A 57,671-nucleotide genomic window follows, 5' to 3' on the forward strand; every position below is an offset into this window, starting at 1 on the left:
CTTCTGCCTTGTTCAAGGGGCCGGAGGGGTCAGACCCGTAGGGTCTGACCCCATCAGTCATCGCAGCTGCGGCGTTGGAGGGGTCGGACCCCGTACGGGGTCCGACCCCAACTCCGGCACCCTCAAAGGGGTCAGACCCCACGGGTCTGACCCCGACATCCATCAACGGAATCCAATGGCTCCTGGGCTCGAAGGGGTAGCCCGGCGCATCGCTGCGCTCGGCCCGGTCGTATAGCGTCTCCCAGCGCAGCGGCACGCCGGCCACATGCAGTTGCGACAGCAGGCTGCCCAGCGAACGCCAGGCAGGTTGATTGCGGCGCAAGGTCGGGATCAGCGCCGGCGGCGCATCGCCAAAGTCGGGACAGCGCCCTGCGGAGCCGATCAGGTTGGGCGCGGCGCCGATTTCGATCAGCACATTCGCGCCCATGCGCGCAAGCGCGCCGACTCCCTCGGCGAAGCGGACCGGCTGCCGGATATGGTCAGTCCAGTACTCGGGCGTATCGAAAGCGGCCTCCGCGGAGCCGGTCGAGTTGGAGATCAGCGCAAGCCGCGGCTGCGCCAGTTTCATGCCGGACAGCACCCGGGCGAACGGTTCGAGCGCCGGCTCCATGAGACGCGAATGGAAGGCATGCGACGTGCGCAGAAGCTGGGATGCGATTCCCTGGCGTTCCAGGGCATCGCACACGCGGCCGATGGCATCGGATTCCCCCGAGATCACGCATTCGTCATGCGCGTTGACGGCGGCCAGGTCGATACCGGCTGCCAGGCCGTCGGGCAAGCCCTCCAGGCAGGAGGGCGGCGCGAACACGGCCGCCATCGCCCCGCCTTCCGCTGCCGCCCCCATGAGGCGTCCGCGCTCGGCCACCAGCTTCAGGGCATCGTCCAGGGAAAACACCCCTGCCCGGCATGCCGCGATGTATTCGCCCAGACTGTGCCCGATGACGAACTCGGGCTCGACGCCCCAGGCCGCCAGCCGTTCGGCCAGCGCATAGCCCAGGGTGAACAGCGCGGGCTGCGCGACGCGCGTATCGGCCAAGGACGGGCCCTCGCCGGGCTCATCGAACATCAGGCGGATCAGCGAATCGCCGATCAGGGGATCCACCACCGCCGCGCAATGGTCGACCACTCGCCTGAAGACGGGATCGTCTTCATACAAGCCCTTGCCCATGCCCGGCCACTGGCTGCCCTGGCCGGTAAAGAGAAAAGCGATTCGCGGCGCGGCCTGCATGGCTGTCCCGCGGGCGCCGCCCGCCGGGGTCTGTCCGGCGGCGACGTCATTCAGGCCGGCCACGAGCGCGTCCAGATCATCTCCCGCGACTGCGGCCCTGGCCGGGAGGCCATGGCGTCCCAGGGCAAGACTGGCTGCGACACCTCGCGGGTCGGCGTCGCCGCTTGCCATCCAGTCGGCCAGCCGCTGCCCCATCCGTGCCAGGCCCGGCTCGTCGGGCGCCGACAAGGGAAGGACCAGCGGACCGCTCTGCCGCGTGGCCGCCGCAGAGGAATCGCGCGCCGGCGCGGCTTCCAGAATGAGATGGGCGTTGGTGCCGCTGAAGCCGAAACTGCTGACCGCCGCCCGCCGCGTGGGCGCAGCGGGCCAGGGTTGCGCGCGGTCGACCACCCGCAAGGGAAGCTTGTCCCACGCGATGCGAGGGTTGGGCGATGATTGGTGCAGGGTCGGCGGCAACTGGCCGGACTCCAGCATCAGCACGAGCTTGATCAAGCCGGCGATGCCCGCGGCCGACTCCAGGTGCCCGATATTGGTCTTGACCGCGCCCAGCAAAAGCGCGTTTGCGCGATCTGCACCATATGCGTCGGCCAGCGCCTGCGCTTCAATGGGGTCTCCCAAGGGGGTGCCGGTGCCATGGCATTCCACCACCTGCACGTCCGCGGGGCGCAGATCGGCATCCTTCAGTGCCGCGCGTATCAAGGCGGCCTGTGCCGACGCATTGGGCGCCGTCAGGGAACTGGCTCGCCCATCGTGATTGACCGCGCCGCCCCGAATGACCGCCCTGATCCTGTCGCCGTCCCGCAAGGCGTCCGGCAAGCGCTTCAGCACGACGAAGCCGGCGCCCTCGCCCCGCACGTAGCCATCCGCGGCGGCATCGAAGCTGCGGCACGCCTGGCTAGGGCTAAGCATGCCCGCCGCAGCGAACCCGCGTGTCCATGCGTCGGAGACCAGCGCGTTGACGCCGCCGGCAATCGCCATGTCGGATTCCCCTGCCTGCAGGCTGCGGCAAGCCGCATGCACCGCAACGAGCGATGAAGAGCAGGCGGTATCGATCGCCAGCGCAGGGCCGGTGACGTCGAGCAGGTGCGCCAGGCGGCCTGCGGCGGCGCTGGCCGAATTGCCGGTCGTCGCCTGCGGCGTGAATCCCTGCCCGGGCGCATGGAAACGCGCTTCATAGTCGTGCGTGCTGATGCCGACGAACACACCGGTCGATCGCGGGCGACGTGAAGCGTCGGCCGCGCCGGCGTCCTCGAGCGCATGCCACGCGACTTCGAGCATCAGGCGGTGTTGTGGATCCATATGGGCGGCTTCGCTGTCCCGCATGCCGAAGAAGGCGGCGTCGAAACGATCGATGCCCCGGACATAGCCGCCGCGCGGCAGCGCATCGCGTTCGGGCCGATCCAGCGGCGGGTCGCCGATCGCATCGACGCCTTCGCGCAGCAGGCGCCGGAACGCCGCGGCGTCATCGGCGCCCGGAAACCTGCAGCCCAGGCCGACCACCGCCACCGGCGCCACATCGTCCCGGCCCGATTGTTCGGCGCGCAATGTGTCGATGCGCTGCTGCAGGCCGGTGACCAGCGCGACGACCTGGTCGGGGTCCAGCCGCGAAATGCGCTCATGCAGCGCTTTCCTGGCTTGATCGTTCATGGCTCGCCCCTTTCGATCGCGCTCAGCAGGTCCTCGAGATCCCCGCCGGCCGGCCGCGGCGCCGGCACCGGCGGCTGCGTGTCTTGCGGACGGAAGGCCGCCGCGTCGGGCGCAAAGTGCGCGACCAGCCGCGCAATGGTCGGGTGATCGAAGGCGATGGTTTCAGGCACTTCGACGCCCAGCAGCTCTCCCAACGCCAGCGCGAGTTCGGCCGAACCCAGCGAATCCAGGCCCATTTCGGCAAAGCCCCTGCCCGCATCGATGGCGCGTGCCGGAAGCCCGAGCCGGCCGGCCAGCCAATCCGTCAGCCACGCGGTGAGGGAGGCCGCTGCCGGCTTTCCGATATCCTGAGCGGCTGGCGGCGCCTGGGTCCGCGGCGGCTCCAGCCCCATGCGCCGCCAGCTTGCGACGACGGGCAGACCGCCTTCCAGGAACGCGCGCTTGTTCGCCAGGCGCTGGATCTTGCCGCTGGAGGTGCGCAGCACGGAACCCGGCATCACCAGTGCGACGTGCGCCAAAGGCAGTTCCAGGTTTTGCCATACCGACTCGACGATGGCCTGGATGATGGGCTCGGGCGATTCTGCGCGGCGCGAGCGCTCGAGCTCCTGCACCAGCACGACCTGCTCGCGTCCGCCATCCACATCGTCGGAAGCGATGGCAAAGGCCGCGCCGTTGTCGCGGCGCAGCGCGGCGTGCGCGTCCTGCGCGACCCGTTCGATATCGTGCGGATAGAAGTTGGCGCCCCCCAGGATGATGAGGTCCTTGATGCGCCCCGTCACGAAGAGTTCCCCGTCCTCGACGACGCCAAGGTCGCCCGTCCGGAGATAGGTTGCCCCATCGGGCTCTCCGGCAATCCTGGCTCCGAACGTTTCCTGGGTCGCGTCCGGCCGCTGCCAGTATCCTTCGGCGATGGTGGGCCCCCCCACCCATATTTCTCCGACCTCGTGCGGCGCGCAGCGCGCCAAGGTTTCAGGATCGACGATGGCAATGGGTACGTCCGGCAAAGCCTCGCCGCTGCCCGGCATCACACGGCCGCCCTCCGCGCCGTTCTGCAGGATACGCGCCTGGCCGCGTTCCAGTGCTGCAACGTCGAAGGTGCGCAGGACGGGCGCCACGCCGATCGGATTCGCCGTGACGGCAAGCGTGCTCTCGGCCAAGCCGTAGGCGGGCGCAAAGGCCTCGCGGCGGAAGCCGCAAGGCTGGAACATGAGCGAAAATTCGTCCAGCACGGCGGGATTGATCGGCTCGGCGGCGTTCATGGTCATGACCAGGCTGCTCAAGTCCAGGCTTGCCCGGTCTTCCGGAGAGATCCGGCGGCAGCAGAGATCGTAGGCGAAGCTCGGCGCGGCCGAGTGCGTGCCGCGGTGGCGGGTGATCGCCTGCAGCCACAAGGCGGGTTTCTGCAAAAAGGCATTGGGCGCCATCTGCACGGACGCGCATCCCGAAAACAGCGGCTGCAGCAAGCCGAAGATGAGTCCCAGGTCATGGAAGGCCGGCAACCAGCTGACCATGACCGATGACGGATTCAGGCCCCAGGCATTCTGCATGCGCGCCATGTCCTGGACGAGATTGCCATGGCTGACGCGCACGCCTTTGGGCGAGCCGGTCGAGCCCGAGGTGTACTGAAGAAAAGCAATATCCGTGGCCAGGAGCTCCACAGGGTCCAGCCCGTCCGATTCGGGAATGCCGTCGGTCGCGATCCAGTCCAGCGCGCCCAGATGCCGGCTGGACTCCCGCCATTCGGCGATGGAGTCCATGAGGTCGCCGCTGGTCAGGGCCACCCGCGCCGATGAGTCGACGGCGACCGCCTCGAGCCGCTCGATCAGGCGATTGCGGCGGGGCTGATTGATGGGCGTCGCCAGGCGTCCGCTCCAGAGGCAGGCCATGAAGGCCGCGAGAAAGGCGGGGCCGGCCTGGAAAACCAGCAGCACCGGCTCGCCCGGCTCGGTGGCCTCGATGAGGCGGGACGCAATGGCCCGGGCGCGCGCTGCGAGTTCGGCGGCGCTCCAGCGGCATTGCTCGCTGCCCTGGCTGTCCAGGAACGCATAGGACCAGCGGTCCGCCAGATCTGCAGCCCGCTGCGCGAGGATGCGCGGCAGCAGCGCGGGTTCGACAAGCGGTGTGGGCGTCTTCACGATATCTCCTTGAATTCAGTCGGCGGGCTGGGCCTGTGTCTCTGGGGCGGCGGATTGCCGCAGGGCCAGGCGGCGGCTCATGAGCTCGTCGAGCTTGGCATCCAGCCGGCGGTCCAGGGTGGCGGCGATCTCTTTTTCGAGATCGGACTGCTCGCTGGTGCTTCGGTGCAGGTCGGCAATATGGCGCAGGTCCTGCCGGCTCAGCGACAGCAGCAGGCAGGGATGCCGCGTCCGGCATGTGGTGGGGTTGGGCAGCCCTTCGATCAGGGCGAATTCTCCGAAGAAATCGCCGACCTCGAGGATTTCCATGGTCAGCGAGCTGCCATCGCCCAGCAGCACCGAGCTTTCAACCGTGCCGCGCGCAATGATGTAGAAGCGTCCGGCGGTGGTGCCCTCTATGCTCAGCACCGTGTCGGCCTCGACCTCTTCGACGCGCAACTTGCCGCGTATGCGCTCCAGATCGGCTTCCGGCACGTTGGCGAACAGAGGGATCTTGCGCAGGCGATCCACGGTGATCTCGACGTCCTGGCCGGCGTTCGCAATGGAGATATCGGACTGCTTCTCCCACATTCCCGCATAGACGCCGCCCTGCCGCAGCAGTTCATCGTGCCTGCCCTGTTCGACCAGCCTGCCGTCCTGGAATACGCAGACGAGGTCCATGTCGGGGCATGATGCCAGCCTATGGGTGACGGAAAACAGCGTGCGGTCGGCGCTTACCTTGGCGAGCGTGCTGTTGATGGCCGCCTCGGCTTCCGCATCGAGCGCCGACGTGGCCTCGTCCAGGAGAAGAATCTGGGGATCGCGCAGCAATGCCCGCGCGATCACGATGCGCTGGCGCTGCCCGCCCGACAGCAGCTTGCCGCCCTCGCCCACGTTGGTGTCGTAGCCTGCCGGCAGGGAAACGATGAAACTATGGATTTCCGCCGCCTTGGCGGCGCGCTGGACTTCCTCGTCGGTGGCGTCCATGCGCCCGATCCGGATGTTATAGGCAATGGAGCCTTCGAACAGCGTGGTGTCCTGATTGACGACAGCCATCAATGACCGCAGCGATTGGTTGCCGATATCCCGGATATCGGTATCGTTCAGGTAGATGCCGCCGCTCAGCGCATCATAGTTCCGGGACAGAAGATTGATGACGGTGCTCTTGCCCGATCCGGACGGACCGACCAGGGCGACGCGCCGCGGCGTGGGCGTGTCGAGCGACACGTCCTTCAGGTTCAGGCGGTCGCCCGCGTAGCTGAAGGATACGTTGTCGAACGCCACCCGCTCCAAGGGCGCATCGAACGAGGCGCCGCTTGCCGCCTCGGGGATATCGTCGGGCTGGGCGAGCACGGTCGTCACGCGCTGCCAGCTGCCCACCGCCTGTATGGCGGGCGGCAGCAGCGCCGCGATGGCGCCCGCAGAACCGCCGAAGGCCAGCAGCAGGCCAATGTAGGCGACCACCACGCCGCCCGACACGGTGCCGTTGAGCGACAATACCGCGCCAAGGCCGATGATGCCGAGCTGCGCGGCGCTGATGAAGAACACCGTGACGCGCCCCGTGAGTTCGCCCATCAGAAATTGCTTGTAGCTTGCCCGGTAGATGTCATCGATATGGCCATCGAATTGTCCGCGGCGATGCGCGCCCACGTCCAGGATGCGGATCACCGGCAGCAGCTGCACCGTCTCCCGGATGAAGCCCGCCAGTTTGCCGTCCTCCACCTTGCGGGCATAGGCGGCCCGCACGGCAAGACGGCCCACCTGGCGCGGCGCCCAGAACGCGACGACCAGAAGGGAAATCGTGGCGATCGCCATGCGCCAGTCGAGAATCACCGCCGTGATCAGAGACCCTAGCATCAGGAAGGCTTTCGATACGATGCCGGGCACGGCCCGGACGATCGCATTCTCGATGACCTGCATGTCTGCCGAGAACATGGAGACGATATCGCCGCTCTTGAAGTGGTTGAGCGAACGCGACGACAAGGCGAGCAGTTTGCCGAAAACCTTCGTACGCACATCGTTCAGGGCTTTGGGGCCCAGGGTGGAAACGCTGAAATCGATGGCCACCCCCGCCGCGGACGTGACCAGGAAGCCGCCCACCAGCAAGGCTAGCGTGCGCCAGATGACGCTGGCGTTCTGGGCCGTGATGCCGTCGTCGAACAGGTCATTCAGCCAGATCGGCATCATGGTCGCGTAAGCCGTCTGGATGAGTATGCCCACGACCAACAGCGCGCAAAACAGGCGGTAGGGCCGCAGCAGACCGATCGTCCAGAGCACGAAGGGCCATAAGCCCTTGGCGGGTTGTTCCCGAGACAGCGTTTCGCCCCACTGGAGCTCCAGCATGGCCAGCGACTTGCCCGTCGCGCCGCGCGCGACCTCGTCCAGCGATGCGCCCTTCTCCATGCCGCGCGCAAATGCCAGCATGCCCTCCAGCCCATAGGCGTCGAGCAGGAAGCGCGTGAACGCCCCCGCCCTCAAGGCGTCCTCGGGGTCAGCGGCCTTGAGATCCAGCCGGCTTGCGAGCCCTTCCACATCGCCGATCTTGTCCAGCGCGACGTGGCGGGCCTCTTCGGACTTGTGGGTGATGAGGTGCAAGATGCCCACGCCGAAGAGGCCCAGCGCCCGCTGGGGGCAGGCAAGGCGTTCGGAAAGCAGGTGCTGAACGAGATCCAGCGCAGGGTCGTGCTCGGCGCGACCGGCGGCGCCGGACCGCAGGTTCAGCGACAGTCTTTCCTGCGACGACTCGGGCGGCGGCAGCCCCAGCAAGGCGCAGGCTTCTTTCTCGACCCGGTCCAATCGACGGACATTCGGCCTGAGCCCGCCATGTAGTAAATCCCGTAGCTGTTGTTTCACGGTAGGCTCCACCTAGGGTGCGTAAGTCAGATGAATCAGTGTGCGGGCGATGAGTTCCGGCGACTCGGCCCAGGGAAAATGGCCCATGGCGCAATCCGCCATGCGTAACGGAAGGCAAGTGACCGACTGCCATGCCCGGAGGTCTTCCAGCGACGTGGATGTATCGCGCGTCAGGCGCAGCACGTCGATAGGCAGTGGAAGCCGGCCGTGGCGCGCGTGCCGGTAGGTATCGCAGGCCTTCAGGTCGGCCCTCAAGGCCTCTATGCCCGGCATGTCATCCCACTCGGTCGCGTCGGCTTCCTGTGCGCCGCCGTAGCGCGCGCTGAGCTCGGCGCGCAACTGCGGCAAAGGGAGGCGGTACAAGGGTGGATCGGCCGGCGGCAGCACAGGGGAACGAAAGCCGGAAACGATGAGACGTTCGGGCGAAAGCGCCGCTTCCAGCAGCCGCCAGGCGGTTTCGTAGGCGAGCAAGGCGCCATAGCTGTTGCCGACCAGCACCAGCCTGGGCGCCGTGGTTTCTTGCTCGTACAGGGATGCCAGGCCTTGCGTCAGGCCTTCGGCCGCAAGCTCCGCCTGGTCGGGCGGTGTTCCGTCGTCAAGGCCGCTGCCGCGGGGCAGATCGGCCACGATCGCGCCCACCTGGGGCGGCAGGGCAGTCAGGAGACGACCGATCGACAAAGATGTGGCGCCGGCATGGGGAAAGAACACGAATGTCGGCTCCTCCGGCCGCGCAGGGCGGATACGCAGCATCCACCGCGCCCTTTTCATGCACAACCCTTCCGGTTTTTTTTCCACATATGGCACATATTTCCCATTGTGTTAACAAGTTGTAGCAATTACAGTTCATTCTATCAGCGAAGGACAATTATCCCATTTTTATATAAATTTGGATACAATTTATTTCAAATTTGGCTATACTTTGCTCACGGACGGACATGCGGAACTGCCGCTTCCGGTTTCACGCCGCTACTCCAAGGAAAGACACGATGGCGATACGCCCCGACTATCTGGACGACTACCATGCGCATGGCGTGGCCTGCATCCGCAAGGCCTTCTCCGACGAATGGGTCGAGCTCGCCCGCAACGGCATAGAGCACAATATCCAGGCCCCCAGCCCTTTCTTTCGTAAGCTCGACAATGGCAACGGTGCATTCCTGTCCGATAGCTGGTCGCGGCGGCATATTCCTGAATTCGAACACTTTTGCCATGCGTCTCCGGCGGGCCGCATCGCTTCGCAAGCATTGGGTTCGCATCGTATCCGGCTGGCGCAGGACACGTGGTTCGTCAAGCAGCCGGGCACATCGGATCGCACGCCGTGGCATCACGATACCGTCATACTGGGGCCGTTCTGCTCCATCTGGGTGGCGCTGGATCCCATACCCCGCAGCGCGACTCTGGAGTTCGTTCGCGGTTCACATGCCTGGGGCAAGATCCTGATGCCGAAATCCTTCTTCGCGGATGCCTCGAAGCACTCCGCAGCGGACAGCTACTATGCGGAATTCCATGGCGACAAGTCCCGCCTGGATGCCTCGCTGTTCGGCGAGGTCCCCGATATCGAAGCCGACCGCGATGCCTACGACATCATCGGCTGGGATATGGAGCCCGGCGATTGCGTGCTCTTCGATGCACGCACCGTTCATGGCGCGCCAGGGAACCAGACGTCCCGCGTCGCACGCCGTTTCGTCACGCGATGGGTGACCGACGACGCCTATGTCGCGCCGCATGCCCAGGAAATGGTCGACGCGCTGGAAAAATTCGGCCTGGAAGCCGGGTTGCGGGTGGGTGGGCCGATCCGCGGCGAGCTGTTTCCCGAATTTATTTTTTGATCCGTATCAAAGGGTGGCCCGCAACTGTAACTAGATGATAAAATTCTTTTCAAGCGTTGGTTGAAACTGATCAACGCGAATACACTGCCGATGTGCCAAAACCGGATACAGAAGTAACAATCAGTTCCTTCTGTTCCGCCCGCTCAAACAGCAGCTAGGCATGCGCAGTCCTCCCCTCGTTGTTCCTCTCTAAACCTGAAGGAGTATCACTATCATGGCTGGAATGTTTCTCACCATCACGCGCGCTAACATCAAGGCCGGAAACGAAAAGGAAGCAAGGTCGCTGCTCGAAAAATCCTTGCTGCCCAATGACGGCTCCAAGCCAGGCGACCATATTCCTGGCCTTATCGGCTTCGGTCTGATGCGCTCCAAAAAAGACCCGTCCATGTTCGGCCTGGCCACCGTCTGGAAAGACGAAGCCTCGTTCGATGCTCTGGCAAGCAATCCCAATGCAAAGACGGGCGGCCACTGGGTTGAAAAGTTCATGAAATTCACCGACGGCGAAGTCAAAGGTGAAGGCTTCTACATAGAAAGCCTGTAACAGTACGACGAGAGCACGGCGCATGCGCGCCCGCCGCCTCGGCCAAGGGCGTGCGGCGCCGTCCCTCTCCTTGCTTCACCAAGATTCCCACCGCCAAGCCGGTTGCGCATGCTTATGACCTCTCCCTCCTCGAACGCAAGTTCCGCGCTGCGCCCCATCGAAGACGCCTATCCCCTTACCCGCATGCAGCAGGCGCTGTTGCTGCGCTGTCTCACTTACCCTGACCAGCCGCTGTACATGGGCCAATGGTGGGCCATGCTCGAGGGCGAACTCGACGCCGAGGCGTTCTGCCGGGCCTGGCAAGGGGCCGTTGATCGCCACACGGCGCTGCGCAGCGGCTTTCACTGGGACCTGAAGGATCAGCCTTTTCAGGTCGTGCATCGGCAAGCGGCATTGCCCATCACGCAATCCGACTGGACGGATACCGGCAACTGGCAAGCGGCGCTTCAAGAATTTCTGGCCCGGGACCGCGACACGCCTTTCGACATCAAGAAGCCGCCGCTCATGCGCTTGGCCTTGCTCAGGCTCGCGCCCACCCGGCATATCGTCGTCTGGACCCGGCACCACCTGACCGTCGACGGCTGGTCCCTGGGCATTCTTCTCGACGAAGTCTTCACACAATACAAAGCCCTTTCGAGCGGCCAAGCGCATGGCCTCAAGCCGGCCCCGGCGTTCAGGAGCTATGTCGAATGGGAAACGTCCCGCAGCCCGGACCAGGCCCGAGAACATTGGCGCTCGGTCCTGTCGGCCATGCCCGACGTCGACCTTTCCATGCAACGCCCCTTGTCGCTGAACGACACACGCCGTCCCGACATCCACAGCAGCGTGCGCCAACTGCAGGCCGGGCCCGCGGCCCGGTTGCATGAGCTCGCGCGCGCCGCGCAGGTCACCGTCAGCACCGTCCTGCAGGCGGCATGGGCCCTGGTGTCCGACCGCCTTTCGAACCAGGACGCCGTTCTCTTCGGATCGGTGGAGACCATCCGCCCTCCCCATCTTGAACAGGGAAATGGCCCGGCGCTGGTAGGCATTCAGATTCAGGTCCAGCCCGTCCTGGCCCGCCTCGATGCCACTCCGCTCGGCACCTGGATGCACACCTTGCAATCGGCGGCAAGCCTGGCGCGCGACGCCGGCCCGCTGGGCATGGACGACTTGCGCCTGCTGCTTTCGCTGCCGACCGACAGCGTCCCCTTCGACAGTCTCGTGGGCTTTCAGAACTATCCGCTGGACGAAGCCGCCGCGCTGCAAGGCAGCGGGCTGTCCATGACGGACAATGGCGACACCACGCTTCCGGACATGCCGCTCAACCTGATGGTGGAACGGCAGGCCGATGGCGGCCTTAGCCTGCAGCTGATGGCCGACCGGCGGTACGTGAGCGCCGAAGAAGCGGCCCTGCGCCTGGAGATGCTGGCGCACACCCTGGCGCTCATGCCGGATGCAATACACACTCCCGTCACGCAGATCGATGCGCTGCCGCCCGCCGTAACGTCGTCATTGCTGCATGCGGCGCCGGCCGCCCAAGTTCCCGCAGCGCGCCCTTCCGTCATTGCCACCATCGCCGGCCTTGCCGCCGCTCATCCCGATGCGCCGGCCGTGGTCCATGGCGAAGAGCGTCTCACCTATGGCCAACTGCTGGCGTTGGCCGGCGCCATCGCGCGCAGATTACAGGCAGGCGGCGTCCGGCCGGGCGCGCGCGTGGGGCTGCACATCGAGCGCAGCCCGCTTGCCATCGCGGCCATGCTCGGCATCATGCTGAGCGGGGCCGCCTACGTCCCCATCGACCTCAATGCGCCCGAAGACCGCAAGGCCTTCATGATCGCCGAAGCCGGCCTGACCGCCATGGCCACCGCCGAGCCCGGATCCATTGCCGGCAAAGCGGGGATCGCGCTGCGGGACCTCATGCCGGCAGCCCTTGCGGAGCCGCTTCCTGCGCATGCCGAACACCCGTGGCCGGCGAGCTCCGATGAAGCCTATGTCCTTTTCACGTCGGGCTCTACCGGTCGCCCCAAGGGCGTTTCGATCACGCATGGCAATCTTTCCTATCACGTGGACGCCCGCAAGCAGGCGCATCCGGGCCTGCCCAACCGCAGCCAACTGCTTACCTTCCCGCTGATCTTCGACGGCTCCGTCACATGCATATTCGGTGCACTGTCCGTGGGTGGCAAGCTGGTGCTGCCCCTGCCGGACGAGGCCAACGATCCAGACCGCCTCTCCGCTCTCGTGGCCAGGGAAAGCGTCACCCAGACCATCATGATCCCATCGCAATGGGCGCTCATGCTGTCCTGCAGCCACCCGGACAAACTGGCCGGCCTGGAACTCGCCATCGTGGGCGGCGAAGCCTGCCCACGCGAACTGGTCGAGCAGCACTACGCCGTGTTGCCGGACACGCGATTCTGCAATGAATACGGGCCCACCGAAACCACGGTCTGGGCCACTTACGAACTCTGCCGGCCAGGAGACACCGGTCCAGTCGCCATCGGTCGCCCCATACCCGGAATGCGCACTTACGTCGCGGACCGCCGCGGCAGGATCTGCCCGCCCGGCACGATCGGCGAGCTGCTCATCGCGGGTCCCGCCATCGCCAAGGGCTATGCCGGACGGCCCGAACTGACCGCCGAGCGCTTCGTCGCCAACCCCTTCCAAGACGACCCCGCTTATCAGACCGTCTACCGCAGCGGCGATCAGGTCGCCCTGGGTTTCGACGGAAAACTGCGCTTCCAGGGCCGCGCCGACGATCAAGTGAAGGTGAGCGGCTACCGCATCGAGCTCGATGAGATCAATGCCTGCCTGCGTGGTTTCGCCGGCGTGTCGGAAGTCGCAACCATCGTCCACCAATCCGGGCGGCACGCCATGCTGGTGTCCCATGTGGCCGGACATGGGCTTGATAGCCGCGATGCGCTGCTGGCTCACGCCCGGGGCGGCCTGCCCGCATACATGGTGCCGCAAGACATCGTGCTGCACGATCGCCTGCCCCGCACGCCCACCGGCAAGCTGGACCGCCGGCAACTGCCCGCTCCACGCCTGGCCGAAACCGCCGTGGCCGCACCGCAAGGCGAAACCGAATCGCTCATCGCCCAGGTGTGGCAGTCGGTGCTCTCTCGATCCAGCGTGGGCCGCCATGATGACTTCTTCGCCATCGGCGGACGCTCCCTGGACGCCATGCAGGTGGTGTCGCGTCTGCGGCGTGAACTCAAGGCATCCATCGATCTCATCGACCTCTTTGAAACGCCCCGCCTGTCTGACCTGGCGGAACGGCTGCTCGAGCGCCAGGCCGCGCATGCGGCGCCCGCCATACCGAAGCGGCAACGCGCGCGCATCGACCTGGCGGCGGCGACGGACACCCGCTCATGAGCAGCGGGTACATCGCTGCGGCATCCTTCGCGCAACGCCAGCTGCGTTATCTGGACCTGCTGCAGCCGGGCAAGTCCGACTATGCCGTGCCTTTCCTGGTCGAAATCAGCGGCCCCGTCCACGAAGACGCCCTGCGCGCCGCGTTCCAGGCCGTCATCCAAAGACATGACAGCTTGCGTGCCAGCTTTCCCCTCATCGACGACACCCCCTGCCAGGCGGTGCGCGACGACGTGCACATCGCGCTCGACACGGCGACGCTGCCCGCCGCGACGCCCCAGGCCTGGCGAGACGAACTCGGCGCCGCCATGTCGGCGCTGGCCGCTTGCCCCTTCGATCTGGAGCACGGACCCGTGCTGCGGGCCCGCTTGTACAGGCCCGACCACGCCGAAACGGCCGAATGCGCTTTCGCCCTGGCTGTCGTGTTTCATCATGCCGTCGCCGATGGCTCTTCGCTGCCCGTCTTTCTTGCCGATCTGGTCCAGGCCTACGATGCGGCCCGGGCCGGCTCGAATCCCGAATGGATGGAATTGCCGCTGCAATATCCGGACTACGCCGATTGGGAGCAAGAGCAGTTCGGCGCGCCCGACTCGCCCGCGCTCGCCGATGCCCTGGGCTACTGGCGCGAACAGCTGCATGATGCGCCTTCTCCCCTCGAACTCCCGCTGGACCGTCCACGCAGCGCGCAGACCGCGCACGGCGCCGGAGCCAGTGTACGGCTCGTCTTGCCCGCAGCCGTCGGCACGGCCCTCGCCGAAGCCGCGAGGCAACGCGGCGCCACACCGTTCATCGCCTTTCTTTCCGTTTTCTTTGCGGTGCTGCATCGCTGGAGCGGGCTCGAAGACCTTCTCGTCACCGTACCGGTCTCCAAACGCACACGGCCCGAGCTCGCGGGGTTGGTGGGACTTCTGGTCGACACCCTTCCCTTGCGGGTGCCGTGTACCGCGGACACCCGCTACGATGCGTTGCTGGACGGCGTGCGCTCGGCTTTCCGCGAGGCCCTGCGCCATCGCGACGTGCCGTTCCAGCGCATCGTTCAATCCATAGACATAGAGCGCCGTTCAGGCGCCATGCCGCTCATGCAGGTCCTGTTCGGAAGCCTGGAGTCGGACACCGCTCCGCTGGCGGCCCGGGACGGCGCTTGCTTCCGGGTGCTGGACGATCAGACCGAACAAGCGGCGAAATCCGATCTTTCCTTCGTCTACCGCCAGACCGACGAGCACCTTGAACTCTGGTGCCGCTACGAACCGGCCCTTTTCGATCGCTCCACCGTCGAGAACCTGCTTTCGTGGTTCGGCACGCTGGCCCAGGCGGTCGCGCTTGCTCCCGACGAATGCGTTGCCGACCTGCCCCTCATCGGCGAAGCCGAAGGCTGCGCACTCATCCAGCGCTTCAACGCCACCGCGCGGCCCTATCCCGCAGAGAAATCCGTCATGCAGCTGTTCGACGAGATCGCCCTGCAATACGCCGACCGGCCCGCCATCGAAGAGGGCGAAGAACACAGCAGCTATGCCCAGCTGCGTGCGGCGTCGGCGCGCCTGGCGACCGCGCTCGTCCGCGCCGGCATCGGCCCCGGCGACCCCGTCGTGCTGGTGCTTTCGCCGTCCACCCGCTTTCTGATGCTCGTGCTGGCCATACTGCGCACCGGCGCCGTCTATGTTCCGCTGGATCCCGCCCACCCCCATGCGCATCGGCAGCGGCTGGCAAAATCCATCGGTGCCCGCGCGGTGATACTCGCCGCCGGCGACGACGGCAACTATGGCGAAACACAGGTCCTCGACGCCTCCACGCTCGAGGCCGATGCCGCCGGCCTGCCGGAACTGCCGGCGCACCCGGCAACGCCGGACGCCACCGCCTACATCATGTTCACCTCGGGGTCCACCGGCGAGCCCAAAGGCGTCGCCGTGCCGCATCGCGCCATCATCCGGCTGGTGCGCAACACCGACTACACCCGCTTCGGCCCAGAAACGCGGGCGGCGATCTATTCCAATCCCGCCTTCGACGCATCGACCGTCGAGACCTGGGGACCGCTGCTCAACGGCGGCACGGCCGTCGTGATCGAGCGCGCCGCGATGCTGGACATCGCCCTGCTCAGGCGCGTGCTGACCGACCATGCAATCAGCTATTTCTGGATCACCACAGGGCTGTTCCACGAGATGGCCGCCATCGATCCGACGGTTTTCGCCGGCCCGCGCACCGTCATGACGGGCGGCGACACCACCAGCGCCGACCTGGTCCGCGCCGTGCGCGACGCCTGCGCCGGCTCGGGCCTTAAGCTGCTGCATGCCTACGGCCCCACTGAAAATACGACGTTCAGCACTTGCTTCGACGCCGATGATCTCGGCCCCCGAGATGCCATCATTCCCATCGGGCCGCCCATCGCCAACAGCACTGCTTACGTCCTGGACCGGCGCGGCAAGCCTCTTCCGGTGGGCGTCAACGGCGAAATCGTCGTCGGCGGCGACGGCATCGCCCAAGGCTACGTCGGCGACCCTCAGCGCACGGCATCCTCTTTCTTGCCCGATCCCTTCCTGAACGAAGGCCGCCTCATGTATCGCACGGGCGACTTCGGCCGCTGGCGGCCCGATGGCGCACTGTTGTTCGCCGGCCGCTCCGATGACCAGGTCAAGGTGCGCGGATTCCGCATCGAACTCAACGAGATCGCGGCAGCGCTGGGCCGCCATCCGGACCTGCGCACGGTGTATGTCGCGGCGCCTCGGCAAGACAAGGCGGAAAGACAGATCATCGCCTATGTCGTGCCCGACCGGATGCCCGGTCCCAGCCCGACCGAGCTGCGCCAGTTCCTGCAAAGCCGGCTCCCGCCGCATATGCTGCCGCATGCATACGTCACGGCGCCCGCGCTGAAACTGAACCTGAACGGCAAGGTGGATCGCAAGGCACTGCCGCCGGTCGAAGACCACCATTACGACCGGTCCGGGCTGCTCATTGAGCCTCGCAGCGAAGAGGAATCCAGCTTGCATGCGCTCTGGAAGGAACTCCTTGGCCTGGACGCCATCGGCGTCACCGAGAATTTCTTTCACATCGGCGGGGACTCCATCCTGGCAATACGCATGGCCGCGCGCGCCAGCAAGTCAGGCTTGCCGATTACGCCTTCCGACGTCTTCCAGTTGCAAACCATCGAGCGCCTTGCCGAGCTGGCCGGCGCGTTGCGGCCCCGGCAGCGGCGCAGCGCCGACCGCGTCTTCCCGGCGGAATTGCTGCCCGAGGCGGACAACCCGGAAAAGTCGTCGGCCTTCCTGATAGCCAGCCTCGTCCTCGAGGACCAGATCAGCGCGGTGGAGCTTGCCCTGGCGGTGCACCGGCTGGCAGACCGGCACGATGCACTGCGTCTGCGCTGGGTCCATGACGGGCAGGCCAAGCACATCGAGATCGCGGCCTACGTCGGCCGCCTGCCTATCCGCATGGTCGAAGCACCCGACCTCCCCGATGCCAAACTGGATGCCTGGATCGACGAACATGCCGCCCGCATCGGACGCGGGCTGGACACCCGCCACGGCGTCACCCTGGCCACCACGCTGGTCGACCGAGGGCCCGCCATGCCGCCGGTGATCGTCGTGGCCCTGCATCCGGGCGTTGCGGATTACGCCGGCGCGGCGCTCCTGCTGACCGAATTGCATACGACACTGACGAACGGCGCCGCGGCCCTGCCGGCGCTGGATGACGCGCCGACTTATGCAGACTGGCTGAGCTGGCTCGAAACACACGCCGACCTGCAGGCCGCCGGGCCCGGCCTGGCCGCCCTGGAAACCGCCGGAATGCGCGGTGCGTCTCTGCCCGTGCAGCGCGGCGCCACCGCCGGCACGCTGCCTATCGTTGCCGAGCAGTGGCTGGACCCAACCCTGGGCGCACGGCTCTATCATCACGTACCGGCCAGGCTGGCCGTTGCGCCTCTGGACGTCCTGGCGAGTGCGCTGGTGTCCGCCGTCCAGTCCTCCGATGCCCGCGGCGCGCTGCTTATCGAAGCCATCGACACCGAACGCCGGCTGCCGCTGGATGCACCGGATACGGCGCGGCTCATCGGCAAGATGGACGGCGTGCTGCCCATTCTGGTCGCCCCCGGCGCCGGAACGCCGGCCGAAAGACTGCAGGCCGTCAAGTCCGCGCGCCAGGCGGTCGCCGCCACGGCGCCCGTCTACCGCACGCTGGGACAGACGTTCGACCTGCCCGCTTCCGCCCTTGGCCTTGCCTGGCCCGCGCCGAGCCCGGCACAGGCCATACGGATGCATACCGCCCCCGGATTCGGTCCATCCGTCAAGAGCGCCTTGCTGGCGCAGTTGTCCGACAGGGGACTCAAGCTGGCCTGGACCGGCGACGAACCGCCCGGCGGACCGGCGGCCCTGCTCGAACGCATCGCCCATGCGCTGGAAGAGATCGCGGCATTCGCCGACCGGGAAAACCGCCCGCTCTATACGGCAAGCGACTTTCCCTTGGTGGACCTGCCCGGCGATGAGCTCGCGGCCCTGCTGGCCTCGGCCGAAGACGTGCAGGACGTCTATCCGCTTTCGCCGATGCAGGAAGCCATGCTCGTCCATACGCTGGCCGCCTCCGGATCGGGCGTCAATTTCGAGCAAAGCTGCATGCGTATCCGTGGCCCTCTGGACCACGAGGCTTTCCGGCACGCCTGGGCGACGGTGTTCGAGCGGCACGACGTACTGCGCACCGCTTTCCATTGGCGCGGCCTGTCCCGTCCCATGCAGGTGGTGCATCGCGACGTCCCCCTGCCCTTGTCGACCGAAACCTGGCCACGCTTCGATGCGGACCGGCTGCAGATGTTCCTGGCGGTCGACCAGGCTCGCGGGTTCGAACTCGAGCGGGCGCCGCTGGTACGGATGACGCTGATCCAGGTTGCGCCCGACGACGTCTATCTGGTTTCCAGCTTTCACCACCTGCTCATCGACGGCTGGTGCCTTGGCAAGCTCGAACGCGAGGTCCGTGCCGCCTATGAAAGCCATCTCAATCGTCGCGCACCCGTTTTCGACGCACCGATCCCTTATCGCGACTACATCGCCTGGCTGCAACGCAGCGACCAGACGGACGGGCGCCGCTTCTTTGCCGAGATGCTGCGCGAACTGCCCGAACGCCGCGCTTTGTTCATGCCGCCCACTGCCGTGGCGCGCGGGTTCACCACGCAGCGCCGCACGCTCGACAAAGAAGCCAGCCGCGCGCTGCTCGCCTTTGCACGGCGCCGAGGCCTGACCCTGGCCTCGGTCATGCATTTCGCCTGGGCAGTCTGGCTCTCGGCCCGCCTGGGCGCACAGGACGTGGTCTTCGGCACCACGGTTTCAGGCCGGCCCGCCAGCATACCCGGCGTGGAAAACATCGTCGGCATGTTCATCAACAACCTCCCTGTGCGCGTGCGTGTGCCGCAGGACGCCACGCCCGCCCGACTGTTGGCCGACGTCCAGGCGCTGCTGGGGCAGTTGCAGCAGCATGCGCATCTCGCGCCCGCCGAGGTCGCAGCCATCGCGGGCAAGCAAGGGCAGGCCGGCGCCCTCTTCGATACACTCGTCCTCGTTGAGAACCTGGCGTCCGGCACGAGCGCCTGGAGCGGTGCCGAAGCGCTGACCGTCGAGTCCATCCACTCGCGGCTGAAGACGGCATACGACCTGACCTTTATTGCGATTCCGGGCGAGTCCATTGCCCTGTCGGTGGTTCAGCCCGACGACGGACGGCAGCTGGAAGACGGAGAGGCCTTGCTGGCGTCGATTGCGGAACTGCTCGTCGCCCTGCCGGAACATGCCGATAGCCCGCTGGAACGGCTTCCACGGCCGGACGAGCGCCCCGCCCATGGCGGCGAACGCAACTCGCCCGTTTTGCCGCTGCACTTTGCCACCCGGCCACGCAGCACGCTCGAAGCCTGCATCGCCGATGCCGTCGCCGGCATACTGGACAACGCGCCGGCCATGGCGTCCGGCCCGAGCGCCACACTGGATACCGATTTCTGGCAATTGGGCCTGAATTCGCTGGGACTCACCCAATTGGCGCTGCGGCTGGAAGAAAGCCTGGAGCGGCGCGTGCCCATCTCCCTGTTGCTGGAGCACCGCTGCGTTGCGGCACTGGCCCAAGCCCTGGCGTCCGGCCAAAGCTGGACCCCCATCGTGCCCATGAACCGGTCCAACGACGGCCGCTCCACTGATCCATCCCTGCCGCCTTTCGTCTGCGTCCATCCCGTTGCGGGCGATGTCAGCGTCTTCCTGGAACTGGCGCGCGCCATGCCGGCCTCGATTCCCTTCTGGGCCATACAAGCGCCCGGCCTCGAGCAGGGCCAGGAGCCGCTGCGCAGCATCGAAGACATGGCTGCCTGCAATCTCCGGGCGCTGGCGGAGCGAGGCATGCCGCAGCCACGCTGGCTGGGCGGCTATTCGTTCGGCGGCCTCGTCGCTTTCGAAATGGCGCGCCAGCTTGCATCCGCCGGCACACCGCCCGAGCGCGTGGTCCTCATCGACACGCCGGCGCCGCTGGAACGGGTATCCATTCTGGCGCCCGACCCCGACCATGCACACGCCCAGTGGCTGGCCCGGATGGCCGAAGTTCGCGCCAGGTTTCAAGGGGTGCAGCCCGTGTTGTCCCGGGACGATCTGCTGCCCTTGGCGCCAGCCGACCGCTATGCCTTTGCCGCCGCCCGCCTGCACGACGCGGCCTTGCTGCCGCCGGCCGCCGACGCGGATTGGCTGGCACGCGCGCATCGGACGAGTCTCGCGCAGTACGAAGCCTATCTGAGCTATCGGCCGCCCGTCCATGCGCATCCCGACATCGCCCTGGCCTTGGTTCGCGCCGACGCGCCGCGCGATGCCGACCTGGGCGACATGGAAAACCGGCAACTGGCCATTCCCGATATGGGCTGGCGGGCATTCAGCGCGCTGCCTGTCGAATTGCGATATGTGGCCGGCGATCATGTCACGATGCTGGCGGGAGACAGCGCGCGCGAAGTGGCCGCGGCGATTGCAGGGGTCAGACCCCGTACGGGGTCTGACCCCAAGCCCTGAGTCGCGGGAGGCTAAGGGGTCAGACCCCGTACGGGGTCCGACCCCATGGTGCTACCTTGGCCCCATAAAGCAAGCGACGCCGCATACCCTTCCGGCGCCTGCACACGGAACACCCGGCACTCTCCCAGACCGGCGGCTTTCATCCTGAACCCGTCGTCCGGCGCTCCCTCCATGGCGGTGCCAAGCTCGACTTCCGGCAAGCTCAGGCCCAAGCCGCGGCCCACCGCCTTGACGACGGCTTCCTTGGCCGTCCATGACTCGAAAAACGCCCGCATGCGGGCTTGCGGCGCAAGCGACAGCCATGCCTCGTGCTCGCAAGCTGAAAACACCAACGCCGCCAGCGCATCCATATCCGACGTAAGCCGGCATTGTTCGATATCCGCTCCGACGTCGACGCCGTCCGCCAAGGCCAGCATCGCGTAGCCACCGGAGTGCGCGATGTTGAAATGCAGGCGGCCGCCTTCCTTCAGGACGGGTTTGCCATAGGCGCCGTAGTCGAATGCCAGCGCTTCCGGAGCGCGGTCCAGGCATTGCCCCAGCAGCAGTCGCAGCGCCGCCCGCGTCTGCACGAAATGACGGTAGGCGTTCGCCGCCGCGAATCGCCCGGCCCGCTCGCGCTCATCGGCCGATAGCAGCTCGAAGCAAGCCTGTTCGATACGGGCGTCATCGACAAAGGCCAGGGTCCAGGCCCGGGCTTGCCCCTTGCCCGGCACCGTCGTTCCCTCGGCGAGCGAGAGGCGGCCGTCCAGGCGCCGCAGTGTAAGAAGATCCGGAATCATCATGTTCTGGGTCGGTTGACGCTGAAAGCCGTGTGATGGGGTCAGACCCCGTACGGGGCCTGACCCCGAATCGCTTAGGATAGTGCCATTGGGCACTGTCCCTAGACTTTCCCTGGATATGCACCGCGCGTGTTTTCGGGTGTAATCCAAGCTGACCGCCTGCCTCGCAGCGTTTATCATTTAGTTACCAATTCATATAATAAACGACGTGTCATTCGCTGATCACGAACCACAAGGTCCCAACATGCCCTTGCTCTCTCGATTCACCCTGCCGCCCACTCCGCCATTCAAGCGGCCGCACGACCTCCTCTATGCATCCAACGAGCTCCCGCCCGCCGTGCCACTGGCCGGCCTGGCCTTGCAGCACGTCGCCACCGCGCTCGCGCTCATCGCCTATGTACTGGCGTCCGCAAAAATCGGCGGCCTGGACTCCGAAGCCACGCGCAGCATGGTCACTGCCACCATACTCGGCATGGCGATCTCGACCTTTCTGCAATCATGGGGCGGCCGTTTCGGCTCGGGCACGCTGCTGGTGAACATTCCGGATCCGCTGCTGGTTGTCATATCGGGCACCGTCGCGGCGGAATTCGGCCTCGGAGGGCTGGTGCTCGTCGGCATCGTGAATGGCGCAGTCGCGCTCGGGGCCGGTTATATCGTGCCACGCCTCAGGGCAGTGCTGCCGCCATCCGTGGCGGGCATCGTCGTTTGCGTGGCGGGTATCTCCCTGGTCGCGCCCGCCTTGACCCACATGAGCGACATGAACAGCGCGGGCGCCATGAATGTCTACGATGTCATCATCGGTCTCGTTACGCTCGGCATCATCATGGGGCTGTCGATCTGGGGAAGCCAGCGCGTGAAACTGTTCGCCCTGCTGGCCGGCCTGATCGCCGGCGTCATACTGGCCGCCCTGCTAGGGGAACTCGAAGGCGTGGAGCAGCTCGCCCACACACCGGTGTTCGGCCTGCCCCGCCTGCCCGCCCCGGCGTTCAATGTCGACCCGGGCGTATTGATCGCCGTCGCCTTGCTGGCGCTGATGACCCAGCTTGACACCTTTGGCTGCGTGGTGCTGCTGCACAAGATGAATGACGCCGACTGGCGCCGCGCCGACATGAACATGGTGGGCGGCGGCATACGCGCCAACGGACTGGGCAATCTGCTGGCGTCCTGGCTCGGCGCCTACCCCAGCGCGACGTCGTCCGCGAACATCGCCCTGACCCACATCAGCCGCTCGACTTCCCGCTGGATCGGGCTGGCAGCAGGGCTATTGCTCGCACTTACCGCGTTTCTTCCGCAAGTGTCGCTCGCGCTCACCCTGACGCCCACCGCGGTAATCGGAGCCGTCGAGGTCTACGCCGCCGCCTACCTCATCGTGTCCGGCATAGAGCTCATTGCCTCCCGCGCCATGGATTCGCGCGGCATATTCATGGTGGGCCTGTCTTTCATCGCAGGAACGGGCGTGATGTTTCTTCCGAGCCTTGCGAACCTGGCGCCCGAATCGTTCCGGTTCCTGGCGGAAAACGGCATCATCGTGGCCGGCCTGACCGCCATTCTGCTCAATCTCCTGTTTCGCCTGGGCACGGCGCAACGGGCCCGGCTTGTCCTGGATGCGCAAAAGACCAGGGCTGAAGCGGCGCAGGACATCGTGACCTTCATCGAAGCCCAAGGCGCGGCATGGAACGCACGGCGCGATGCGGTGCGCCGTGCCGCCCTCGCCGCACTTGAAGCCGCCGAGGCCATACAGACCAGCCCGGAACGCCGGATCCATGAAGTCCACGGCAGTTTCGATGAATTCAACCTGGACATCGAACTCCTTTACAGCGGGCCTGCGCTCGTCCTGCAAGCCAAGCCTGCGGCCGGGGCGCCGTCCCTGCTCGACATCGACGACCAGGCTTTCGAAGCGGCGTTGGACCAGGCCCTGAGCAATGTTTCTCAAGTCCTGCTTCGGCACATGGCCGACAAGGTGGCAAGCGGAAAACGTGGCGAAAATTCTTACCTTCGATTACATTTTGATCATTGATTCCCTGAAGGCTTTGCCATGCAAACGATAGGCTCCCTATCACTCGTCCCCGGGCCAGACACCGTCACGCAGGCGCTGGGCTGGCTCGAAACGCTCGCCGAACGACTGCAATGGCCGCCTCGCCTGGGTTTCCAGCTCGGCCTGTGCCTGGACGAGGCGCTCACCAATGTGGTGCTCTATGGCTTTCAGGGCCGTGCAAAAAGCGCCAACGACGCCGAGGTACGGATCGTGCTGGCGCAGCGGGGCGCCGATCTGCTGGTGGATATCATCGACAATGGAACCGCCTTCGACCCGACGCGGCAAGAGGCGCCGCCCTTGGCCGCTTCCCTGGAGGACGCCGACATCGGCGGCCACGGACTGCGGCTGATGCGCCACTATCTGCAAGACATCCAGTACCACCGGGAAAATGGACGCAATCATCTGCGCATGGTCGCAAAGCTGGACTCGTGAGCGGACCTGGCAGCATGACCGAATATCGTTACGGCGCCGCGTTGATCGACCCACAAGCCATCGTGCACAATCTGAGGCAACTACGCCGCTTGCTTGACCCACCCGGCCCGCAGGCCGCCCCCCGCATCTGGGCCGTGGCCAAGGCCGATGCGTATGGTCATACTCTGGAGCACGCGCTGGCGGGCCTGAGCGAGGCCGACGGGCTGGGCGTGCTGACGCTCGATGATGCGCTGCGCAGCCGGCGCCTGGGTTGGAATGGGCCGATACTGGCAATGGGCGCGGGCAGCGACCTTTCAGCGCTGGAAGATCCCGCCCTGCATTCCCTGCACCTGATCGTCGACCAGCCGGACCAGCTTGCCGATCTCTCTCGCCTGCAGCCACTCCATGCGCCATATGTCTGGCTACGCCATTGCGGCGAGCTGAATCATGCCGGCTTGCAGGCCGATGACTACCGGAAGACGTACCATGTGCTCCATGCCGAGCTTCAGGCAGGCCGGCTTGCGGGCCTGGGCCACCTGCAGCATTACGCCAGCGCCGAAAACCCCGAGCAACTGCGGAAAGAGCGCCTGGCGTTTCACGAACTGATTTCCGCCATGCCTGGCCCGTTATGCACGGAGAACTCCGCCGCGGTATTGTCGGACCACATGTCGGCGCGCGCAACCGACTGGGTGCGCTGTGGTATTGCCCTTTATGGCATCAGCCCTTTGCATGGACGCACCGGCCGGTCGCTCGGACTGCGTCCCGCCATGACCTTTCAAGCCCCCATCTATGCGACACAAAAGCTTTGCGGCGGGCAGGGCGTGGGCTACAACGGCATCTTCCGGGCGGAACGGGACATGCGCATCGGTCTGGTCCGCTGCGGCTATGCAGATGGATATCCGCGCGGCGTACAGGGCCCGTGCGTGGTCGGCATCCATGGCCGCATGGCCGCCATCGTCGGCAGGGTGTCGATGGACACCCTTACGGTGGACCTGAGCGGGCATCCCGAAGCAGTGCCGGGCGATGTCGTGTCGCTTTGGGGGCCCGGGGGGCCCGACATAGAATCCGTTGCCGGATGGGCCGGCACCATCTCCGCACATCTGTGCGTCGGCCTGACGGCGCGCGTGCCCCGGATACTGAGGGGGCAGACCCCATGCGGGGTCTGACCCCGGCAAGAGAGAATCAGGATCGGGGTCAGACCCTATCGGGTCTGACCCCTGGCGCGACCAGGAAAAATGCCAACGTGGCCAACAGATAGAACGCCCCGGTTACCGCCAGCCCGCCTGAGATGCCCATGGAGGCAAACAGGCCTCCCACGGCGAGCGGCCCCAGCATCTGGCCGAACTTGTCGGCGGCGCGCATCACGCTGGTGGCGCCGCCCGGGCCATATTGCTGAACATCATTCAGCGACAGCATGTAGGCGGTCTGGGCTCCACCCGCCAGGCAGCTGGCCAGGGCAAGCAGCACCACCGCCACGGCCGCCGCGTAGACGCCGGTGGCGAAGTACAGCGACAACAACCCCACGCTGCCCACCAGCCCTCCCAGCGCGATCCAATGCTTCTTGTTGGCGCTGCGATCCGCGAGCCGCCCCATCCACGGGCCGATATAGATCACGCAGAACCCATAAAGCATCAAGACGCGGCCGACACTGGCGGCGGTGCCGCCCTGGGCTTCCATGTACAGCGGCAGCGCGTAGGTCAGCAGACCCACCTGCGCAATCGAGAACGGAACGATGCTGCCTATGAGCAGCATCCCGAAATCGCGGGTCGCCAGAAGGCGAGCCACGGACGACCATGAACGGATGATGGGGCCGGCCGCGACGCTAGCGGCCTTCTGCCCGGCGATATGCCGGTACGGCCACATCAGGGTGAAAACACCCAGCGCCGGCAGGGCAAGCAGGAAGGCCCCTACGGAGAATACCGCGCTGGGCCCGACCTGCTGAGCCAGCATCGCGCCCACCGCCGCGCCGGACAAATGGCCTGCGAACAATCCCGCGATGACCGTCGCCATGTTCCTGCCTCGGTAAGCGGCCGGGCTGCGTATGACGATGAAGCCCTGCAGCCCCATCCATGTGAGCCCATAGCCCAGGCCCACCAGCGCACGCGCCAGCGTGAGTTCCGCCAGCGAACCGGCAAGCGCGCAAGCCAGGTTCCCCGCCACCGATACCGCCAGTCCGGACAGCACCGGCCATTGCCAGCCGCGCCGGTCGGCGAGCCGGCCTGCCAGCAACGCCGTCAATAGTCCGCAGCCCATTTCAACCGCGATGGGCAGCGCCATGAGCAGCGCGGCTTCCTGTCCCGGGTCCGCCGATGACAGCAGGGAGCGCGCATAAATGGGCAGGAAACTGAGCGGCAGCGCCATGGCGAACAGGAAGCCGAACATGACCGGGCGCACCAGGGCGCCCACTTTGCTCTGGTCATCCAGCCCAAGCGGATCACCGGACGTTCTACGCGCCGGCACCGCGAAGGCGCGATCCATCATCAATGCAAGCAAGAGCAGCAGCTCGATCGCCGCCACCATGGCAACCGCGACGACTGTCGCCGCATCGAGAATGCGCGCCCTGACGCCATCTGAAATCCGGTCTTCGTCCAGGAAGACCTCGAGCGTGGCCGACGCCGGCCCCTGCCCATCGGCGCTCAGCGGAAATACCAGGCGCTGCCCTTCCGGCAAGGGCTCTTCGACGGGCAGGCGCCCATGGGCATCGGCCCGGTTCAATACCGTCCCTTCCCGGGATAGCAAGCGCAGTTCGGAAATCACCGGGAACGATGCCGCAAGCCGCGCCATGGGCTGCTCCACGCCGCGCAGGGAGCCGGGGGCAACGCCATAGCCCAGGACCCGATTCAAGTCCTGCTGCAGCCCGCGGCCGACGATCCGGGTGTTGTCCTGTGTAACGTCCATCCAGACACTGCGGAAGGTATTGACGGTGTAGGCCGCGTACACGCCCTGCGCAAGCAGCAGGATCAACAGCGGAAACACCATTCTTGCGCGGCTGGCGGACGCCAGCTCATGCAGGGGCATCGCATACCGGAATATCAGGGCGAGCAACAGCGCAGCGGCCAATGTGATGCCCACCAGCACCCGGGCATTCTCCAGCATCAGGCCTGCCTGGCGCATGTCCCGGGGCGCAACCTGCAGCACCACGGCACCGCCCACGCTCGCATCCGCCAGCCTGAGGGGCACCGCGACCACGACGTCTCCGGCGACTGTCTTGTGAACCGCGCCCGATGCCGTCCGGGACATCCCGGCAGACTGCGCCGCCGGCACGGACCATGCACCCAGCATGTCCTGAAACCCGGCGGGGTCGCCAACCGAATCCAGCAAGGTGCCATCGGCCAGCACCACGGCCGCTGCGCGGAAATCGGGAACCTCTTGCCGGAGTTCGTCCAGCAAGGCGCTCAGCCCGAAGAATTGCGCCAACGGCTTGCCCAGGCTCATGCCCATCTGAATCTGCGCAGAAGTCCGGCGCGCGAGCAGCTCGACGCGCTCCGCCGTATTGTCCGCGGCAAGATGCTTCAGCGCGGACAGGCTGAGCGCGCCGATCAAGCCCTGCGCCAGCAGCAGCACCACCATGCATGCGAGAAGGATATCGCGCAGCGGCCGGCGTTTGCGGGCTGCGGTTGCGGATCCGGAAAGAGCGGTCATCGTCATGTGCCTGGAATCAGTGCGGAGAAAGGCGCACGGCGCGCGCAAAGCCGTCGCCGAACGTTGCCGCGTGCCGGAAAGGCCAGCGCAGATATGCAATAGTAATTTACAATCCCATGCAAATGAATACCGAGCCGGTGCCCTTTATGCGACTTGCCTCGCTGCGCAGCAAAATATTTCTGCTTGTCGGCCTCACCTTGTTGATGGTCGCCGTCGCGGTGCTCCTGGTCACCCAGCGCAATGTCACGCGCACCGTGGTCGCCAGCGAAGAACAAGCCGTGCGCAACGTACTCAATCTGCTGGTGCGCGATAGCGAGGCGCGATGGGGCGCGCTGCTCAATGACAAGATCATCACCGTGCGCAACGGCAGAAGCCACCTGGTTCAATTGGGCACCACTGTGCGTTCCGTGCTCGACATGTTTGCCGAACAGGTCGAGCGCAGGCAGATCACCACGACCGAAGCCGAGGACCTGGCCAAGCAATGGATCAACGGCCTGGCCCTCGACAAAGACCGCTACGCCTTCATTTTCAATCACGACCTCATTACCATCGCAAGCGGCAAGCGCGAGCTCCTGGGCATGAACCTGTCCGCCCTCAAAGACTTCAAGGGCCACGACCTCGCCGCCTCGGCCTACCAGGAAGCACGCACGACCGGGCAAAGCTTCGCCATCTACCGCTGGCCCTCCAGCGCCAACGACGGCAAAGGAGAACTGCGCTACGCCTATTTTTCCTATTTCGAACCGTGGGACTGGATCTTCGCCATCACCGACAACGCGCGCGAGGTCTCCGAACAGTTCGACCTTCGCCGCGCCGAAATGGAGAATGCGGTCAGCGAAGCACTGGAAACATTGCGCCTGGCCGACTCGGGCTTCGCCTTCATCGTTCAGGACAACGGCGAACTCGTCTCCCCCTTGCCGGCGGAGCATGCCGGCCTGCTCGACGAACGCGAACCGGAAAGCGGGTCGACGCTGCGCGACATGCTGCTCAAGGTTCCCGCCAGCGGAGACATCGCCACCTTCACCTTCGACAGCCCGTCGGAAAAAGGCGACTGGGAAGTCAGCGCCGCCCGTTTCAAGCCTTTGGGCTGGACCATCGTGGCGGCGGTTCCCACCGACGACCTGACGCGCCCCGCCACCGTCCTGCGATTCCGGCTGGGCACGATCTTCCTGGGCGTGCTGGCCATTTCACTGCTCGTGGCATGGGCCATGTCGGCGCGCATCACGCGGCCGCTGCAACAGCTCAGCGATTTCGCCCGCAAGCTGCCCGAACAGGACTTGAGCGCGGCCGCCGACATCCCCGATCACATCGCCCAGCTTCCACGTAGGCAACCGGATGAGGTCGGAAGACTGGCCTCCACCTTCATCTTCATGGATGAACAACTGCGCGAAAAAATCGCCAGCCTCGTGCAGGAGACTTCGAGCCGCGAACGCCTGCAAAGCGAATTGAGCATCGCCCACGACATCCAGATGGGGCTGCTTCCCGTTCCGCTCGACCGAGCCATCCTGGACAAGGTCGACCTCTATGCCACCATGCTGCCGGCCAAGGAAGTGGGCGGCGATCTTTACGACTACTTCCTGCTCAACAACGGCAAGCTCTGCCTCGTCATTGGCGACGTCTCCGACAAGGGCGTGCCGGCCGCCCTGTTCATGGCCGTCACGCGCACGCTCGTCCGGGCTTGTGCCGAAGACGAAACCGACCCCGCGCAGCTGATGGAACGCGTGAACAATCGCCTGTCCGAAAACAACCCGAACCTCATGTTCGTCACTCTGATTCTCGCGGTGATAGACCTCGAATCGGGCGAACTGGCCTGGGCCAATGCGGGCCATCCACCCTTGTGCGTTCTGCAAGGCAACGGTGAGCTACGCATGCTGGAAGGGCGCAGCGGCCCTGCCTGCGGCGTCCAGGACGGCCTGCCCTACCGGCGCTTCACCGCCGTGCTGGAACCTGGTGAAACGGTGGTAGGCTATACCGACGGCGTCACCGAAGCGCTCAATCCGGCCGGTGAACTGTACGGCGAACACCGGCTGTTCGAGTTTCTTGCACACCGGGCGCCGGCCAACGCCCAGGCCACCACCGACGCGCTGATCCGGCACGTGCGCGAGTTCGCGCACGACACCGATCAATCGGACGACATCACGGTCATCGCAGCCAAAAGAGCCCTTTCATGATTTCACGCTACTTCGCCGCCGCGCTCCTCGCCCTGGGTCTGTCCGGCGTGCCGCAAGCCCAGGCAGCCGACGGCACGTCCGCCGCGCCGCCCCAGGTATTCATGACCTCGCCGACCAGCAAGCCCGACGGCACCCGCTGGCGCCTGGGCTACGTCGAAAGCGGCGAATACAGCGAGTACCCGCGCACGCTCGGCGCCATCGTCGGGGGGCTGCAGCGCCTGGGATGGCTCGGGCTCAGCGAAGACATTCCCACCGGCATGACGGGCCGCGAACTGTGGTCCTGGCTAAGCCGGAACGCGCGAAGCAGCCAGCTCGAATTCGTCGAGGACGCCTGGTGGCAGCCCGGCGATTTCGATGCCGACAAGCGAGCGCCCATGCGCGAGGCCATCATGCATCGCCTCGACCAGAAGAAAGACATCGATCTCATCATTGCGATGGGCACCTGGGCCGGCCAGGACATGCGGGCGCTCGGACCTCCCATACCGACCATCGTGGGCTCGGCCAGCGATCCCATCGCGGCCAAGATCTCCGACAGCGCCGCCGACAGCGGCCGCGACAACCTGCATGCCCGGATCGAGCCTGACCGCTACCAGCGCCAGGTTCGCCTCTTCCACGAGATCGTGCCCTTCAAGAAGCTGGGCATCGTCTACGAAGACAGCGATGCCGGCCGCAGCTACGCCGCTGTCGCCGCCGTGGAGCAAGTGGCGGAAGAACTCGGCTTCTCGGTCGAACATTGCCATGCGCAGTCGAACAGCATCGCCACCGAAGCCGCCACCGAAAACGCGCTGAACTGCTATCGCCAGCTGTCGAGCAAGGTCGACGCCGCCTACGTCACCCTGCATCGAGGCATCACCAGCACCTCGATCAAAGACTTGGCGCACCTACTGGAAAAGGCGAAGATCCCCAGCTTCTCCATGGCGGGGTCGCAGGAAGTCGAGCAAGGCATATTGCTCAGCCTGGCCCAGGCGGACGTCTCCTACGTAGGATTGTTCCACGCCGAAACCATCGCCCGGATCTTCAATGGCGCCAAGCCCCGGCAACTGAGCCAGTTGTGGGTGGATCCGCCCAAGATCGCGCTGAACCTGGGCACCGCCCGCATCATCGGTTTTGATCCGCCCGTCGATATCCTGCTGGCGGCCGATGAGGTCTACGAAAAAGCGCCTTGAAGCCGGTATCCAGGGGGCAGACCCCATGCGGGGCCTGACCCCGCGGACCGCGGCGATGTCATGGGGTCAGACCCCGTACGGGGTCTGGCTCCGCCGCTTTTTGCCCAGGGTCAGACCCGGTATCGGGTCTGACCCTCAAAGACGTCGGGATGCAGCGCCGCGTGCCTGCTCAATACCGCTCGCATCCGCGCTTCCGGTTCGCCGGCGGCGGATACCCAGGTATCCAGCATGCGATCCGCGGCGCTTCGGCCGGTAGCCAGCACGAACTCGGGATAAGCCAGCCAGCGCCGATCGCCGGCGTCCAATCCGTCCCATGCGATGGCCAGGACCTCTGCGCACAAGCTCCTGACTCCTTCATGCGCCAGGCCGAATCGCATCGCCGGTTCGCGCAGTGCGCCCAGGCCTTCCCACGTCCGGTCCCGCAGCAGCCGGCAGGCCTCGTCCAGGTTGCCCAGCAAACCGGCCTGCATGGCCGACGGCGCAACGATCACGCTGCGTGCCGCCTCGTCCCCCGCCTCTTCCAGCAAATCCGCGTCTGCAAAGGCGGCGCCCGGCCCGCGCGCCTCGATGTAAGCGTCGGCGCCGCATTGCTCGAACAGCGCTTCCAAGCCACCATCCTGTTCCCAGGCCCGCAAGATGTCCTCCAGGGAAGGCGGCGCGTGCAGCTTGTAGCGCAGCCTGGCATCGAGAAACTGGCCGATCTGCGAATACTCGAAGTGCTGCGCGTGCGGAACGAGATCCACTCCTTGCCCATTGTCCATGCGCCGGGCGGGCCAGCGCGCGGCACGCAGGAAGTCCTGCAGGCAGGGGTCGCCTTCCGGCAAAGCGGTCGGCGCCGCCTTGTAGTCGTCGGAAAGCTCCAGCGGCAGGCCGCGTGTGACCGTGCCGGGGCCGAACATCCAGCGGAAGAAGTCGGCAAGATCGCGAAAAGGGCGGGCCGGATACCGGCTCAGGTACAGGTCGCCGGGAAAGCGGGCCGGAGCGAACACGCGCGGCCACAGCCTCATGCGGTTCTCCTTGTAGCCCGAGATCCGCCCCGATTCGATGGGGCTGTTGGCAAACAGGGCGATGCCGGCCGGCGCCAGCGCGACCGCCACGTTCAATGCGCGAATCGCATCCCGGACCGGAACCGACGTATTGGCGCCATTCTGTGCCTTGGCGTCTATGCCTTCCCAATGATGCCAGCCACGATACTCGCGCAGTTCACGATAGATCGGCCTGGACACGCAGACCCGCCGATACCATTCGGCGTCGCGGCCGCAGGTGGGGTGCTGCGACGCACTCAACACGCATGCCCCGTCCGCCTGCAAGGCGCTCAGCGTATCCGCCAGTTCGGCATTTGCCGCATCGGCCAGCCGATAGAGGCCGCCCTTCCCGCCCTCTATCGGCGCCAATGCGGTTTCCAGCAGATTGAAGCCATTGTCCAGGCCGCAATCCGCACGGGACGTGCTCAGCCCCACGCAACGCCCGTCGAGATAATAAGGCTCGCATTCGACGCCCTTGCGCCGCTTCACCGCGGCAAGCGCTTCAAAATAGCTTCGTACGGGCAGGCTGGCGCCGGACTGCGCGTCGGCCACCACCATTTCCATCTCCAGCCCCAGGCGGGGCCGGTAGGAGAACGGCGCGCCGTTTTTGCTAGAGGAAGAGCCGGTACGCGGGGTTATCGCTTTCATTCCAGTATGGATAGCCCAAGCCGTCGAGGAAGTCCTTGAAGGCCTTCTTGTCCGCGGGCGGCACTTGTATGCCGACCAGGATCCGGCCGTAGTCATCGCCTTGGTTCCGGTAGTGGAAGAGGCTGATGTTCCAGTCCGGGCTCATTGCGCCCAGGAACTTCATCAACGCGCCGGGGCGCTCGGGAAACTCGAAACGGAAGAGCATTTCATGGTCGGCCAGCGCCGAGCGCCCGCCCACCATGTAGCGCAAGTGGGTCTTGGCCATTTCATTGCTGGTCAGGTCCAGCGTGGGGAAGCCCTTCTTGCGGAAGTTCGCGGCCAGCTTCTCGATTTCGGCCTCTGAACTGATTTGCAGGCCGACGTAGACGTGAGCTTGATCCGCATCTGAAATGCGATAGTTGAACTCGGTGACACTGCGATTCCCCACCGCCTCGCACAGCTTCAGAAAGCTTCCCCGCTTCTCGGGCAGCGTCAGGGCGAACAGCGCTTCGCGCGCCTCGCCGACGTCGGCGCGTTCAGCCACGAAACGCAGCCTGTCGAAATTCATGTTCGCGCCGCAAGCGATCACGACCAGGTTCTTGTCCTTCCATTTGTTCGCCGCCGCATAGCGCTTGGCGCCCGCCAGCGCCAGCGCCCCCGCGGGTTCCAGCACGCTGCGCGTGTCCTGGAAGACATCCTTGATGGCCGCGCAGATGGCGTCGGTGTCCACATGCACATAGTCATCGACGAACTCGCGCGCGAGCTTGAAGGTCTCGAGTCCCACTTGCTTGACCGCCGTGCCGTCCGAGAACAGGCCCACGTCGTTCAACGTAACCCGGCGCCCCGCTTTCACGCTGCGCGCCATGGCGTCGGAATCGAAGGTTTGCACCCCGATCACCTTGATGTCGGGCCGCAGCTGCTTGACATAGGCGGACACGCCCCCGATCAGCCCGCCGCCGCCGATCGCCACGAAGATGGCGTCGATGGGACCAGGATGCTGGCGCAGGATCTCCATGCCTATCGTGCCCTGCCCGGCAATGACGTCGGGGTCGTCGAACGGATGGACGAAAGTGAGCTTTTCTTTCTTCTCCAGCTCCTTGGCATGCTCGTAGGCGTCGGAGAAGCTTTCCCCGGCCAGCACGACCTCGCCGCCAAAGCCGCGCACGGCGTCGATCTTGACCTGCGGTGTCGTGATCGGCATGACGATGACGGCCCGGCATCCCAGCCGACGCGCCGACATGGCGACGCCTTGCGCATGATTGCCGGCCGAGGCCGCGATCACGCCGCGCTTGAGCTCGGTCGGGCTCAAGTTTGCCATCTTGTTGTAGGCGCCCCGCAACTTGAAGCTGAAGACGGCCTGCGTGTCTTCGCGCTTGAGGTAGACGTTGTTATGGATACGGGCGGAAACCTGGGGGGCGAAATCAAGAGGGGTCTCGACGGCCACGTCATAAACCTTGGACGTCAGGATGCGCTTTAGATAGTCAGTCGACATGAGAGGAGAGTGCGGTGATGCGAGGGCGGAAAATACGGCAAAGTTGTAGCAAAAGGATACCATAGCGCGATCCACTGGCCATTGCCGTTTCGGCGATAAACTAGCGCCACCGCATCGCGATGACATGTTATGGAAGCTTGGCTGCAACACTCGATACACTGGCTGCTGCTCACCCTGGCCTTGCCCAGCGTGGGCCTGAGCGCCATCTTCGTGGTGAGCCTCGTGTCGGCGACCCTGCTGCCCCTGGGATCCGAGCCGGCCGTCTTCGGATATCTGAAGATGGCGCCCGACATGTTCTGGGCCGCCATCGCCGTGGCCACGGCGGGGAACACGATAGGAGGCGCAATCAGCTACGGCATGGGGCTGGGCGCGGAAAAGGCCTATGAAAACTGGCGCGAGACACATCCGCACAAGATCAAGAACAAGGCCGGCGGCCGCTGGCACGACTACATCAGCTACTGGCTCCACCGGCTCGGCCCGCGCGCGCTGCTGTTCTCCTGGATGCCTCTGCTGGGCGACCCGCTGTGCGCGGTGGCGGGCTGGCTGAAGCTGCCCTTCTGGCCTTCGGTGATGTACATGGCCATCGGCAAGTTCCTGCGCTATGCGGGCATGACCAGCGCCCTGCTGTGGTTCTTTCCCGGCAATCACTGAAGGCGGGGCACGCGTTCTGGTTTAAACTCAACGTAATCCCTTACACTGTGTCTTTAAGGGCCATCCTTTTTTCCTGTCATGAACGCCCCCGTAGCCAGTCATCTGCTTGCCGCCCAGGCACCGCTTGCCACCACACCGCGCCTGCGCGAGATCCCATACAACTACACCTCCTACTCCGACCGCGAAATCGTGCTTCGCCTGCTTGGCGATGAAGCCTGGCAGATGCTGTCCGAGCTGCGGGGCGAGCGGCGCACCGGCCGGTCCGCGCGGATGCTCTTCGAAGTGCTGGGCGATATCTGGGTGGTACAGCGCAATCCCTATCTGCAAGACGACTTGCTGCACAACCCGAAGCGCAGGCAACAACTCATTCAGGCGCTCAATCACCGCCTGAACGAAGTCGACCAGCGCCGCGACACGAGCAGCACCGAGCGCGACGGCAAGGTCGCGAAGCTGCTTGGCGCCGCGCGCTATGCCGTGGCCAGCTTCGAAGAAGAGTTCGTCAAGACGACGGAGTTGCGGAAGAAGGCCATCAAGCGCCTGGGCCGCATCACGCACAAGGACAACATCAAGTTCGACGGCCTTTCCCGGGTATCGCACGTTACCGATGCCACGGACTGGCGCGTCGAATACCCCTTCGTGGTGCTCACGCCCGACACGGAAAACGAAATCGCGGCCCTCGTACGCGCCTGTATCGAGCTGGGCCTCACCATCATTCCGAGGGGCGGCGGCACGGGCTATACCGGCGGCGCCATCCCGCTCACCGCGCGGTCCGCCGTCATCAATACCGAAAAGCTCGACGCCATGAGCCCGGCCGAGCCCACGCAACTGCCCGGCGTCGCCGAACCCGTGTATACGATACTGACCGGCGCGGGCGTGGTCACACGACGCGTCGCCGAAGCGGCCGAAGCCGCCGGGCAGGTCTTTGCGGTGGACCCCACCTCGGCGGACGCGTCCTGCGTGGGCGGCAACGTCGCCATGAACGCGGGCGGCAAGAAAGCGGTGCTGTGGGGCACGGCGCTCGACAACCTCGCCTGGTGGCGCATGGTCGACCCGCAAGGGAACTGGCTCGAGGTCACGCGCCTGGAGCACAATCTCGGCAAGATCCACGACGCCAAGGAAGCCCGCTTCGAACTCAAATGGTTCGACGGCAAGCACGCCCCGGGTGCCGTGCCGCTGCGCAACGAATTGCTCGTCATCGAAGGCTCGCGTTTCCGAAAGACCGGGCTGGGCAAGGACGTCACCGACAAGTTCCTGGCAGGTCTGCCCGGCGTCCAGAAAGAGGGTTGCGACGGCCTGATCACTTCGGCCCGCTGGATTGTGCACCGGATGCCCGCGCACACCCGCACCGTCTGTATGGAGTTTTTCGGCCAGGCGCGCAATGCCGTGCCGTCCATCGTCGAGGTCAAGAACTACCTCGACGGCCCGGGCAAGGCGCTGGGAGCCATCCTGGCCGGCCTCGAACATCTGGACGAACGCTATCTGCGCGCCGTCGGCTATGCCACCAAAAGCAAACGGGGCGTCCTGCCCAAGATGGTCCTGATCGGCGATATCGTCGGCGACGACGCCGATGCGGTGGCCAAGGCGGCCAGCGAAGTCGTGCGCATCGCCAATTCGCGCCACGGCGAAGGCTTTGTGGCGGTCAGCGCCGAGGCCCGCAAGCGCTTCTGGGTCGATCGCGCACGCACCGCCGCGATCGCGCGCCACACCAATGCGTTCAAGATCAACGAAGACGTCGTGATTCCCCTGAATCGCATGGGCGAATACACCGATGCCATCGAGCGCATCAACATCGAGCTGTCCACGCGCAACAAGCTGCGGCTGCTGGACCACATCGAAACCTTCCTGCAGGGCGACCTGCCCATCGGCAAAATCGAAGACCACGACGACGCCGAACACACCCGCGAGGAGATCCTGGCGGGACGCACGCGCGACGCGCTGCAAAGCCTGAGGACCGTGCGCGAGCGCTGGCGCTGGCTGCTGGACGGCCTGGACCTGCCTTTGGCGCAGAATATCGAGACGCTCTGCAGGCTCGGGTTGCAGTCCACGCGTCCGGTGCTCGAAGAAAGGCTGCGTGAACAACCCGATGCAAGCATCTTCGACCTCGTGCAGGATCACACGCTGCGCATTTCCTGGAAGACCGAAGTCCGCGCGTTGATGGAGCGCTATTTCGCAGGCGCGGACTGCGCGGCGGTCCTGGCCGAAATCCAGGCCATCCACGACCGCGTGCTCAAGGGCCGTGTCTTCGTCGCCCTGCACATGCATGCGGGCGACGGCAACGTCCACACCAACATCCCGGTCAACTCGGACGACTACGACATGCTGCGCGAGGCCAACGAAGCGGTGGCGCGCATCATGCAGATCGCGCGCAGCCTGGACGGCGTGATTTCGGGAGAGCACGGCATCGGGCTCACCAAATACGAATTCCTGACCGAGGAAGAGCTCGCGCCCTTCCAGGATTACAAGCGCCGCATCGACCCCGACGATCACTTCAACGCCGGCAAGCTCATGCCCGGTGCAGACCTGCGCAACGCCTGGACCCCCAGCTTCAACCTGCTGGGCTACGAGTCGCTCATCATGCAGCGCAGCGAGATCGGATCCATCTCGAACGCCATCAAGGACTGTCTGCGCTGCGGCAAGTGCAAGCCAGTGTGCGCCACGCACGTGCCGCGCGCCAACCTGCTGTATTCGCCCCGCAACAAGATCCTGGCGACCTCGTTGCTCATCGAAGCCTTCCTGTACGAAGAACAGACCCGGCGCGGCGTGAGCCTGAAGCACTGGGAGGAATTCGAAGACGTGGCGGACCACTGCACGGTCTGCCACAAGTGCTACAACCCCTGTCCGGTCGACATCGACTTCGGCGACGTTTCCATGGAAATGCGTTCGCTGCTGCGTCGCATGGGCAAGAAGTCCTTCAATCCCGGCACGACCGCCGCCATGTTCTTCCTGAACGCCAAGGATCCCGCCGTCATCAAGGCGACCCGCAAGGCCATGATAGACGTCGGCTACAAGGCGCAGCGGCTTGCGCACGATGTGCTGGCGGGCAGCTCGCGCAAGCAGGTTGCGCAGCCTCCGGCCACTCAGGGCAAGGCGCCCATCCGCGAGCAGGTGATCCATTTCATCAACAAGAAAATGCCCGGCGGCCTGCCCAAGCAGACCGCGCGCAAGCTGCTGGACATCGAAGACGCCGACTACGTGCCCATCATCCGCAATCCGGCGGGCACGTCTCCGGACACCGAGGCCGTGTTCTATTTCCCGGGCTGCGGCTCCGAACGGCTGTTCTCGCAAGTGGGACTGGCCACGCAAGCCATGCTGTGGCATGCCGGCGTCCAGACCGTCCTGCCTCCGGGCTATCTGTGCTGCGGCTATCCGCAGCGCGGCAACGGCATGACGGACAAGGCCGAAAAAATCATCACCGACAACCGGGTGCTGTTCCATCGCATGGCCACCACGCTGAACTACCTGGACATCAAGACCGTCGTGGTCAGTTGCGGCACCTGCTACGATCAGTTGGCCGGCTATGAATTCGAGAAGATCTTCCCCGGCTGCCGCCTGATCGACATCCACGAATACCTGCTTGAAAAGGGCATACAGATCAATGGGGTGCAGGGCGTGCGCTACATGTACCACGACCCCTGCCATACGCCCATGAAGCTGCAGGACCCCATGAAGACCGTCAAGGCGCTGGTGGGCGACGAAGCCATCAAGACCGACCGCTGCTGCGGCGAATCCGGCACACTGGCCGTATCGCGGCCCGACATCTCGACGCAAGTGCGCTTCCGCAAGTCGGAAGAACTGGCCAAGAACACCCAGGCCATACGCGCCGACGGCTACGCCGGCGAAGTCAAGATGCTGACCTCCTGTCCGTCATGTCTGCAGGGATTGTCGCGCTACCAGGGCGAAACCGGAATGGAAGCGGACTACATCGTGGTCGAGATGGCCCGCCACATTCTGGGCGAGGACTGGATGCAGAACTACGTGCGCGACGCCAATGCGGGCGGCATCGAGCGCGTGCTGGTTTGAGTGATGGGGTCAGACCCCGTACGATTTGAGTGATGGGGTCAGACCCCGTACGATTTGAGTGATGGGGTCAGACCCCGTACAGGGTCTGACCCCCCAATGCTTTACGTACGGGGTCTGACCCCTCGTGCTTTAGCCTTCGTTGAAATCGCAAACGGTATAAATCGGCAGGCCGGTTTCCCTTAGCGCTTTCGACCCGCCGAGATACGGCAGGTCGATGATGGCGGCGGCCTCGATCACGTTCGCACCCAGGCGCTGCAGCAGCCTGGACGCCGCCACCATGGTTCCGCCGGTGGCGATGAGATCGTCGATCAGCAGCACGCGCTGCCCGGGACGCACCGCATCGGTATGCATCTCGACCGCGGCATTGCCGTATTCCAGGGAATACTCTTCGGCCACGGTCCGGTAGGGCAGCTTCCCCTTTTTCCGGATGGGCACGAATCCCAGGTTCAGCTCATAGGCCAGCACTGAGCCCAGGATGAATCCGCGAGCGTCTATGCCTGCCACGAGATCCAGGCGCTGCCGCATATAACGGTACACGAACAGATCGATCAGCACCCGGAACGACCGGGGATCTTGCAGCACCGGGGTAATATCGCGGAAAGTGACGCCGGGTTTCGGCCAATCAGGCACGCTACGGATCGCGCCGCGCACGTAGCTCACAGGATCAATATGCATGGAATTTGTGACTAAAGCAAAAAAGGCCCAGCGCTGAGTATAAGCGCTTTCTATGCGATTAAAATCGGCAAATGGAAACACCACCCAACCCCGACCCACGCGAGGCGCTGGCTTCCGCACACCGTACTTTCGCCACGGAAATCCAGGCGCTGCAAGCGCTTGACCATCGCCTGGATGCCTCGTTCAGCCTGGCCGTGGACATGATCCTGAACTGCGACGGCCGCGTCGTGGTGACCGGGATCGGCAAGTCCGGGCACATCGCCAAGAAGATTGCGGCCACTCTGGCCTCCACAGGCACGCCCGCCTTTTTCATGCATGCCGCCGAAGCCATTCACGGCGACTTGGGCATGCTGACCGCCCAGGACATCGTTCTGGCCATTTCGTATTCGGGCGCCGCGAACGAACTGCTCACGGTGCTGAGCGTCGCCAAGCGCATGGGCACCCGCATCATCGCCATCACCGGCCACCCGCGATCCGATCTGGCCCAGAATGCCGATCTCCATCTGGATGCCCATGTGGCCCAGGAAGCCTGCCCGCTCAATCTCGCACCCACCGCGAGCACCACGGCCGCCCTGGTGCTGGGCGACGCCATCGCCGTTGCCTGCCTGGAAAGCCGCGGCTTCAGCCGCGAGGATTTCGCGCGCTCCCATCCGGGCGGCGCGCTGGGACGCAAGCTCTTGACCCTGGTGCGCGACGTCATGCGCACCGGTGTCGCCCTGCCGCTGGTGCGCACGAACACGCCCATCGCCGACGCCCTGGCCGAGATGTCGTCCAAGGGCATGGGCATGACCATCGTCGTCGATGACACGCAGCGCCCCGTCGGCATCTTCACCGACGGCGATCTTCGCCGCCTGATCGCCAGGCATGGCGACATCCGGCCGTTGACGGTCGAAGCGGGCATGACGCGCGGCCCCAAATCGGTTCCGCCCGGCGCGCTGGCCATCGAAGCGGCAGCGCTGATGGATTCCGGCCGACTCAGCCAAATGCTGGTGGTGGACGATAGCGGGCTATTATTAGGCGCTTTACACATGCACGACCTGCTCGCCGCCAAGGTTATCTGATCATGAACCTGCCCAAACTGACTCATCCCGCCGAAGCGCTGATCCTTGCGAAAGTGCCTCCCGCCGTCATCGAAAGAGCACGGCAAGTACGCCTCATGATTTTCGACGTCGACGGGGTGTTGACCGACGGCCGTCTCTGGTACAGTGAGCACGGAGAACTCATGAAGGGCTTTCACGCCCTGGATGGGCATGGCCTGCGCCTGATGCGCGAAAGCGGCGTCGACGTCGCCCTGATGACGGGGCGCGAAGGCCCCATCGTGGCGCGAAGGGCCGCCGAACTGGGCATTCCTCTTGTCTTCCAGGGCGTGCGCGACAAAGGCCAGGCCATATCCCGGCTGGCTCAGGAACAAGGCCTTGAATTGTCCGAGGTAGGTTATATGGGCGACGACATCATCGACATGGCCGCATTGCAGCGGGTTGGCTTCGCGGCCAGCGTGCCCAATGCGCCCGCCTATGTCAGCCAGATCGTCCATTGGGTCTCGAGCCGGCCGGGCGGATCAGGCGCCGTGCGCGACTGCTGCGACGTCATCCTTGCGGCGCAGGGCCGGCTTGGCGGCTTCCTTGCCAGTGGAACCGCCCGCCTCAGCGGCGCCATTCAGTAAGCCCATGAAAGAACGCGCGCCAGCCATCGTCGCCATCCTGCTGCTGCTTGCCCTGGTCGCCGGCACCTGGTGGGCGGCCGATTATGCCCGGCGATCCATACCCATCGATCCGCCAAGGCGGATCACGCACGAGCCGGATTCCTGGGCCACCCAGTTCACGATGGTGCGCACCGATGCAAAAGGCTACGCCATCAATCGCCTTGAAGGCGACCGCATGCAGCACTATCCGGACGACGATTCGTACGAGATCACTCAGGCCCGGGCCGTGGGACAGCAGCCCGGCACGCCGATCACCGTGGGCACGTCGGACACCGCCGTCATGGACCAGGACGGCGACCGCATCGTCATGAAGGGCAACGCGCATGTGCGCCGCCAGCCCGGCCAGGACACCCCTGTGCTCGACGTCAAAAGCGACGAGCTGACCTTGCTGCCCGACCAGGACCTGGTCTTCACCGATCTCCCCGCTCTGGTCGTGCACGGAAAATCCGTCATGAACGGCACGGGCATGCGTTACGATAACAAGACACGGCAGCTCCAAGTGTTTTCGTCCACCGACGTCAAAATTTCCGGCGAAGAGTCCCGTTCCAGACGCGGCACAGCGCCCGAACAAACAGAAAAAAAACCATGAATCCACAAAGACCCTCATTCCTCGCCGCCCTTCTGCTCGCTTCCGCCGCCATGCTCGCACCGGCGCTTGGCCTCGCCCAGCAAAACGGCGGCAAGCCGGCCGCTCCCGCGGAAGAGCCCGACACCCTCATTCTTTCCGATACGCTCAACTACGACGACGCGAAGAAGGAAAGCGTCTTCACGGGCAATGTCATCCTGACCCGCGGCCCCATGACCCTGCGCTCCGACAAGCTCGTCATGCGCGAAGACGCCGACGGCTTCCAGCATGGCACGGCCACGGTCGAGCCCGGCAAGCTCGTGTTCATCCGCCAGGAAAATCCCGAAAAGTTCGAGATCCTGGAGGCCAAAGGGCTGCGCGCCGTCTACAACGGCAAGTCCGAGGAAATCGAAGTGATCGGCCAGGCGGTCATCACGCGCTTCATCTGTGGCAAGCCCTTCGACAACATCCAGGGCGAGCGCGTCATATATCGTCAGAAAACGGAAACCTATCAGGCCTACGGCGGTCCAAACTCCGCAGCCCAGGGCGGGCGTGTACGCTCCCTGGCGCAACCGCGCGCCAAGGCCGATGCGGCCGCCGCGGCATGCAAACAGAAATCCGCGTCAGGTGGATAGCATCCGCCTCGCATACCGAAGACGACGTTTATGTTTCATTCCAACAAGCTGAAGCCGGGTGGCGGCCGTCCAGCGACGGCCCGCCCTCCCCGTTCAGCACAAGGCAGCCTGCGCGCCACAGGCCTGCGAAAAACCTATGGCAAGCGCACGGTCGTCCAAGACGTCTCGCTGTCGGTCGACAGCGGCGAAGTCGTGGGCCTGCTGGGTCCCAATGGCGCAGGCAAGACCACCAGCTTCTACATGATCGTGGGCATCGTCCCCACGGACGCCGGACGCATCGAAATCGACGGCACGCCCATCACCAGCATGCCCATGCACAAGCGGGCGCGGCTGGGGCTGTCCTACCTGCCTCAAGACGCCTCGGTCTTCCGGCGCCTCACCGTCGAGGAAAACATACGCGCGGTGCTGGAACTGCAAACCAACGACACCGGCGCCACACTGAGCTCGGCGGAAATCGGCGAGAACCTCGAATCCCTCATCGATGAACTGCAGATCGGCCACATCCGCAACAACACGGCCATCTCGCTGTCGGGCGGCGAACGGCGGCGCGTGGAAATCGCCCGCGCCCTGGCCACTCATCCGCGCTTCATCCTGCTCGACGAGCCTTTCGCCGGCGTCGACCCCATCGCCGTCATCGAAATCCAGCGCATCGTGCATTTTCTGAAAAGCCGCAACATCGGCGTGCTGATCACCGACCACAACGTGCGCGAAACACTCGGCATCTGCGACCGCGCCTACATCATCAGCGAAGGCAAGGTGCTGACCGACGGGCACCCCAACGAAATCATCGACAACGAAGCCGTCCGCAAGGTCTACCTGGGCAAGAACTTCAAGATGTAGCGGTGGGGGGGTCAGACCCCGCATGGGGTCTGACCCCTTGAATGTTTGGGGTCGGACCCCGTACGGGGTCCGACCCCCTCCCGGCCATTTGACTTAGCTCAATCCCCGGCCATTTAGCACCCCGTAGGGGTCGAACCCTATGCAGGGTCCGACCCCAGCCACTTGATTTCGTCCACATAATCTATACACTGGAATCATGACAAACTCGTTTAAAAGGAGTCCAGCCATAAATCAATAACGCGCATTCGCGCATCATGTTTTTTCTAGCAAGGAGAGCCCAATATGAACCTGAGCATTAGTGGTCGTCACCTCGAAGTAACCCCCGCAATTCGCGAATACGTACTCAACAAAATGTCGCGGGTATCGCGCCATTTCGACAACGTCATCGACACACAGGTCATACTCTCGATCGAACGTCTCAAGCATACGGCTGAAGTCACCATGCGTCTTCGCGGCAAAGACATACACTGCGCCGCTTCCGACGAAAACCTCTACGCCGCCATAGATCTGTTGGCCGATAAAATCGACCGTCAGGTCATCAAGTACAAAACCAAGGTTCAGGATCACGCCCACGAGCCCGTCAAACGGCAAAGCGTATCCACCGTCGAGTAGCACTCATTCCCATCGCGCCCGGCTGCGGCAGGCCTGATACGCCTGCTTGAAACTTCGCTGCCGCCGATGGCATCCGGCCTCAATCGCCCTGCGTGATTGGGGCCTTAGTTATGCCTTTTGATACAAAAGAGGCAAAGCTCATATAATTACCCCATGAACCTAATGTCGCGCATCCTGCCGTTGTCCAATGTCGTGCTCGATCTTGCCGCCACAAGCAAAAAGCGCGCCTTCGAACAAGCGGGCCTACTCTTCGAGAATCATCATGGTATCGCCCGCACGGCGGTTTTTCACAGCCTCATCGCTCGCGAGCGCCTGGGCTCGACCGCATTGGGGCACCACGTCGCCGTGCCTCACGGCCGCATCAAGGACTTGAAGGAGCCTTGCGCCGCCTTCATCCGCTTGGCCGACCCGGTGCGATTCGATGCCACAGATGGGCGCATGGCCAGCCTGCTGTTCATTTTGCTGGTTCCGGAAACCGCCACGCAGCTGCACCTGGACCTTCTGGCGGAAATCGCGCGTCTGATGTCCGACCCAAGCCTCCGCCAGGCGCTGTCCACGGAAACCGATCCGGCGGTGATACACCGGCTCCTGACCGGCGGCGAACAGTAGCGTTAACAGGCCCTAGTCCCATCATGCTTACCATCCAAGACCTCGTCAGCGACAATGCGGAAAAAATCCCATTCGCATGGGAAGCCGGCCTGGAAGCAGCCCAGAGACTCATTCCGGATATCGGCGAATCGGGTGCCGACCTCGTCGGGCACTTCAACCTCATACACCCGTCCCGCATTCAAGTCTTCGGATCCGAAGAGCTCTCTTTTTACAGGCGTTCCGATGCCGACCGCCGCCAGCAATTCCTGCAGGACCTGCTGGCGGGAAACGTGCCCGCCATCCTGATCGCAGAAGGCCAACCCATTCCTCAAGAGGTCCTGGCGTTCTGCAATCAGCAGCAGATACCGCTGCTGTCCACCCCCATGGATGCCGCGCGCGTCATCGACCTGCTGCGCATCTATCTGGGCAAGCGCCTTGCACCGAAAACCACCGTCCACGGCGTCTTCATGGACGTCCTGGGCCTGGGCGTCCTCATCACCGGCGAATCGGGCCTCGGCAAAAGCGAGCTCGCCCTGGAACTCATTTCCCGTGGACACGGCCTGGTGGCCGATGACGCGGTCGAGCTCTCACGCACCGCTCCCCACATCATCGAGGGGCATTGCCCGCCCCTGCTGCAGAACCTGCTCGAAGTCCGGGGATTAGGCCTGCTCGACATCCGCACCATCTTCGGCGAAACCTCGGTCCGGCGCAAAATGACCCTGAAGCTCAAGGTTCAGCTGGTGCGCTCCAATACCGACACCTTCGAACGGCTTCCCGTCCAGGACCAGACCGAGGAAATCCTCGGCCTTCCCATCAAGCGGGTCATGCTGCAGGTGGCGGCGGGCAGAAACCTGGCCGTGCTCGTCGAGGCCGCTGTGCGCAACACGATCCTGACATTCCGCGGCATCGACACCATGGGCGAATTCATCGAGCGCCAGGCGCTGGCCATCATGGAGAGCAGCCGGCAAGAATAACGCCCTGTCGGCCCCACGGCGACACGCGGCCATCTATCGTTTTTCGGGAGCCACGCCGCCCATCGGATGTCCTCCCACCAAGTGGAACCTCTCTCGTCATGCTCAAAATTGTGCTTATCACGGGAATATCCGGCTCGGGCAAGTCCGTAGCCCTGCGCCTGCTCGAAGATGCGGGCTATACCTGTGTCGATAATCTGCCTGTGCGATTTCTGCACGATTTCATCGCCAGCACGAGCGAAAGCGGACTGGAGCGTGTCGCCGTCGCCATCGATGTCCGCTCGCCCGGCGAACTGGACGACCTTCCCGGCGTCATCACCAGCCTGCGCGCCATGGGCATGGCTTTCCGGGTCATTTTTCTGGATGCCAACGACCACACGCTGCAACAGCGGTATTCGGAGTCCCGCCGGCGGCATCCTCTTACCGACAGGCTTCAGAAGGACGGCAAATCTCCTTCCCTGCAGGAATGCATCGACACCGAACGGGAATTGCTCGCGCCACTGCGGGAACAGGAACACGTCATTGATACGTCGGACCTCACCCCCGGTCAATTGCGCGCCTGGGTGCGCGATCTGGTTCAGGCCGACCGCGCGCCCGTCGTACTGACCTTCGAGTCTTTCGCCTACAAGCGCGGCGTCCCCGGAGACGCCGACCTCGTCTTCGATGTTCGCTGCCTGCCCAATCCCCATTATGACCAGAACCTCAGGCCGCTCACGGGCCGGGACGCCCCGGTGGCGGAATGGCTGTCGCAGTTCGGCAGTGTCGAAGCCATGATCGACGACATCGCCAGCTTCATCCGCCGCTGGCTGCCGCTGTACATGCAGGACACGCGCAACTACCTGACTGTCGCCGTCGGCTGTACAGGCGGCAAGCACCGCTCGGTCTATGTCACCGAACAGCTCGCCCTGCGCTTTGCCGACCACTCACCCCTGTTGATAAGGCACCGAAACCAGCCGCCGCCCGATATTCCATGACCCGTTTCCGCACACCTGTCTGTTTTTTCCTGAGTTTCGCGTTCGCCGTGCTGGCAGGCTGTTCCAGCACCGGGGGCTCGGGTGGCGGGCGCGGCGGCTACTACAAAGACGATGGACCCGGCTCGAACATCCCGGCCAACATCGAAGCGATTCCGGATGCACAGCCCAGGGTCGAGCGACACGCGCCGGCCAACTTCAGGCCCTACGTGGTGTTTGGCAAGCGTTATGTTCCGGTGAGCGACGGCCGCCCATTCCGCCAGCAAGGCACCGCGTCGTGGTATGGACGCAAGTTCCACGGCCAGAAAACGGCCAACGGCGAAACCTACGACATGTACGGCATGACCGCCGCGCACCCTACGCTGCCCCTTCCCAGCTATGCGCGCGTGACGCATGCGGGCTCGGGCCGGACGGTCATCGTCCGCATCAACGACCGCGGGCCTTTCCATAGCGCACGCATCATCGACTTGTCTTATGTGGCGGCGGCCAAGCTTGGCCTGATCGGGCCGGGCAGCGGCCAGGTCATCGTGGAAGCAATCACCAACGACGACATACGCAGCGGCCGGTTCACCCGTCCGGCAACCAAGACACCCGCTCCCGCTGCGCCCGCACCGGCGCCGCTGGAACCCGCGCCGGTGCCCGATGCGCCCATACTCATCGCACGGCAATCCGGCCCCGCCACCCCCAACGCCCTGGATGCCCTCAAGCACGATACGGCCGGCGGCACCGACGACGTCGGCGCCATGACGGCCTCTTTGCAGTCCCCAGACGCACCGCCAACGACGCGCGACGCGGCGCCAGGCGCCGAAGTATTCCTGCAATTCGGCGCATTCAGCGCCGCCCAGACCGCCGTCAGCCTCGCCGGCAAGCTGAACCAGCAGATCGGGCCCTTCGAGCCGCGGCAGGCCTATGTCCAGGAAGGGGACGGCCTGCATCGCGTCCGCATCGGCCCTTATCCTTCGCGCACGGCCGCCGTCAACGCTTCTGTGCGCATACAGCAGGAAACCGGCTTGCAGTCTTCAATGGCCCTGCGCTGACGCCTGCCTGGCCAGGGCGCGTGCATACAGCACGTCGCGGGGCAGGCCCGTCACCTTCGCGGCTATCCTGGCCGCATCCCGCACGGAAACCGTTTCCAGCAAAGCGTCCAGCAACGTCAGGGCGGCGGGCTCCATCTCGTCGTCCGTTTCACTGGATTCGGATTCGTGGATGATCAGCACGAATTCCCCCTGCCCGTGATGGGAGTCCCCTTCCAGCCAGGCCAGGGCGTCTCCCAGGGCCACGGTATGCACCTGCTCGAATCGCTTGGTCAGTTCTCGCGCCACGGTCAGCTTTCGCTCCGCGCCGCAGACTTCCAGCATGTCGCGGATGGAAGCCGCCAGCCGATGCGGCGACTCGAACATCACCACCGGGGCCGGCACCGCGCACCAGCGTTGCAGCCACTTCTGCCTGGCACCCGATTTCGGGGGAACGAAACCAGCGAATATGAACGCCGGATTCTCGTCCGACGTTGCACCGCTGGCCATCAAGGCCGTGATCACGGCGCTCGCCCCGGGTATGGCGGTCACCCCGTAGCCTGCTTCGCGTACGGCGCGGACGATCCGGGCTCCTGGATCACTGACGGCGGGCGCGCCGGCATCGGAAACCAGCGCCACGCGCTGGCCCTGCGCCAAGCGTTCCAGAATGGTCTGCGCGGCCCGTGCCTCGTTGTGCCGATGCGCGGCGATCAGCGGCGTCTCCACGCCCCAGGCATCGAGCAGGGCCCGGCTGATCCGGGTGTCTTCGGCGGCAATCACATCGCAGCGCCGCAATGCCTGCCAGGCCCTCAGGCTGAGGTCGCCCAGATTGCCGATGGGCGTGGCCACCACGTAGAGCGTCGACGCCGGCCAATGCTGCGCGTCGACGCGCTCGGCGAGACGTTTCCATGACGGAAAGGGGTCGGAAAGATCGGGGGCTTCGGTCATACTGGGTAATGAGACTGGCTCAACGGAAGTGAAAGGCAAAAGAACATGATAGACGAAACCGTCCTGTACGCATTGGCTGCCCGCGCTCAAAAACAGGCGGTCAAGGCCAGGCGCCGCAGGGCAGCGCGAACCGCGGCCGGGCCGGCCTCGGCCGGCTCCGTTCCGGACGCCGATGCCCAAGCGCGCTATTCGCCCACTCAAAAAACGGGCCGCCGCTTCGAAGAGCTGGCCATGCGGCATCTGCAGACGCACGGGCTCCTGATCCTGGACCGCAACCTGGCTTGCAGGGCGGGCGAGATCGACCTGGTGGCGCGCGACGGTCCGGTGCTGGTGTTCATCGAGGTCAGGCACCGCAGTTCATCCCGTTACGGCGGCGCTTTCAGCAGCGTAGACGGCCTGAAACAGGCCAAGCTGATGCGCTGCGCCCGCTATTTCCTGCCCTCGCTGGTGCGGCGGCATTTCGGCGGACGCATGCCCGCCTGCCGGTTCGATGTGGTCAGCGTGGAACCAAACGCGCTGGATTGGATCAAAAATGCTTTCACCGAGACCTGAAGCGCTCGGCTCGGCGCCACGGCGGTATTACGTTCTTCACATCGTTCCAATACGAACATGAGATAATCCTCCTCATGGATATGACCTCCCACATGGCATCGCACTTCGACGATGCGATCGACACCTTGAAAGCCAGTTCCCGCGAACTGGCCGAACCGCTGTCCGTGGCGGTCGACATGCTGTTCGGCGCCTTGGCCAACAATGCCAAGATCCTGGCCTGTGGCAACGGCGGTTCGGCCGCCGATGCGCAGCACTTCATTGCCGAACTCGTCGGCCGCTTCGAGCGCGACCGCCTCCCGCTTGCAGGCATCGCCCTGAACACCGACACATCCATCCTCACGGCCGTGGGCAACGACTATGGCTTTGACGCCATCTTCGAGCGCCAGGTCAATGCGCTGGGCCAGCCGGGCGACATCCTGGTCGCCATTTCGACCAGCGGCAATTCGCCCAACGTCGTCAAAGCCATCGAAGCCGCCCACGATCGCGAAATGTCGGTCATCGCGCTCACCGGCAAAGGCGGCGGCAACATTGCCGGCCTCCTGCACGAAACCGACATCCATCTGTGCGTCCCCCATGATCGCACCATGCGCATCCAGGAAGTCCATATCGTCCTGCTCCATGCGCTGTGCGACGGAATCGACGCCTTGCTCCTGGGAGACACCCTGTAATGCGCAGACCACGTAACACGCAACGATTCCTGCTGGCCGGCCTTGCCCTGGCCGGGCTCACCGGCCTGGCGGGCTGCGGCGCCCTGGTCGTGGGCGGCGCGGCGGCCACCACGGCCGTCGTCGCAACCGACAGACGCACGACCGGCGAGCAAGTCGAAGACCAAGCCATCGAAATGAAGGCGGCGGCCGAAATGCGCCGTCTCTTCGAAGACAAGGCGCGCGTCAACGCGACCTCCTACGCCGGCCTGGTGCTTCTTACCGGCGACGTCCCCACGGCGCAAGACAAGCAGAAGGCCGAAGAGGCCGCCAAGCAGGTCGAAAAAGTGAAACGCGTCGTGAATGAATTGCGCGTCGGCGACGTCACGCCGGTCAGCGTGCGCACGAACGACACCTGGCTGACGTCCAAGGTGCGCAGCACTCTCATCAACACCAAGGAAGTCCCCAGCCGCACCATCCTCGTCACCACCGAAAGAGGCGTGGTCTACCTGCTCGGCAAGGTGACTGACCCCGAAGGCCAGCGCGCCGCCAAGGCCACCGCCTCGGTAAGCGGCATCAACAAAGTAGTAAAATTGTTCCAGATCGTCTCGCCGGAAAGCATTGCCGCGCCTGAATCGCCCGCTGTGGTCGAAGAAGCGCCGCCCGCCGGCGCAACCCCCGCAACGCCCGACTCCAGCATGGGCGGCGCTGAAACCATACCAGTCCAATGAAGAAGATACTCCTTGGCGCAATCGTCGTCCTGGCTGTGGCCGGAGCAGGAGTCTGGCAGTTCTCCGGATCCGCCAAGACGGCGCCCGACGTCACCTTCACGACCCTTACGGGCGAGCAATTCACTACGCAAGACCTGCGCGGCAAGGTCGTGCTGGTCAAGTTCTGGGCAACCAGCTGCGTGACCTGCATTGCGCAAATGCCCGACAACATCAAGAATTACAACGAACTTTCGCCCAAGGGCTTTGACACCATCGCGGTTGCCATGCAGTACGATCCGCCCAACTACGTGCAGAACTACGCCGAGACGCGCCAGCTTCCCTTCAAGGTGGCAATCGATGCGAAAGGCGACATCGCCAAGGCATTCGGCGATGTGCAGCTCACGCCGACGGCCTTCCTGATCGACAAGGAAGGCCACATCATCAAGCGCTACCTGGGCAACTACGATAAAGAAGCCTTCCTCAGCATCGTCAACAAGGCATTGGCCAGTTAAAAGTCATGACCATACCCAACGATTCATCCCAGCATTCATCGACCGTCAAGGCAGACGTCCTCTCCGAGGCCCTGCCCTATATCCGCCGGTTCCACGGCAAGACGGTCGTCATCAAGTACGGCGGCAACGCCATGATCGAAGAAGAACTGCAGCGCAGCTTCGCGCATGACGTGGTGCTGCTCAAGCTGGTTGGGCTGAACCCGGTGGTCGTGCACGGCGGCGGCCCGCAGATCAATGCCGCGCTCAAGCGCATCGGCAAGGAAGGCGAATTCATCCAGGGCATGCGCGTCACCGACGCCGAAACCATGGAGGTCGTCGAGTGGGTGCTGGGCGGGCAGGTCCAGCAGGACATCGTCATGATGATCAATGAAGCCGGCGGCAAGGCGGTCGGACTGACCGGCAAGGACGGCGGCATGATCCAGACCAGGAAAAAAATGCTGGCCGACAAGGACAGGCCCGGCGAATGGCTGGACATCGGCTACGTGGGCGATATCACACATATCGAGCCGGCTGTGGTCAAGGCCTTGCAAGACGACCAGTTCATTCCGGTGATTTCCTCCATCGGATACGGTGAAGACGGGCGCGCCTACAACATCAACGCGGACGTCGTCGCGGGCAAGATGGCCGAAGTCCTGGGCGCAGAAAAGCTCGTCATGATGACCAACACGCCTGGCGTGCTCGACAAGAACGGCAACCTGCTGCGCAGCCTTTCCGCGCAGACCATCGACGAGCTCTTCGAAGACGGCACGATTTCCGGCGGCATGCTGCCCAAGATCTCTTCCGCGCTGGACGCGGCGCGCAACGGGGTCACATCGGTGCACGTCGTCGACGGACGCGTTCCGCACTGCCTGCTGCTCGAAATCCTGACCGACCGCGGCGTCGGCACGATGATCACTTCCAGCTGATTCCATGCGGCCCCTGCGCCATGCCGTTGCCCGGCATCGTCCGCCCCTGCCCGCGGACACCGGGAAAACGGTCTGGCTGTTCGACCTGGACAATACCCTGCACGATTGCTCCAAGGGCATCTTCAGCGCCATAGACGGTGCGATGTCCCGTGCCGTGGCTTCCAGCCTGCAGCTGTCGGCGCAAGACGCCGACGTGCTGCGCAAGGAATACTGGAGGCGCTATGGCGCCACCGTCATCGGCATGGTGCGCCATCACGGCATCAAGGCCGACACTTTCCTGCACCTTAGCCATGACTTCGACGTCGCTTCGCTGGTTCATTCCGAATACGGCCTGGCGCGCAAGCTGCGGCGCTTGAACGGGCACAAGATACTCTTGACCAATGCGCCCACCGAATACGCGCGCACGGTATTGAAGACGCTGGGCATACTGCATCACTTCGACGGAATCTGGACCATCGAGCACATGGCGCTGCAGGGCCGCATCCGCCCCAAGCCTTCACCCGGACTCATGAAGCAGGTGCTGGCCCGCTTGCGCGTACCCGCGCGCCGGGTGGTCCTGGTGGAAGACACGCTCAGGAACCTGAAAAGCGCACGACAGGCGGGCATGCGGACCGTGCATGTGTACCATCCCGGAACGCCGTTCTCGGCGCTGCATGCCGGCCGCGCGCTTTATGTCGACGTGCGCGTCAATTCGGTGGGAAGGCTGGCCGGGGTCAGACCCCGCAGCTGCTCGGGGTCAGACCCCATACGGGGTCTGACCCCCTGAACCCCTTCCCCCACAGTTGCCCGGGGTCAGACCCCGTACGGGGTCTGACCCCTTCAACCCCTGCCCGAACACACCGGACACTCGGGGTCCCGCTTGAAGCGTATGCTCTGCCATTGCATCGCCAGGGCATCCAGGCACAGCATGCGGCCTATCAGGGGTTCCCCCATGCCGGCAAGCACTTTCAACGCCTCCGCCGCCTGCATGCTGCCCACGATGCCCACTAGCGGTCCCAGTACGCCAGTCGTGGCGCAACGCAGCTCTTCGACATCGTCGGCTTCGGGAAACAGGCAGTGATAGCACGGCGTGTCGGCGCGCCGCAGATCGAAGACGCTGACTTGGCCCGCAAAACGGATGGCCGCGCCCGACACCAACGGCTTTCGGTGCTGGACGCAGGCTCGATTGACGGCGTGGCGCGTGGCGAAGTTGTCGCAGCAGTCCAGCACCAAGTCTGCCTGAGCCACCTGCTCGCCCAGCGATGCGCCCATCAAACGGTCGACCACCGCGTCGACACGGATGCCGGGATTGATTTCGTTCAGGACTTGCAGGCCCGATCTTGCTTTCGCTTGACCCACGCGCGCCGTCGTATGAAGAATCTGCCGCTGCAGATTGCTGAGCTCGACATCGTCGTCGTCGGCCAGCACGATGTGGCCGACCCCCGCGGAAGCCAGATACAGGGCCGCCGGAGACCCGAGCCCTCCGGCGCCGATGATCAGCACGCGCGAGGACAGCACGCGCTCCTGTCCTTCTATTCCGAACTCGTCCAGCAGCACATGGCGCGCGTATCTGAGCAGTTGCTCGTCGTTCATGGCTTGACAGGAACCACACCCTGGGGCGTGATCCTGTACCGCAGCACTTCCGGCGCTTCAGCGGGTTTCACTGGAGTTTTTTTTTCAGCCCCGGTTGAATTTCCTTTTGCATTGCCTTGCGGCTTATCGGCGGGCTTGTCGGCCTTGGCGACCATTTCGGGATCGCTCTTCTTGACCGGCCGGCCTTCCAGGAAGTTGACGGCCTGCATCAGCTGGTAGTCGTCGCCGCCGCCGAACTCGAACATCTTGGGCTGCGGCTTGCCGTCGTCGGCTGCGGATTCCTCGGCCGGATCTTCGATTACGCCGCTGTTGATCAAGTGGCGCTGCAGGTCGACCTCGCGCGGCAGGCGGAAAAGATTGCCTTGCGCGGTGTCGTCCACGATGATGTCCGGGTCGACGCCGGTGACCTGGATGGAGCGCCCCTTGGGCGTGTAATACCGTGCCGTGGTCAGCTTGATGCCCGTGTCTTCGCTGAGAGGAAGCACGCTTTGCACCGAACCCTTGCCAAACGTGCGGTTACCCAGGATCTTGGCGCGGCCGTGATCCTGCAGGGCCCCTGCCACGATCTCCGAAGCCGATGCGGAACCGACGTTCACCAGCACCACCATGGGGATGGACTTGACCCATTCGGGCAAGCGCACCCGGTTCGCCGGTTCGCCGCTGATCGGGTTGCGGGTGAAGCCGACGGGCTTGGAGAAATACTCGCGGTTGGACGACGGTATGCGGCCTTTCGTGGAAACGACCAGGACATCGGGCGGCAGGAAGGCCGACGAAACGCCGATCGCGCCGTCGAGCAGGCCGCCGGGATCATTGCGTAAGTCGAGCACGAGCGCTTTGAGCGGCTTCTTGCCGCCGAGTTCGCTCAGTTGCCGGGCCAGGTCTTCGACCGTCCTTTCCTGGAATTGCGCAATGCGGACATAGCCGATGTCGTTGTCCAGCATTTTGCTGCGCACGCTGCGCACCTTGATGAGGTCGCGGACAATGGTGATCACCAGCGGTTTTCCTACCCCTTCGCGCTTGATGGTCAGCACGATGGAGGTCTTGGGCTCGCCGCGCATGAGCTTGATGGCGTCATTGAGCGTCATGCCCTTGGTGGGCTTGCCGTCGATGTGGGTGATGAGGTCGCCCGACAGGATGCCCGCCCTGGCGGCGGGCGTGTCTTCAATGGGCGAAATGACCTTGGGCATGCCGTCTTCGCTGCCGATTTCGATGCCCAGACCGCCAAAGCCGCCCTGCGTGATGGCTTCCATTTCCTTGAACGCTTCGGCGTCCAGGTAGGTGGAATGGGGGTCCAGGTCGCTGAACATGCCCTTGATGGCGTCATTGATCAGCTTGTCGTCCGCCACGGGCTCGACATAGCTGGCCTTGATGGCCGCAAAGACATTGGCGAACTGCTGCAGCTCTTTGAGCGGCAAGGGCTCGCCCCGCTGGGCGGCTGCCGTGATGCCAAGGCTGATGAGCACGCCGCCTAGCGCGCCCGCAACCACCAATCCAAATCCGCGTAACCTGCGAGTGCTCATGCACGTTCCTGATGAAAGACAAAATCCGATGCCGGTCGGCATCAGGTAAATAGTACCGAAATTACGGCCTTAACCAAAGCAGGGGATTCACAGGGGTGCCCTGGTGCCGAATTTCAAAGTATAGACCCGGGTCGACCTGCCCGCCGGTGGCGCCCACGGTAGCAATGGTGTCGCCGCCATGGACGATGTCGCCCACCCGTTTCAGCAGGCTCTGGTTGTAAGCATAGACGCTCAGGAACTTGGCGCCATGGTCGACGATCATGATGTTGCCGAATCCGCTGAGCCAATTCGCATAGACCACGCGCCCTGCCTCGATGGCCCGCACCGCCGTCCCTTCCGGAGACCGCAGCACGATGCCGCGCCATAAGCCCCCTTCCGGCCTCTGCGCGCCGAAGCGGCCGAGCACTTCGCCCTGCACGGGATGCGGAAGCCCTTTGCGCAAGCCCTTGAAGCCGCCGGCGGGTTCCGTCCTGGTCTGCCGGCTGGCTTGTTCACGCGCCGTTTCGGCCTGCTCGACGCGCCTGGCCTGTTCCCGGGCCTTTTCCACTTGCAGCCGGGCCGTCTCCGCTTCCTGACGCTTGCGCTCGCGCTCGGCCCGCGCCTGGGCGTTGCGCGCTTCCTCTTCGGCCTTGCGCGCGGCCTCGCGCTGGCGCGCCAGCTCGGCGGCGCGCCGGGCGGCCTCCGCCTTGCGTTTTTCTTCCGCGATCCGTGCCTCTTCGGCCTGGCGGATGATGGCTTTCTCGAGGCCGGCGACCAGATCGCCCAGGCGGGCGTCATTGCGCGCCAGCCGCTGGGCCTGGCCGCGCTGCTCGGCAAGACGCGACTCGATGCGCACCAACACCTTGCTCCGCTCTTCCTTCTGCTTTTCGAGAGTAGCCTTCTGCTCGGATGTTTCTTCAAGCAGGAGCGCCAGTTCTTTGCGTCCGGCCTCGGTCCTTGCCTGCAAGGCATCCAGATGTGCCAGTGCTTCGCGCACGGCCTGCACCGCCGCCGCCTGCGCCTGCGTGACATAGCCCAGGTAGCTCAGTTCCCGGCCGATCTGCTGCGGATCATCACCCGAGAGCAGGGCCGTCCAGGGAGAGAGGCCGCTCGCGTACTGGGCGCGCAACTGCTCGCCCAGCTCGTGCTGGCGTTTGGCTAAAAGACGCTTCTGGTCTTCCGTCTGCCTGGCCAGGGCCTTCAGTTCGCTCTCGGCGTGCTGGCGGCGCTCGGAGAGTTCCGCCAGCCGGCGATTGATGGCCGAGATGGCCGATTCGGATTCTTTCAACTCGCCGGCCGCGTCGCGGCGCGAAGACTCCTGGCTGTCTATTTCCTTTTGCAGCAGTTCGATCTGCTCTCGCAGCTCGTTCTGCTGCTTCTTCGCCACCGCCTGCTTTTCAGCCAGCGTGGGCTCCGCGGCCATGGCCACGCCGGTTCCCAGGACGAACACCAGCAAGCCGGCCGCAATCCTCATGCTTATTTGCCCGCCTTGCCCTGATTGGCGACAGCCGTCATCGCCGCTTCGATTTCGGCGGGATCGCCAAGATAATAATGGCGGATGGGGCGCAGATCGTCGTCCAGCTCGTAGACCAGCGGCTGGCCGGTGGGGATGTTCAGATGAACGATGTCGTCGTCGGAGATGCCGTCCAGGTGCTTGATCAGGGCGCGCAGGCTGTTGCCGTGCGCGGCGATCAGAACCCGGCGGCCGGCGCGTACGGCGGGTGCGATCGATTCGTTCCAGAAAGGCAGGACGCGCGCCACGGTGTCTTTCAGGCACTCTGTGGCCGGCAGCTTGTCGGCGCCGATCTTGGCATAGCGCCGGTCGAAGCGGGGATGGCGCGGATCGTCGAGCTCCAGAGGATCGGGTGCGATGGCATAGGCGCGGCGCCAGATCAGTACTTGTTCATCGCCGAACTTGGCAGCCGTCTCGGCCTTGTTCAGCCCTTGCAGTGCGCCGTAATGCCGTTCGTTCAGCCGCCAGCTGAGTCCGACCGGCGTGTACATGGCGTCCATGGCATCCAGCGCGATCCACAACGTGCGAATGGCCCGCTTCAGAACGGACGAATAGGCCAGGTCGAACTCGAAACCCTTTTCCTTGAGCAGCTCGCCGGCCAGGCGCGCCTGCTCGCGCCCGCCCTCGGTCAAGTCGACGTCGGTCCAGCCCGTGAAGCGGTTTTCAAGATTCCACTGGCTTTCGCCGTGGCGCATCAGAACAAGTTTATGCATGACAAAAATCGCCTAAAAGTTGAAATTCTTCGTCCATTTTATAATCCCCGGATTCAGCCCATTTTCCAAGGGCCTATTCGGGATACATCGTGGACTTTTTTCTTGACCAGAACAACCTCATACTCGTCTTCATCGCCATCGCCGCCGCAGTCATGCTGGCCTTGCCGAACCTGCTGAAAGGCGGCTCGAAAACCGTAGGCGTCAACGAAGCCGTCAAGCTGGCGAACGACCAGCAGGGCATGTTCATCGATGTGCGCAGCGCCGAATCGTTCAAACACGGCAGCATACCGCAGGCACGCAATATGCCCGCATCGGATATCTCCGCCAAGCAGGCCGCCTTGCCCAAGGACAAGCCCATCATCGTCGTCTGCGACCAAGGCCGCGACTCGGCGCGCGTTGCGAGCGCGCTGCGCAAGCAAGGCCACGCGGGCGCCGTAAGCCTGGAAGGCGGGCTGCGCGCATGGCTGCAAGCCGGCCTGCCGCTGACCAAAAAGAACTGACCTCTTTGTACCGGTAAAGGAATCTCATGGCTACCGTAACGATGTACTGCACCGCAGTGTGCCCTTATTGCGTACGCGCCGAAATGCTCTTGAAGCAGCGCGGCGTCAGTGAAATCCAAAAGATCCGCATCGACCTGGACCCCGGCCAGCGCGCCATCATGATGGAACGCACCGGTCGCCGCACCGTACCCCAGATCTACATCGGCGATACCCATGTCGGCGGCTTCGATGACCTTGCCGCACTGGACCGCGCCAACGGCCTGCTGCCCTTGCTGGCCGGCTGACCCGCGTCCGTCGCACCCTGGGGCCGGTCAACGCTGAAAGGTCCCGGGCTTACACTCACGTTTCATCTTATTCTAACCAGGACACAAAAATGGCCGAGAACCAGAACAGCCACGACCAGCAAGCCAGCAACGATCCCAGCTTCAGCCTGCAGCGCACTTACATCAAAGAC

44 protein-coding genes (2 of these 44 only partly in view) are annotated in these 57,671 nt (G+C 64.6%); 30 read left to right on the top strand and 14 right to left on the bottom strand.

Annotated elements, in window-relative coordinates; all coding sequences use genetic code 11:
- The 4 genes in view from ACSBPU_RS20695 to ACSBPU_RS20710 are tightly spaced (at most 15 nt apart) and all read right to left on the bottom strand, a layout consistent with a single transcriptional unit that may run on beyond the window.
- A protein-coding gene (locus tag ACSBPU_RS20695; protein ID WP_442593801.1) for an amino acid adenylation domain-containing protein crosses the window boundary here: on the bottom strand, positions 1 to 2,875 show its 5' end (the start). Its footprint begins 6,275 nt before the window's first position; only the first 2,875 of its 9,150 coding nucleotides appear in the window; its start codon is at positions 2,873 to 2,875; its stop codon lies beyond the left edge, outside the window.
- Entirely contained in the window at positions 2,872 to 5,010 is a 2,139-nt protein-coding gene (locus tag ACSBPU_RS20700) for an AMP-binding protein (RefSeq protein WP_442593803.1), read from the bottom strand. The genes ACSBPU_RS20695 and ACSBPU_RS20700 overlap by 4 nt, the downstream gene beginning before the upstream one ends.
- Before the next feature lie 15 nt (positions 5,011 to 5,025).
- Positions 5,026 to 7,842 (bottom strand): ATP-binding cassette domain-containing protein, encoded by a 2,817-nt coding sequence (locus tag ACSBPU_RS20705; RefSeq protein ID WP_442593805.1) that lies wholly within the window; start codon positions 7,840 to 7,842, stop codon positions 5,026 to 5,028.
- 12 nt (positions 7,843 to 7,854) lie between these two features.
- Positions 7,855 to 8,610 carry a thioesterase II family protein gene (locus ACSBPU_RS20710; protein ID WP_442593807.1) on the bottom strand — a complete coding sequence of 252 codons (756 nt, stop codon included), beginning with the start codon at positions 8,608 to 8,610 and terminating at the stop codon, positions 7,855 to 7,857.
- Between the two features lie 218 nt (positions 8,611 to 8,828).
- Between ACSBPU_RS20710 and ACSBPU_RS20715 the strand changes: the two genes are divergently transcribed.
- From ACSBPU_RS20715 to ACSBPU_RS20730, 4 genes are all read left to right on the top strand, one after another.
- Positions 8,829 to 9,668 carry a phytanoyl-CoA dioxygenase family protein gene (locus ACSBPU_RS20715; protein WP_442593809.1) on the top strand — a complete coding sequence of 280 codons (840 nt, stop codon included), beginning with the start codon at positions 8,829 to 8,831 and terminating at the stop codon, positions 9,666 to 9,668.
- A 214-nt stretch (positions 9,669 to 9,882) separates the two neighbouring features.
- Positions 9,883 to 10,209: an antibiotic biosynthesis monooxygenase gene (locus ACSBPU_RS20720; protein WP_180069123.1), complete on the top strand. Its 327-nt coding sequence runs from the start codon at positions 9,883 to 9,885 to the stop codon at positions 10,207 to 10,209.
- 114 nt (positions 10,210 to 10,323) lie between these two features.
- Positions 10,324 to 13,557 (top strand): non-ribosomal peptide synthetase, encoded by a 3,234-nt coding sequence (locus ACSBPU_RS20725; RefSeq protein WP_442593811.1) that lies wholly within the window; start codon positions 10,324 to 10,326, stop codon positions 13,555 to 13,557.
- On the top strand, positions 13,554 to 20,561 hold the full coding sequence (locus ACSBPU_RS20730) for an amino acid adenylation domain-containing protein (RefSeq protein WP_442593813.1): 7,008 nt from the start codon (positions 13,554 to 13,556) through the stop codon (positions 20,559 to 20,561). The genes ACSBPU_RS20725 and ACSBPU_RS20730 overlap by 4 nt, the downstream gene beginning before the upstream one ends.
- Positions 20,562 to 20,572: 11 nt before the next feature.
- On the opposite strand, the gene ACSBPU_RS20735 is transcribed toward ACSBPU_RS20730, so the two are convergent.
- Entirely contained in the window at positions 20,573 to 21,343 is a 771-nt protein-coding gene (locus tag ACSBPU_RS20735; RefSeq protein WP_442593815.1) for a 4'-phosphopantetheinyl transferase family protein, read from the bottom strand.
- A 241-nt stretch (positions 21,344 to 21,584) separates the two neighbouring features.
- Here ACSBPU_RS20735 and ACSBPU_RS20740 point away from each other — a divergent pair, with 241 nt between their 5' ends.
- From ACSBPU_RS20740 to alr, 3 genes are read left to right on the top strand one after another with little or no spacing between them, the layout of a single operon-like run.
- Positions 21,585 to 23,357: a uracil-xanthine permease family protein gene (locus tag ACSBPU_RS20740; RefSeq protein ID WP_442593817.1), complete on the top strand. Its 1,773-nt coding sequence runs from the start codon at positions 21,585 to 21,587 to the stop codon at positions 23,355 to 23,357.
- 18 nt (positions 23,358 to 23,375) lie between these two features.
- A complete protein-coding gene (locus tag ACSBPU_RS20745) occupies positions 23,376 to 23,807 on the top strand; it encodes an ATP-binding protein (RefSeq protein ID WP_442593819.1) in 432 nt (143 codons plus the stop codon).
- Between the two features lie 14 nt (positions 23,808 to 23,821).
- On the top strand, positions 23,822 to 24,952 hold the full coding sequence (gene alr / locus ACSBPU_RS20750) for an alanine racemase (protein WP_442593821.1): 1,131 nt from the start codon (positions 23,822 to 23,824) through the stop codon (positions 24,950 to 24,952).
- Between the two features lie 28 nt (positions 24,953 to 24,980).
- Here the strand turns inward: alr and ACSBPU_RS20755 are convergent, their stop codons facing one another.
- Positions 24,981 to 27,428: an MFS transporter gene (locus ACSBPU_RS20755; RefSeq protein ID WP_442593823.1), complete on the bottom strand. Its 2,448-nt coding sequence runs from the start codon at positions 27,426 to 27,428 to the stop codon at positions 24,981 to 24,983.
- 146 nt (positions 27,429 to 27,574) lie between these two features.
- Here ACSBPU_RS20755 and ACSBPU_RS20760 point away from each other — a divergent pair, with 146 nt between their 5' ends.
- The gene (locus ACSBPU_RS20760; protein WP_442593825.1) at positions 27,575 to 29,596 is read left to right on the top strand and encodes a SpoIIE family protein phosphatase; all 2,022 of its coding nucleotides are present in this window, start codon (positions 27,575 to 27,577) and stop codon (positions 29,594 to 29,596) included.
- Positions 29,593 to 30,762, top strand: coding sequence for an ABC transporter substrate-binding protein (locus ACSBPU_RS20765; RefSeq protein WP_442593827.1), 1,170 nt, complete (start codon positions 29,593 to 29,595; stop codon positions 30,760 to 30,762). Before ACSBPU_RS20760 ends, ACSBPU_RS20765 begins: the two co-directional genes overlap by 4 nt.
- Before the next feature lie 110 nt (positions 30,763 to 30,872).
- Here ACSBPU_RS20765 and ACSBPU_RS20770 read toward each other — a convergent pair whose 3' ends face one another.
- Positions 30,873 to 32,426, bottom strand: a complete 1,554-nt coding sequence (locus ACSBPU_RS20770) for a glutamate-cysteine ligase family protein (RefSeq protein WP_442598457.1) — start codon at positions 32,424 to 32,426, stop codon at positions 30,873 to 30,875.
- The gene (ilvA, locus tag ACSBPU_RS20775) at positions 32,398 to 33,906 is read right to left on the bottom strand and encodes a threonine ammonia-lyase, biosynthetic (protein WP_180069101.1); all 1,509 of its coding nucleotides are present in this window, start codon (positions 33,904 to 33,906) and stop codon (positions 32,398 to 32,400) included. The genes ACSBPU_RS20770 and ilvA overlap by 29 nt, the downstream gene beginning before the upstream one ends.
- Before the next feature lie 129 nt (positions 33,907 to 34,035).
- On the opposite strand from ilvA, the gene ACSBPU_RS20780 reads away from it, so the two are divergent.
- Positions 34,036 to 34,557 carry a YqaA family protein gene (locus tag ACSBPU_RS20780; protein ID WP_442593829.1) on the top strand — a complete coding sequence of 174 codons (522 nt, stop codon included), beginning with the start codon at positions 34,036 to 34,038 and terminating at the stop codon, positions 34,555 to 34,557.
- Between the two features lie 78 nt (positions 34,558 to 34,635).
- Positions 34,636 to 38,577, top strand: a complete 3,942-nt coding sequence (locus ACSBPU_RS20785) for a DUF3683 domain-containing protein (protein WP_442593831.1) — start codon at positions 34,636 to 34,638, stop codon at positions 38,575 to 38,577.
- A gap of 129 nt (positions 38,578 to 38,706) precedes the next feature.
- Here the strand turns inward: ACSBPU_RS20785 and ACSBPU_RS20790 are convergent, their stop codons facing one another.
- A complete protein-coding gene (locus tag ACSBPU_RS20790) occupies positions 38,707 to 39,252 on the bottom strand; it encodes an adenine phosphoribosyltransferase (protein WP_180069094.1) in 546 nt (181 codons plus the stop codon).
- Positions 39,253 to 39,323: 71 nt separating this feature from the next.
- On the opposite strand from ACSBPU_RS20790, the gene ACSBPU_RS20795 reads away from it, so the two are divergent.
- The 10 genes from ACSBPU_RS20795 to ACSBPU_RS20840 all read left to right on the top strand — a co-directional run bounded on the left by ACSBPU_RS20795 (position 39,324) and on the right by ACSBPU_RS20840 (position 47,173).
- A complete protein-coding gene (locus ACSBPU_RS20795; RefSeq protein ID WP_442593833.1) occupies positions 39,324 to 40,313 on the top strand; it encodes a KpsF/GutQ family sugar-phosphate isomerase in 990 nt (329 codons plus the stop codon).
- Positions 40,310 to 40,915, top strand: coding sequence for a KdsC family phosphatase (locus ACSBPU_RS20800; RefSeq protein ID WP_442598459.1), 606 nt, complete (start codon positions 40,310 to 40,312; stop codon positions 40,913 to 40,915). The genes ACSBPU_RS20795 and ACSBPU_RS20800 overlap by 4 nt, the downstream gene beginning before the upstream one ends.
- 4 nt (positions 40,916 to 40,919) lie before the next feature.
- Positions 40,920 to 41,543 carry an LPS export ABC transporter periplasmic protein LptC gene (lptC, locus tag ACSBPU_RS20805; protein WP_442593835.1) on the top strand — a complete coding sequence of 208 codons (624 nt, stop codon included), beginning with the start codon at positions 40,920 to 40,922 and terminating at the stop codon, positions 41,541 to 41,543.
- On the top strand, positions 41,540 to 42,154 hold the full coding sequence (gene lptA / locus ACSBPU_RS20810; protein WP_442593837.1) for a lipopolysaccharide transport periplasmic protein LptA: 615 nt from the start codon (positions 41,540 to 41,542) through the stop codon (positions 42,152 to 42,154). Before lptC ends, lptA begins: the two co-directional genes overlap by 4 nt.
- Positions 42,155 to 42,184: 30 nt before the next feature.
- Entirely contained in the window at positions 42,185 to 42,994 is an 810-nt protein-coding gene (gene lptB, locus ACSBPU_RS20815; RefSeq protein ID WP_442593839.1) for an LPS export ABC transporter ATP-binding protein, read from the top strand.
- Positions 42,995 to 43,276: 282 nt separating this feature from the next.
- Entirely contained in the window at positions 43,277 to 43,606 is a 330-nt protein-coding gene (gene hpf / locus ACSBPU_RS20820) for a ribosome hibernation-promoting factor, HPF/YfiA family (protein WP_442593841.1), read from the top strand.
- A 153-nt stretch (positions 43,607 to 43,759) separates the two neighbouring features.
- Positions 43,760 to 44,215: a PTS sugar transporter subunit IIA gene (locus ACSBPU_RS20825; protein ID WP_442593843.1), complete on the top strand. Its 456-nt coding sequence runs from the start codon at positions 43,760 to 43,762 to the stop codon at positions 44,213 to 44,215.
- Between the two features lie 23 nt (positions 44,216 to 44,238).
- Positions 44,239 to 45,168, top strand: a complete 930-nt coding sequence (gene hprK, locus ACSBPU_RS20830; protein ID WP_180069082.1) for an HPr(Ser) kinase/phosphatase — start codon at positions 44,239 to 44,241, stop codon at positions 45,166 to 45,168.
- A 98-nt stretch (positions 45,169 to 45,266) separates the two neighbouring features.
- Positions 45,267 to 46,139, top strand: coding sequence for an RNase adapter RapZ (rapZ, locus tag ACSBPU_RS20835; protein WP_442593845.1), 873 nt, complete (start codon positions 45,267 to 45,269; stop codon positions 46,137 to 46,139).
- Positions 46,136 to 47,173 (top strand): septal ring lytic transglycosylase RlpA family protein, encoded by a 1,038-nt coding sequence (locus ACSBPU_RS20840; protein WP_442593847.1) that lies wholly within the window; start codon positions 46,136 to 46,138, stop codon positions 47,171 to 47,173. The genes rapZ and ACSBPU_RS20840 overlap by 4 nt, the downstream gene beginning before the upstream one ends.
- On the opposite strand, the gene rsmI is transcribed toward ACSBPU_RS20840, so the two are convergent.
- Positions 47,156 to 48,097, bottom strand: coding sequence for a 16S rRNA (cytidine(1402)-2'-O)-methyltransferase (gene rsmI, locus ACSBPU_RS20845; RefSeq protein WP_442593849.1), 942 nt, complete (start codon positions 48,095 to 48,097; stop codon positions 47,156 to 47,158). The two genes, ACSBPU_RS20840 and rsmI, sit on opposite strands and share 18 nt — an antisense overlap.
- 45 nt (positions 48,098 to 48,142) lie before the next feature.
- Here rsmI and ACSBPU_RS20850 point away from each other — a divergent pair, with 45 nt between their 5' ends.
- From ACSBPU_RS20850 to ACSBPU_RS20875, 6 genes are all read left to right on the top strand, one after another.
- Positions 48,143 to 48,649 carry a YraN family protein gene (locus ACSBPU_RS20850; RefSeq protein WP_442593851.1) on the top strand — a complete coding sequence of 169 codons (507 nt, stop codon included), beginning with the start codon at positions 48,143 to 48,145 and terminating at the stop codon, positions 48,647 to 48,649.
- 74 nt (positions 48,650 to 48,723) lie between these two features.
- Positions 48,724 to 49,317, top strand: coding sequence for a phosphoheptose isomerase (locus tag ACSBPU_RS20855; protein ID WP_180069072.1), 594 nt, complete (start codon positions 48,724 to 48,726; stop codon positions 49,315 to 49,317).
- Positions 49,317 to 50,024 (top strand): BON domain-containing protein, encoded by a 708-nt coding sequence (locus ACSBPU_RS20860; RefSeq protein ID WP_442593853.1) that lies wholly within the window; start codon positions 49,317 to 49,319, stop codon positions 50,022 to 50,024. The genes ACSBPU_RS20855 and ACSBPU_RS20860 overlap by 1 nt, the downstream gene beginning before the upstream one ends.
- Positions 50,021 to 50,515 carry a redoxin family protein gene (locus tag ACSBPU_RS20865; RefSeq protein ID WP_180069068.1) on the top strand — a complete coding sequence of 165 codons (495 nt, stop codon included), beginning with the start codon at positions 50,021 to 50,023 and terminating at the stop codon, positions 50,513 to 50,515. The genes ACSBPU_RS20860 and ACSBPU_RS20865 overlap by 4 nt, the downstream gene beginning before the upstream one ends.
- A gap of 5 nt (positions 50,516 to 50,520) precedes the next feature.
- Entirely contained in the window at positions 50,521 to 51,420 is a 900-nt protein-coding gene (gene argB, locus ACSBPU_RS20870; protein ID WP_442593856.1) for an acetylglutamate kinase, read from the top strand.
- Between the two features lie 4 nt (positions 51,421 to 51,424).
- Positions 51,425 to 52,186, top strand: coding sequence for a pyrimidine 5'-nucleotidase (locus ACSBPU_RS20875; RefSeq protein WP_442593858.1), 762 nt, complete (start codon positions 51,425 to 51,427; stop codon positions 52,184 to 52,186).
- Positions 52,187 to 52,239: 53 nt separating this feature from the next.
- On the opposite strand, the gene ACSBPU_RS20880 is transcribed toward ACSBPU_RS20875, so the two are convergent.
- The 4 genes from ACSBPU_RS20880 to gpmA all read right to left on the bottom strand — a co-directional run bounded on the left by ACSBPU_RS20880 (position 52,240) and on the right by gpmA (position 56,717).
- Positions 52,240 to 52,992 carry a HesA/MoeB/ThiF family protein gene (locus ACSBPU_RS20880; RefSeq protein WP_442593859.1) on the bottom strand — a complete coding sequence of 251 codons (753 nt, stop codon included), beginning with the start codon at positions 52,990 to 52,992 and terminating at the stop codon, positions 52,240 to 52,242.
- Positions 52,989 to 54,512, bottom strand: a complete 1,524-nt coding sequence (locus ACSBPU_RS20885; protein ID WP_442593861.1) for a S41 family peptidase — start codon at positions 54,510 to 54,512, stop codon at positions 52,989 to 52,991. The genes ACSBPU_RS20880 and ACSBPU_RS20885 overlap by 4 nt, the downstream gene beginning before the upstream one ends.
- Positions 54,513 to 54,573: 61 nt before the next feature.
- Complete coding sequence (locus ACSBPU_RS20890) at positions 54,574 to 55,965, bottom strand: murein hydrolase activator EnvC family protein (protein ID WP_442593863.1); 1,392 nt, start codon at positions 55,963 to 55,965, stop codon at positions 54,574 to 54,576.
- Positions 55,966 to 55,967: 2 nt separating this feature from the next.
- Positions 55,968 to 56,717, bottom strand: a complete 750-nt coding sequence (gpmA, locus tag ACSBPU_RS20895; protein WP_442593865.1) for a 2,3-diphosphoglycerate-dependent phosphoglycerate mutase — start codon at positions 56,715 to 56,717, stop codon at positions 55,968 to 55,970.
- 89 nt (positions 56,718 to 56,806) lie between these two features.
- Here gpmA and ACSBPU_RS20900 point away from each other — a divergent pair, with 89 nt between their 5' ends.
- The 3 genes from ACSBPU_RS20900 to secB form a co-directional block, all read left to right on the top strand.
- Positions 56,807 to 57,217 carry a rhodanese-like domain-containing protein gene (locus tag ACSBPU_RS20900; protein WP_442593867.1) on the top strand — a complete coding sequence of 137 codons (411 nt, stop codon included), beginning with the start codon at positions 56,807 to 56,809 and terminating at the stop codon, positions 57,215 to 57,217.
- Between the two features lie 26 nt (positions 57,218 to 57,243).
- The gene (gene grxC / locus ACSBPU_RS20905; RefSeq protein WP_442593869.1) at positions 57,244 to 57,501 is read left to right on the top strand and encodes a glutaredoxin 3; all 258 of its coding nucleotides are present in this window, start codon (positions 57,244 to 57,246) and stop codon (positions 57,499 to 57,501) included.
- Between the two features lie 89 nt (positions 57,502 to 57,590).
- Positions 57,591 to 57,671, top strand: the beginning of a protein-coding gene (gene secB, locus ACSBPU_RS20910; protein ID WP_180069052.1) for a protein-export chaperone SecB. 438 nt of this gene lie beyond the right edge of the window; only the first 81 of its 519 coding nucleotides appear in the window; it begins with the start codon at positions 57,591 to 57,593; its stop codon lies beyond the right edge, outside the window.

Origin of the sequence: Parapusillimonas sp. JC17, assembly GCF_052180245.1 — a bacterium.
In the GTDB taxonomy this organism is placed as follows: Bacteria; Pseudomonadota; Gammaproteobacteria; order Burkholderiales; family Burkholderiaceae_B; genus Parapusillimonas.

What these genes read in the sequence shown, in the direction of transcription:
- lptC (WP_442593835.1), top strand. Translation starts at nt 40,920, where the DNA reads ATGAAAGAACGCGCGCCAGCCATCGTCGCCATCCTGCTGCTGCTTGCC.
- ACSBPU_RS20880 (WP_442593859.1), bottom strand. Translation starts at nt 52,992, where the DNA reads ATGAACGACGAGCAACTGCTCAGATACGCGCGCCATGTGCTGCTGGAC.
- ACSBPU_RS20715 (WP_442593809.1), top strand. Translation starts at nt 8,829, where the DNA reads ATGGCGATACGCCCCGACTATCTGGACGACTACCATGCGCATGGCGTG.
- hprK (WP_180069082.1), top strand. Translation starts at nt 44,239, where the DNA reads ATGCTTACCATCCAAGACCTCGTCAGCGACAATGCGGAAAAAATCCCA.
- alr (WP_442593821.1), top strand. Translation starts at nt 23,822, where the DNA reads ATGACCGAATATCGTTACGGCGCCGCGTTGATCGACCCACAAGCCATC.
- ACSBPU_RS20760 (WP_442593825.1), top strand. Translation starts at nt 27,575, where the DNA reads ATGCGACTTGCCTCGCTGCGCAGCAAAATATTTCTGCTTGTCGGCCTC.
- lptB (WP_442593839.1), top strand. Translation starts at nt 42,185, where the DNA reads ATGTTTCATTCCAACAAGCTGAAGCCGGGTGGCGGCCGTCCAGCGACG.
- ACSBPU_RS20795 (WP_442593833.1), top strand. Translation starts at nt 39,324, where the DNA reads ATGGAAACACCACCCAACCCCGACCCACGCGAGGCGCTGGCTTCCGCA.
- ACSBPU_RS20765 (WP_442593827.1), top strand. Translation starts at nt 29,593, where the DNA reads ATGATTTCACGCTACTTCGCCGCCGCGCTCCTCGCCCTGGGTCTGTCC.
- rsmI (WP_442593849.1), bottom strand. Translation starts at nt 48,097, where the DNA reads ATGACCGAAGCCCCCGATCTTTCCGACCCCTTTCCGTCATGGAAACGT.
- ACSBPU_RS20735 (WP_442593815.1), bottom strand. Translation starts at nt 21,343, where the DNA reads ATGATGATTCCGGATCTTCTTACACTGCGGCGCCTGGACGGCCGCCTC.
- ACSBPU_RS20855 (WP_180069072.1), top strand. Translation starts at nt 48,724, where the DNA reads ATGGATATGACCTCCCACATGGCATCGCACTTCGACGATGCGATCGAC.
- hpf (WP_442593841.1), top strand. Translation starts at nt 43,277, where the DNA reads ATGAACCTGAGCATTAGTGGTCGTCACCTCGAAGTAACCCCCGCAATT.
- ACSBPU_RS20710 (WP_442593807.1), bottom strand. Translation starts at nt 8,610, where the DNA reads ATGAAAAGGGCGCGGTGGATGCTGCGTATCCGCCCTGCGCGGCCGGAG.
- ACSBPU_RS20740 (WP_442593817.1), top strand. Translation starts at nt 21,585, where the DNA reads ATGCCCTTGCTCTCTCGATTCACCCTGCCGCCCACTCCGCCATTCAAG.
- ACSBPU_RS20720 (WP_180069123.1), top strand. Translation starts at nt 9,883, where the DNA reads ATGGCTGGAATGTTTCTCACCATCACGCGCGCTAACATCAAGGCCGGA.
- ACSBPU_RS20875 (WP_442593858.1), top strand. Translation starts at nt 51,425, where the DNA reads ATGCGGCCCCTGCGCCATGCCGTTGCCCGGCATCGTCCGCCCCTGCCC.
- grxC (WP_442593869.1), top strand. Translation starts at nt 57,244, where the DNA reads ATGGCTACCGTAACGATGTACTGCACCGCAGTGTGCCCTTATTGCGTA.
- ACSBPU_RS20865 (WP_180069068.1), top strand. Translation starts at nt 50,021, where the DNA reads ATGAAGAAGATACTCCTTGGCGCAATCGTCGTCCTGGCTGTGGCCGGA.
- lptA (WP_442593837.1), top strand. Translation starts at nt 41,540, where the DNA reads ATGAATCCACAAAGACCCTCATTCCTCGCCGCCCTTCTGCTCGCTTCC.
- ACSBPU_RS20890 (WP_442593863.1), bottom strand. Translation starts at nt 55,965, where the DNA reads ATGAGGATTGCGGCCGGCTTGCTGGTGTTCGTCCTGGGAACCGGCGTG.
- ilvA (WP_180069101.1), bottom strand. Translation starts at nt 33,906, where the DNA reads ATGTCGACTGACTATCTAAAGCGCATCCTGACGTCCAAGGTTTATGAC.
- rapZ (WP_442593845.1), top strand. Translation starts at nt 45,267, where the DNA reads ATGCTCAAAATTGTGCTTATCACGGGAATATCCGGCTCGGGCAAGTCC.
- ACSBPU_RS20885 (WP_442593861.1), bottom strand. Translation starts at nt 54,512, where the DNA reads ATGAGCACTCGCAGGTTACGCGGATTTGGATTGGTGGTTGCGGGCGCG.
- ACSBPU_RS20840 (WP_442593847.1), top strand. Translation starts at nt 46,136, where the DNA reads ATGACCCGTTTCCGCACACCTGTCTGTTTTTTCCTGAGTTTCGCGTTC.
- ACSBPU_RS20745 (WP_442593819.1), top strand. Translation starts at nt 23,376, where the DNA reads ATGCAAACGATAGGCTCCCTATCACTCGTCCCCGGGCCAGACACCGTC.
- ACSBPU_RS20780 (WP_442593829.1), top strand. Translation starts at nt 34,036, where the DNA reads ATGGAAGCTTGGCTGCAACACTCGATACACTGGCTGCTGCTCACCCTG.
- ACSBPU_RS20790 (WP_180069094.1), bottom strand. Translation starts at nt 39,252, where the DNA reads ATGCATATTGATCCTGTGAGCTACGTGCGCGGCGCGATCCGTAGCGTG.
- ACSBPU_RS20785 (WP_442593831.1), top strand. Translation starts at nt 34,636, where the DNA reads ATGAACGCCCCCGTAGCCAGTCATCTGCTTGCCGCCCAGGCACCGCTT.
- ACSBPU_RS20850 (WP_442593851.1), top strand. Translation starts at nt 48,143, where the DNA reads ATGATAGACGAAACCGTCCTGTACGCATTGGCTGCCCGCGCTCAAAAA.
- gpmA (WP_442593865.1), bottom strand. Translation starts at nt 56,717, where the DNA reads ATGCATAAACTTGTTCTGATGCGCCACGGCGAAAGCCAGTGGAATCTT.
- ACSBPU_RS20730 (WP_442593813.1), top strand. Translation starts at nt 13,554, where the DNA reads ATGAGCAGCGGGTACATCGCTGCGGCATCCTTCGCGCAACGCCAGCTG.
- argB (WP_442593856.1), top strand. Translation starts at nt 50,521, where the DNA reads ATGACCATACCCAACGATTCATCCCAGCATTCATCGACCGTCAAGGCA.
- ACSBPU_RS20725 (WP_442593811.1), top strand. Translation starts at nt 10,324, where the DNA reads ATGACCTCTCCCTCCTCGAACGCAAGTTCCGCGCTGCGCCCCATCGAA.
- ACSBPU_RS20860 (WP_442593853.1), top strand. Translation starts at nt 49,317, where the DNA reads ATGCGCAGACCACGTAACACGCAACGATTCCTGCTGGCCGGCCTTGCC.
- ACSBPU_RS20825 (WP_442593843.1), top strand. Translation starts at nt 43,760, where the DNA reads ATGAACCTAATGTCGCGCATCCTGCCGTTGTCCAATGTCGTGCTCGAT.
- ACSBPU_RS20755 (WP_442593823.1), bottom strand. Translation starts at nt 27,428, where the DNA reads ATGACCGCTCTTTCCGGATCCGCAACCGCAGCCCGCAAACGCCGGCCG.